The organism is Deltaproteobacteria bacterium, assembly GCA_035063765.1.
Taxonomy (GTDB): Bacteria; Myxococcota_A; UBA9160; order UBA9160; family PR03; genus CAADGG01.
The window spans coordinates 113,366-171,036 of the sequence record JAPSFT010000007.1; the positions used below are offsets into that span (position 1 = coordinate 113,366).

The following is a 57,671-nucleotide window of genomic DNA, read 5'->3' on the forward strand; positions in this document are numbered from 1 at the left end:
CCTCGCGCCGTCGGCCAGCGGCACGTCCACCAGGCCGGGCTCGGGGGCCGGACGCACGTTGCCGGGCCACCACCCGGCTCGCGCGAGCCGGCGCGCGAACCGGGTGTCGGGCGCGCGCTCGTAGAGCGGTACCGGGCGCACCTTGTCGCCGGCAATGCGGGTGTCTCCCCCCGGTGTCGCAAGGGCGACCGAGTTCCATCGCTCTCGGGAGCCGTCGCTGGTCGCACGGCGCAGTCCGGCGACGATCGGTGTCGCCAGGTGGTTCGCGATCGTCCCGAGGAAGAGATCGCCGCGCCGATCGCCGGTGCGCTCGAAGGCGCCCTCCGGCCAGACCAGGAGATCGGCGCCGGCCTCACCGGCGGCGCGGCTCAGCGCGAGCAAGCGCCCCAGGTTGGTGTCGAAGCGCGCCGGGGCGTGGCGCTCACGGCTCGGGACGTCGGGCTGGACCGCCGCGACGCGCACCGCTGCGGGCCCCGCCCCCAGCGAGGCGTCGGCGGCCGCGAGACGCTCTGCGCCGGCGAGCGCCGGCCCGCCGATCAGCGCGAGCGCGGCCACCTGCCGCTGCAGGGCGTGGGGCGCGAGCACCGCGAAGGCGAGTGCGGCGTTCGCTGCCGCGGCCCAGCCCGAGAGCAGGGCGACGCCGCCGAGGGCCGCCGGCTGGGCGAGCGCGGGCCAGGTCGCCAGGGCGTCGCCGAGTCGCAGCCAGGGTGTGCCGAGCGGGCCGCTCGCGCGCAGCGTCTCGAGTGCCACCCACGCGGCCGGGAAGGCGGCGAGCGCGCAGGCCGCGCCCGCGCGCCGAGCGCCGACGGCGAGTGCCGCGCCGAGCGCCGCGAGGGGGAGCGCGAGCAGCGGCACGCCGAGCGCGAAGGCGGCCCACAGGACGGGCCCTCCGACGCCGAGCGGAACCCACAGGAAGCCGAGCCCGAAGAAGGCGGTGCCGCAGACCGCCCCGTGCGCAGCCCCGCGCCGCGCGGAGCCCGCGCCGAGCGCCCCGAGCAGGAACGGGACGAGCGCCACGAAGACCACCGGGCCGAGCCCGAGCGGCGCGGTCGCGCCGGCCATGAGCGCACCGGCGAGAGCACTGGCCTGCAGTGAGCCCGCGAGCTGCCTGCAGATGGTTCGCACCCTGCCCCCATCGGCGAAGCACCAGAGCAAACCGCATACCCACTCGGAGGGACTTGGTTTCGTCTTCGAAATCGAATACTTGGCTGATCTACTGCCGATCTTCGGGAGCCTGATGTTGTTGTTTCGACAACGTGGAGATCGAAGTGATACGATGCACGCTGGTGGACCGACTCGCGATCCTCGACCGCCTCCACGCTGTCCCGCTCCTTCGCCGACTCGCTCCGAGCCGGATCGACCGCCTCGTCAGCGAGAGCGCCGTGCGGGTGTTCGGTCCGGGAGAGCAGGTCGTCGCGGAGGGCGAGGCGGGCGACGACGTGTACCTGGTCCTCGACGGCGAGGCGCTCGTCCGCAAGCGGCTCACCGCGCACGAGGTGGTGCCGCTCGCCCAGCGCGGACCGGGCGACTGGATCGGGGAGATGGCGCTGCTCGACGAGGGGCCGCGCTCGGCAAGCGTGGTCGCGCGCGCCCGACTGACCGTCCTCGAGGTGCCGGCGCGCACCTTCCTCGACGCGGTGGGGTCGGTGCCCGAGGCGGCGCTGGACCTGCTTCGCGTGGTCAGCACGCGCCTGCGCGAGAGCGACCGCGCCACGATCGCCGCGCTCTCCGCGAAGGCCGAGGCGCTGGCCGACGAGAACCGCCGGCTCGCGCACGACGTCGAGCGCCTCGCCGAGGCGCTCGACGCGCGCACCGGATTCGAGGCGTTCGTCGGGGAGTCGGAGGCGGCACGCCGCGTGCGCGGGCTTGCTCGGCGTGCGGCGCGTTCGCCTCTTCCGGCGCTGCTGCTCGGCGAGACCGGCTGTGGGAAGGAGATCCTGGCCCGTGCCATCCATGCGGCGAGCGACCGTGCCCGCGCCGCCTTCGTCTCGATCAACTGCGCACTGGTCGGCGAGGCGCTGCTCGAGAGCGAGCTGTTCGGACACGCGCGGGGTGCCTTCACGGGTGCCGTCAACGCCAAGCCGGGGCTGGTCGAGGTTGCCGACGGCGGGACGCTCTTCCTCGACGAGATCGGCGACATGCCGCCCCCGCTCCAGGGCGCGCTGCTCCGCTTCCTCGAGCTCGGCGAATCGCGGCGGCTCGGCGAGACCAAGGTGCGGCACAGCGACGTGCGGATCGTCGCGGCCACCCACCGCGACCTCGACGCTGCCGTCGGGTCGGGGGCGTTCCGCCGCGACCTCCTGTACCGGATCGACGTGATCCGCATCGAGATCCCGCCGCTGCGCGAGCGCCGCGAGGACCTGCTGCTCCTGCTCGCGGAGCTCAACACACGGATTGCCAGCCAGCTCGGCCGCACGCCGCTCACCCTCGCCGACGACGCGCTCGAAGCGCTGGCGGTGCACGAGTTCCCGGGCAACGTACGCGAGCTCGAGAACGAGCTGCGCCGGCTCTACGCCCTCGTCGATCCTGACGAGCGGAGCGTCGGCCGCGAGCGACTCTCGCGCCGCGTGCTCGAAGCGGGCGACGCCGGCAGCGGACGCTACGCCGAATCGCTGCGCTCCTTCAAGGTCCGCACCATCGAGCGGGCACTGCTCGAGAGCGGAGGACGCCCCGCCGAGGCGGCACGGCGGCTCGGCCTCCATCGCTCGAACCTCGCGCGCATGATGCGAGAGCTCGGCCTGCGCCGTGGCGCCGGCTCCTCTTTGCCATGAGCGACCTCCGGCGCCCGCGCGTGCGCATCATCGACCGCGACGCCGGCCTGGTGGAGTCGCTGTCGGCAGTGCTGGGCGACGCCGGCTACGTCGTGTCTCGCTGCCAGCTCCCCGCGGCGGAACCGGAGGACGTGCTCGTGATCGGCGTCCCACCCCCGCCGGGGGTGCGCCCCCCCCTCGTCCGGGGTGTACCGATCGTCGTGCTGGCCCTGTCGCACCCCTCCTTCGGCGAACTGGAGGAGTGGATCCGCGGGCGGCCGCGATGGGCGCTCTGCTCGAAGCCGGTGCCCGAGGAAGTGCTGCTCGACTGCCTGCGCGAGCTTCTTGCCGAGCCTGCACCGCCGTTGGCGAGGGCTCGCGAGGCTCGCTGACCGTCCCCGCGCAGCGCGAACGGCGGGGTTCGCTACGCCCCGCGGTTCGCGCTGCGGTCCAGGACGCGGACGGCGTCGAGGAGCGTGCGTACGCGGGTCGCGAGCGCTCGGCCCGAGAACGGCTTCTGCAGGAAGGCCACCTCGTCGGCCAGCACCCCGTGGCGAAGGACCGAGTCGTCCGTATAGCCGGACAGGTAGAGCACCGGAAGGCCCGGCCGGCGCGCCTGCAGCGTCTCGGCGAGCTCGCGGCCGCTCATGCCGGGCATCACGACGTCGGTCGCCAGCAGATCGACGCGCTCCGGGCGCGTCTCGAGCAGCGCGAGCGCCTCCGCGCCGCTGGCGGCCACCAGCACGCGGTAGCCCGATTCCGTCAGAGCGCGCCACGCGAGCGAGCGCACACCCTCTTCGTCCTCGACCAGGAGCACGGTCTCGCTTCCCGCCGTCGGCGGCTCGGGAGCGGGCTCGCCGGCCGCTGCGGCCGGTTCCGCCACTCGTGGGAGGACGAGCTCGAAGAGGCTGCCTCGGCCAGGCTCACTCTGCACGAAGACGTGTCCACCGCTCTGCTGCGCGATGGCGTAGACCGTGGCAAGCCCGAGCCCGGTGCCACGCCCCGTCGGCCGGGTGGTGAAGAAGGGCTCGAAGATGCGGCCGAGCGTGTTCGGCTCGATGCCGTGCCCGGTGTCGCGCACCGCGAGCACGACCCAGGCACCGTCGCCGAGCTCGGGGTGTTCGCTCGCGAAGGCGCCCCCGGGCTCCTCGTTGCGGGTCTCGACCGTGAGGCATCCGCCGCGCGGCATCGCGTCGCGCGCGTTCACGGCCAGGTTCAGCAGCACCTGGTCGAGCTGCGCGGCACCCATCCGCACGCGACCCAGGCCCGGCGCGCAGCGCAGCACCAGGTCCACGTCCTCGCCGAGCAGGCGGCGCAGCATCTTGACGCTCTCGCTGACGCACTCGTTCAGGTCGAGCACCTCGACCCGCACCACGACCTGGCGGCCGAAGGTCAGGAGCCGCTGCGTCATCGCCGCCGCTCGCTGCGACGCCTTCTGGATCTCCTCCAAGAGCTCCCGGTCCGGATCGCTCGTGCCGAGCCGTTCGCCCAACAGCTCGGCGGCGCCGACGATCACCGTGAGCAGGTTGTTGAAGTCGTGTGCCACGCCGCCGGCCAGACGGCCGAGCGCCTCCATCTTCTGGGACTGGAGCAGCTGCGCCTCGAGCCGGCGTCGCTCGGTGACGTCGGTTCCCATCACCAGCACGCCGGTCTGGCGGCCGTGCTCGTCGCACAAGACGGTGCCCGAGACCTGGATCGAGAGCGTGCAGCCGTCGGCCCGCTCGAGGCGGATGTCGTCGACGCGCTCTCCGCGGCGCAGGAGATCGCCGAAGTCACGGAGCCGCTCTTCCCGCTCGGCCGCGGGCACGAAGTCGAGGAAGGAGCGGCCCAGGAGCGACTCGCGCGGCGCGCCGAGCATCTGGGCCAGCCGGCCGTTCACGAAGGTCGTGCGGCCTGCGAGGTCGCCGATCCAGACCCCTTCCTGGGTGGTCTCGACGATCGTGCGGTAGCGCTCCTCGCTGGTGCGCAGGCTCTCTTCCATGCGCACCTGCTCGGTGACGTCCTGTGCCATGGCGACGAGTCCGACCAGGTAGCCCGACTCGTCCAGGAGCGGGGTGTTGACCCAGTCGCACACGATGCGCCGCCCGTCGCGGGTGCGGTTCTCGATCCGGTACGCGACCACGGGCTCGGAGCCGCCGCGCAACCGCTGGAGGGCGTGGTCGATCGCGGGCCGCACGTCGTCGCCCAACAGCGTCTCGAAGGGGCCGGTGCCCAGCACCTCCTCGGCGCGCCAGCCGAAGATGCGCTCGGCGGCCGGGTTCCAGGATGCGATGCGGAGGTCCTCGTCGAGCGCCACGCAGGCGAGCGGCATCCGCGCGACGTGGAGCTCGTGGCGCGCGAGGATCCGCAGGCGCTCTCGCTCCGTGGCCTTACGCTCCTCCTCGCTGCGGCGCCGCTCGACGAAGAGCCCGAGCTGGCTCGCAATGCCGAACAGTGTCGCCAGCAACTCGGCGTCGCGCGGCCGGGCCTCCTGGCTCGCGAGCGCGAGGACCCCGACGATCCCCGATCCCGACGCTGCTGCGGGCACGGCGACCACGCAGCGCAGGCCCGCGCAGAGCGCGTCCTCGGAGCGTTCGCGCAGCGCCTCCGGCCCGGCTTCGAGGCCGTCGATCCAGATCGGCTGGAGCTCGGCCCACGCCCGGCCCGCCGCACCCCGGCCGCGCTCCAGCTCGTGCGTCCCGGCGCCCGCGGCGATGGCGCTCCCTCCCCCCTCCGGCCCGGGCCAGGCGGCCGCACAGCGCATCCGGCCTTCCTCGTGCAGCCAGATCGCACCCGCGTCCCAGCGGAGCGTCTCCCCGAGCGTGCGCAGCAGCTCCGACAGGGCCTGCGCCACGGACACCGCTCCGGAGAGGGTCTCGGTGGCGAACAACTGGGCACGGAGGCGGCGATCGGCGCGCTGGTGCGCCGACACGTCGACCATCGAGACGACCATCTCGCGCAGCCGGCCGGGCAGGCGCGCGAGTCCGACCAACACCGCCACGCGCGAGCCATCGCGCCGCTCGATCTCCGTCTGGAAGGGTGGACAGCGTCCGGTCCGGGCGGCCTGGGCCAGGGCTGCGAGGTGGCGCGCGCGGTGGCCGGCGGGCGAGAGCGCGCTCCATTGCATCCGACCGGCCGCAAGCTCCTCGCGCGTGTAGCCCGTGATCGCGAGGAAGGCGTCGTTGGGCTCCCGGATCCGGCCCTCGGCATCGTGGCCCGCGATTCCGGCCAGGCTCGAGTCGAGGACGAGGCGCAAGCGTTCGGCGACCTCGTCGAGGACCAGCGGCCGCTCCCCGAGTTCCCGCAGCATGGGCACGCTCACGCCGGCGGCGCCGACCACCGCGCCGGCCGCGTCGCGGACGGGCGCGATCCGCACGTGGAAGGAGCGGCCAGCCCACTCGCTCCGCGCCTCCGCGACCTCACCGCCGAGCGCCCGGTCGAAGGCGACGAGGAAGGGATGGCTGGCCGGCAGCCCGAACACCTCGGCCGGGTCGCGCCCCGTCAACTCGTCGGCCGAGACCCGGAGGCGGGCGATACCCGCGCCGGCGACGTGCGTGATGCGGCGCTCGCGATCGACCGCCCAGAGCGTCACGTCCACCGGCCCGAGCAGCGCTTCCGGGAGCGCGGGGCCCGGGGGCTCGTCTCGCGTTTGCGTCGCCAAGGGGCGGGATTCTCGCATGGTCGACCCGAGCCCTGCGGCCGACGCGATCACCGTGGCCGTGCTCGGTGCCCGCGTGCGGACGTTGCCGCGGCGGAAGATTAGCCCTGATCCGGCATCGCCGGTTGTGGTGAAACCCCGGAATCGAAGGGGCCCCCTCGGTGTGACCGTGGCCGGACGCCGCGGCCACGAGAAGACTCCCGGCGCGCTCGAGCTTTCCTCCCGCTCGCGATGCTCGCCACCGTGCCCTCGCCGCCCGCCCCGGGGGCCACGCGCTCCGTAGCAGCAGCGCACCCGCGCGCGCTCGGCCGGGGAATCACGCCGAGAGATAGGACTGGCGGAGCAGGCCGGTCCGCAGCTTGCCCGTCGGCTCGCGCGGGAGCTCGCGCAGGAAGTCGATCGAGCGCGGCAGCTTGAAGGTGGCGAGGTGCTGCCGGCAGTGCTCGATCAGCCGGCGCTCGAGCTCGGGGCTGGCGGCGATCGCGCCCACCGGCTCCACCACGGCCTTCACCTGCTCGCCGTACTCGTCGTCGGGCAGGCCGAAGACGGCGGCGTCGCGCACCGCCGGGTGCGCGAGCAGCACCTCCTCGATCTCGCGCGGGTAGACGTTGATCCCGCCGACGATGATCGTGAAGGCCTTGCGCCCGGTGAGGTAGAGGTAGCCCTCGTCGTCGAGGTAGCCGATGTCGCCGAACGACGCGCCGCCCGACGGGGTCCGCGCCTCGCTCGTCTTCGCGTCGTCGTTGTGGTAGCGGAAGTCGCTGCCGTTCGTGAACCACACCTCGCCGACCTCGCCCGGCGGCAGATCGTGGCCCGCCTCGTCGAGGATCCGGACGGGCCCGCGCAGCGAGCGACCCACCGAGCCCTTGTGCGCGAGCCATTCCTGCGGCCCGATCACGCAGGTGCCGGCGCCCTCGGTGCCGGCGTAGTACTCGTGGAGGATCGGCCCCCACCAGTCGAGCATCGCCTCCTTGACCGGGATCGGGCACGGGCCGGCGCCGTGGATGGCGAAGCCGTGCGACGACAGGTCGTAGCGCGTCCGCTCCTCCTCGGAGAGGCGCAGCATCCGGACGAACATCGTGGGGACCCACTGGCTGTGGGTCACCCGATGCCGCTCGATGCACTCGAGGGCGAGGAGCGGGTCGAAGCGCTCCAGGACCACCGTGGTCGCTCCGATCCGCCCCATCTGCAGCAGGAAGGACAGCGGCGCCGAGTGGTAGAGCGGCGCGGGCGAGAGGTACACGGACCCGGGGCCGATGCCGTACGCGAGGGCCAGCAAGCGGTCGCCGGGCGGCAGCTCCTCGATCGGCGCGGGAGGAGCCGGGCGCCACACGCCCTTCGGGCGGCCGGTCGTGCCCGAGGAGTAGAGCATGGCGACCCCCTCGCAGCGCTCGTAGCGCGGCGGCTCGTCGCCCTCGCGGCCCGGCCGGTCCTCGCCGTCGAGATCGAGGAGGGGAACGCCGCTCGGCGCCGCGGCGCTCGCGGCGGTGCGCGCCGTGTGCACGAAGACCCGCGCGCCGCAGTCCGCGACGATGTAGCGGACCTCCTCCGCGGTGAGGCGCGTGGACACCGGCGTGTAGCGGAAGCCGGCGTCCTGGCACGCCCACACGAGCTCCACGAAGGCACGGCCGTTCTCGACGCAGAACGCGATCGGGTCCCCGGGCCGCAGGCCGCGGTCGTGGAGCGCATTGGCGACCCGCACGATCCGCCGCCGCAGCTCGCCCCAGCGGACCCGCTCGCCGCTCGGGACGACGACGAGCGCGAGCTCCTGCGGCCGCTCGAGCGCGTGGTGCCCCGGGTGCGCCATCGCTCAGCCCGCCGTCGCCGAGCGGACGAGGTCCACCGCCCTCTCGAGGTGTTCGATCTGCTCAGCGGCCGTGTTGCCGTTCGGCCCGAGGCGCAGCGTGTCGACCCCGGCGCCCGCGTAGGCGCGGATGCGATCGCGCACCATCGACTCCGTCCCGATCAGGTAGGCCGACAGCACGAGCTCCTCGGGGACGGCCGCCACCGCCGCCGCCTTGTCGCCGGTCACCCAGAGCCGCTGCACCTCCCGCGCCGCGTCGGCGAAGCCCGCCCGCGCATAGGCGGCGTTGTAGAAGTTGGTGGTGGCCGAGCCCATGCCGCCGAGGGCGAACGCCATTCCCAGCTTGGCCCGCCCGATCAAGGACTCGACGTCGTCGGACACGGCCAGGTGCGCGTTCACCTGGATCTCGATGTCGCCGAGCGTGCGGCCCGCGCGGGCGGCGCCGCGCCGGATCGGGTCCAGCATCACCTCGGCGTGCTCGGGGATGAACGAGGTGCCGAGCCACCCGTCCGCGAGCTCGCCGGTCAGCTCGAGCGCCTTCGGGCCGAGCGTCGCCAGGTGGATCGGCAGGTCGGGGCGCGGTGGGATCGACGAGCGCAGCGCCTTGCCCTCGCCGCCCGGGCGCGGCAGCACGTAGTGCTTGCCCTCGTAGCGCAGGCGCTCGCCCCGCAAGCCCATCCGCACGATCTCGACGAACTCGCGCAGCCGGCCGACCGGATCGGCGAAGGCCGCGCCGTGCAGGCCCTCCACCACCTGCGGGCCGCTGACACCGAGGCCGAGCGAGAAGCGGTCGCCCGAGAGCTGCGCGAGCGAGAGCGCCGTGAGCGCCGTGGCGGCCGGCGTGCGGGCGCTCACCTGCATGATGCCCGAGCCGAGCCGGATCCGTTGCGTGACCGCCGCCAGGTACCCGAGCGACGCCACCGCCTCCATGCCCCACGCCTCGGCCGACCACGCGGTGTCGGCGCCGAGGCGTTCCGCCGCCTGCACGTAGGCGACCAGGTCGTTCCAGCGGGAGCCGTCGTAGTACGCGCTCCCCACGGACACCGAGACCTTCATCGTCTCCTCCCCGTGGCGCGAGCCCGCCGGGCTCGCGCCGGTCGTGATCCCGAGCCGGTCCCCGCGGCGAGGGCGCTCACGGCTCGTGCGCGAGCCAGCGCAGCGCGCGCTCGGCCGCGCGGACGCCGAGGGCGCGGAGCGGCTCGGGGCCGACCCACGGCGGCACGCCGAGGAACGGTAGCCCGTCGAGCTCGCGCCGCTGGCCGTCGACGACGGCCGCCAGCAGGCGCCCGAAGAGCTGGCTCATCACGACGCCCTCGCCGCAGTAGCCGAGCCCGAAGGCGAGGCGCCCGGCGTCGTCGAGCGAGCCGATGCGCGGCGTGAAGTCGCGCGTGAACGCCATCGTGCCGCCCCAGGCGTGGGTGAAGCGGATCCCCGCGAGCTGCGGGAAGGTCTCGAGGAGGCTGCGCCGGAGCCTCTCGACCACGGACGCGTCGATCCCGCTGCTCGGGCGGCTGCCGTAGGTGTAGGGTGCGCCTTCGCCGCCCGCGACGATCCGGCCGTCCGCGGTCGGGCGCAGGTACATGAACTGCACGCGCGCGTCCGAGAGCCCCTGGCGCCCGCTCCAGCCGATCGCCTCCCACTGCTGCGGCGAGAGCGGCTCGGTCGCGACGACGTAGTTGGCGAGCGGGACGAGCCGCCGGGCGAGGACGCCGATCTGCGGCGCGTAGCCGTTCAGCGCGATCACGGCGCGCGGCGCGGAGACGGTCCCGAGCTCGGCGCGGATGCGCAGCGGATCGCCGGGCTCGACGCGCAGCACGCGCGTGGCCTCGAAGACCTCGACCCCGAGCGACTCGACCACGCGCAGCATCCCGCGCGCCAGCTTCGCCGGGTTCAGGATCGCGGTGTCGGGCGCGAGCATGCCGGCCGGGAAGCGCTCGGTGTGGACGAGCGCCCGCAGCTCCGCCCCCTCGACCAGGCGCGCGCCGATCCCGAGGCCGCGCGCCGCCTCGACGGCCGCCGCCAGCGCCTCGACCTGGGCGTCGCCGGCCGCCATGCGCAGGCTGCCGTTGCGCTCGAGGTCGCAGTCCACGCCGTGCTCGGCGACGAAGCGCTCGATCGAGGCCATGCCGAGCGCGATCGCGTCGTACACCGGACGCGCCCGCTCGGGCCCGTGCGCGGCGACGTAGTCCGGGAAGCCCGTGTAGGTCCGGTCGGCGAAGCCCCCGTTGCGGCCGCTCGCGCCGTAGCCGCAGCGCGCGCCCTCGAGCACCACGATGCGCCGGGAGGGATTCCGGCGCGCGAGGTGGTAGGCGGTCGCGAGCCCCGTGAAGCCGCCCCCGAGGATCGCCACGTCGGCGCGCTGGTCGCCCGCGAGCGGCGGGCGCAGGGGGCCTTCGCGCAGGCCCGCCGCATCGAACCAGAAGCAGTCGACGAAGGACTCGTAGAGCTCGGGCGGGCGGTCCGGATCGGCGAGCCAGCGCGCGGGCAGGGTCGCGCCGGCCCAGCCGAGCCCGGCGCCGGCGGCGCCGGCGAGGAGCTCGCGCCGCGTGAGCCGGCTCATCGCGCGGACCCGCGCGGGCCGGACGACGGGGTCGGCATGACGCGCTTCACTCCATCCAATCGAGCTCCCGGATCGCGACGCTCCCCGGAATCACCGTACCGCAGTGCGGGTGCGGCCAACCGCAGCTCGTGACGTACCAGCGGCCGCTCCGGGGATCGCGGAGGTACTCGGGCGCATGCGCGGGGAGCGTCGCCGCGACCTCGTCGGGGCCCTCGCCCGTGTAGGTGCCGAAGTCGAAGGGGTTGGTACTGCGGAAGAGCAGCGTCTCGTGGTACCCGGCGGGCCCGTCGAAGCTCGTCGTGTAGGTGATCGAGAGCCAGTACGCGCCGCCGTGGCGGAATACGAAGGGCGACTCGGTGGCGGCCCAGGGCGGGTTCTTCGGCGCGGTGCCGCCCGTGCGGAGCGCGAAGCGCACGAAGCGCCAGTCCAGGAGGTTCTCGGAGACGCAGACGCTCACGGCGCCCGTCTGGCCGCGCTTGCCCGTCGCGTAGAGGAGCCAGGTGTCGTCGTCGAGGCGGAAGACCATGCCGTCACGCAGCACGGCCTGGATCGGCGCGCCGGCGAGCGTGCACGGGATCTCGCGCCAGTGATCGAGGCGCTCGTCGTCGCACACCGCCGCACGCAGCAGGTCGGGGCCGTAGAGCAGGATCCAGCGCTGGCCGTCGAAGGCGACGGCCGGGGCCCAGGCGCGGTGGCCGAAATCGCAGATGCGGTTGTGCTCTTCGAAGGCGCCGGTCACGAGCGAGGCGCCCGACCCGTGACAGAACCAGCGCTCCTGCTGCGGATCGACGTCGGGGGTCGGCTTCGTGATGCCGAACACGTGCCAGCGCCCGTCGGGCGCCTGTACGACGCAGTGGTCGTTCACGTAGCAGCCGCTCGCGCGCGGCGTGAAGAGCGGCCGCCATCCAGCGCCGCCGAGGACGGGCTTCACCGCGTGACTCCCTGGCGAGGCCGCTCACGCGGCGCGCGGCAGATCCTACACCGGCCGCCGCTCGCGTCGAAGGAGATCGGAACGAGCCGGGACGGAGACGGGGGACCAGAGGCGAGACGTCGAACGCGGACGCGCTCGATCGGCCGCACGCGGCCGCGGGTGAGCTGAGTCAGGAGCGCGCAGCGCGCGCGGCGCGTGTGGCGGCTCGCGACAGCAGCGGGTCGATCGCAGCAGCAGCGTCGCCCGCGTTGGGTACGTGACTTGCAACCCGGGGGCGGAACTTCCCTCCACGAGGAGAGGCCGACATGGCCTGGCGAGCGGCGACCGCGGGCATCCTCCTGGCGACCGGTCTCTCGTCTGCGAGCGCCCCTCCCTCCCTTGCGCAGACCGCGGCCCCGAGCACGACGCCGGGATGGATGGCGAACGTGCCGTCGGCGCGGCCCATGCCGCCGCTCGGCGACTTTCCCCGTTGGCCGTCGGGGCCCGGCTACTACTCCCTGATGGACGCCCTTCGCGGCACCCGGCGGGATGGGCCGCCCCGGTATCCCTATCGGGCCTATGGCCTCTCGCCCCCGCCCCTCTTCGACGTCGACTTCCGCTACCTCGACGACCCGAACAACACGCAGAAGGACGTCTTCGACCCGATCCACCGCATCCGGCTCGGCGAGGATTGGCTCCTCAACCTGGGAGCGCAGGTCCAGTGGCGGCATCAGAACGAGCAGAGCAGCCGCCTCAGCGGCAACAACAACACCTTCGACATGCTCCGCACGACGATCTACGCGGACCTGTGGTACCGCGACAAGGTCCGCGCGTTCGTCCAGCCCTACGACGCGCGCATCTTCGACGAGGACCTTCCGATCGGCCCGCTCGACGCGGATCATCACGACATCCAGAACCTGTTCGTCGACATGAACCTCGGAGAGGTCCGGGACAAGGCCGTGTACCTGCGCGTCGGGCGGCAGGAGATGCTCTACGGCTCGCAGCGGCTGATCTCGACCCTGGACTGGGCCAACGTCCGGCGCACCTTCGAGGGCGTGAAGGTCTTTCGCACGAGCGAGAAGCTCGATCTCGACCTCTTCTGGGTGCAACCCGTCAACGTCTTCGCACCGCATGCCAACTCCGTCTACGAGTCGCGCCCCAATCATGCGGACGGCGACCAGAATCTGGTCGGTCTGTGGACGACCTATCGGCCCCGGAAGAACCACTTCGTCGATGCGTACTACCTGATGCTCGACAACGACAACCGGAACACCGCGCTGGGCATCGAGCGCATGCCCTTCCAGGTCCACACGATCGGGGGGCGCTACTACGGAGACTACGGGCGATTCCTATGGGACGTGGAGGCCATGCTCCAGGTCGGCGAGAGCACTCGCAACGACCTCCTGGCCGGCTCGTCCTCGGTGGGTGTCGGCTATCACTTCCAGGGCGCCCCGCTCGATCCCACCCTCTGGGCCTACTACGATTTCGCGTCCGGCGATCAGGATCCCGGTTCCGGGCGCGCCACGACCTTCCACCCGCTCTTCCCCTTCGGCCACTACTACCAGGGCTGGTCGGATGTCGTCGGCCGCCAGAACGTGCACGACCTCGGCGCGTACCTGGGGGTATGGCCGACCAAGTGGATCATGGTCCGCCTGCAGTACCACCACCTGGAGCTGGTGAGCGAGAAGGACGCGCTCTACAACATCGTCGGCGTTCCCTACCGGCGGGACCCGTCGGGCGACGCCGGGCGCCACATCGGCGACGACCTCACGCTGATCGTCAACTTCCACATCGACGCCCACCTCGACATCCTGACCGGCTACGCGCATCTCTTTCCCGGCCGCTTCGTTCGCAGGACGGGGAGCGACGACCAGGTCGGGATGTTCTACCTGATCTGGAACTTCCACTTCTAGGATCCCTCGCCTGCTGGCCCGTCCACGCTGAGCAGGACGCAGTCCGCGCCCGCGGCGAGCGCGATCCCGCCGCCCGCGCGCAGCGCCGCGCCGCCGGCGCGCCAGCAGCCTCCGCCGAGCACGTCGCGCACCGTGAAGGAGCCGCTGGCCGCGGCGGGCAGGGGCAGGGCCGGGCGACGAGAGCTCGATTGGTTGCGGAAGAGCGCGACGAGGCCGTTGCCGTGCACGTCGCCCCGGTAGAAGCCGTCCCAGGCGAGCGTGCCGCTTCGCACCTCCGCGCGCCTCGCGGGCTACGCCCGGCGGGCGATGCTCGGCTCCTTGCGGGTCTCCTCGGGGATCTCCGCCGGCGGGAGGCGCAGCAGGCGGAGCGCCTCCTCCTCGGTCTGGGCGAAGTGCGCGGCGTCGGTGGTCACGCAGAACTCGACCAGGATGCCGTTCGGGTCCACGAGGTAGAGCGAGGTCGCCCAGCCGTGGTCGATCTCGTGCATGTTCTCGACGCCGCGCCGGCGCAGCCGCGCCTTCATGGCCTCGAGCTCCTCGAGCGAGTCGAGCGCGAAGGCGAGGTGGTTGACCCAGATCGGCAGGCCGTTGCCGGACGAGATGGCCGTCCGGTAGTCCGGCTCCTCGCCCACGTCGCTCACCACGAAGAAGGCGAGGCACTCCCCCTGCCCCATGTCGAAGAAGAAGTGCCGGAAGTAGCCGTCGCCCTGCCGGTGGTTCTCGGTGCGCACGAGCTTCATCCCGAGCTTGTTCGTGTAGAAGTCGTAGGTCGCCTCGGGATCCCGGGTCACGTAGGCGACGTGGTGCAGGTGTCGGGATCGGACCGCGGTATCGCTGCGCATGGATGGAGCCGCCTCCTGCCCGGCGGGTCCTCCGGATCGCGGGAGCGCTCCGCTCCCCGTTCCGGGTCCCGCGAGGTCGGAGCCGAGTGTATCCGCTCCCGGCCGCGGCCGTCAGGGTGTCGCGCGCGAGAGCGCGAGCAGGGAGTCGACCGGGAAGCGCGCCATCCGGATGTCGCTCCGCAGCAGCATCCCGAGGAGCCAGGGGTAGTCGCGGTCGATCCGGCTCGTGTAGTAGTCGACGTGGACGAAGCCGTTGCGCACGACCACGCCGGCGTAGGAGGTGTCGCCCGCGCTCGGCAGGTCGGAGAGGTGGACGAGCCGCCCGGGCTCGACCCGGTAGAGCGCCGTGCGCTTGCGCGACAGGACCCCTCCCAGGCGGGTCCACCAGCCGCGGGCCCCGGGCTGGTGGCGCGCCACCGCGAAGACCGTGTCGCCGACCCGGAACAGCGCCGGGCCGTCGAGACGCGTCACCTGGGAGCGGGCCGTCCGCCAGGTCGTGTAGGGCGGATCGGCGACCGCGATCGCGGTGCCCGCGTCGCAGTGACCTAGGACGGTGTCGGGCGTCACCTCGAGCCGCGCGGTGGCGAGCAGGCGGCCGCCGGGCAGGAACTCGAGGGCGGTCTCGTCGTTGCCGTCGCCGCGGTGGATCGCCGAGACCCGCTCCCAGCCCCGGCCGTCGCGCGAGCGCAGCAGGATCGACTCGCCGTGGTCCCTCCAGTAGGCCGGCACGTACCAGGTCGCACCGCCGTCCGGCGACTTCGGGCGCCAGAACAGCCAGCCCTCGGGACCGACCGGCTCGAAGGGGGTCCAGGTGACGGCGTCGTCGCTGGTGGCGGCGTCGCGCCACCAGATCATGTCGGTGTTGGAGTTGTGCATGCCGTCGGCGACGGCGTCCCAGTGCTCGAGCGCGAGCCGCGCGTCCACGACGGCCCGGTTGGGACGCAGCCACGCCTGGAGGAGCAGCGCGACGAGCCCGCAGCGGGAGGCGGCGAGGAGGATCGCGAGGGGGCGCAGCACGGCAGCGGCAACGGTAGCCACGAGCGGGGCGGCCGCCTGCGCGCGGGAGGCGGTCTCCGGGAACGGGGCCTGCGGCTTGGGGGGTGCTCGCCTGATCGCAAACCCCTACCCTGCGCGACCCCGTGTCGCACACGCATCCGCATCCGCATCCGCCTTCCCCCGAGCCCCGCAAGCCCAAGCAGGAGCAGGAGCCGGCGGCGCGCGAGATCCGCGAGGTGGCGCCGAACCTGCTCCGCATGCAGCTCCCGATCGCGATGCCGGGGCTCGGGCACGTGAACATGTACGCGCTCGTCGACGAGCGCGGCGCGGCCGTCGTCGATCCCGGCCTCCCGACACCGGGGAGCTGGAAGGCGGTCCGTGACCGCCTCGCCCAGGCCGGCCTGCGCCCGAAGCACGTCCACACCGTGATCGTCACGCACTCGCACCCCGACCACTTCGGGGGCGCCGCCCGCCTCGCCCGCGAGGCGGGCGCGCAGGTGGTGGCGCACCGCTCGTTCCGCTTCGGCGTGGTCGAGGCGACGCAGGATCCCGAGGTCTCGGTCGACGATCTCAGCGCCTCGGGTGCCAACGACGAGGCGCAGCGCCGGATCCTCGCCGGCTGGAACCATCGGACGCCGTGGGGCGGCCAGCATCCGCGCCCCCCCTTCAAGATGCGGCTGCGCTGGCGGGTCGCGCGCTGGCTCGGCGGCTCCTTCGTGCCGGCCGTGACCAGGCCGGTCGCCGCCGGCGAGGTGCTGCGCCTGGGCGGGCGCGAGTGGGTGGTGCGCCACACCCCCGGCCACACCGAGGACCACATCTGCCTGCACGATCCCGCCGACGGGCTCTTCCTCTCGGGCGACCACGTGCTGCCCACGATCACGCCGCACATCTCGGGCCTCGCCCTCTCGAAGGACCCGCTCGAGGGGTTCTTCGCCTCGCTCGACCAGGCCGCGGCGGTGCCGGGCGTGCGGCTGGTCCTGCCCGCGCACGGCCATCCCTTCACCGACCTCGCCGCCCGCTGCGCCGCGATCAAGCAGCACCACTACGACCGCCTCGACACGGTGAAGCGGATCGGGCGCGAGCTCGGCCCCGCCACCGTGCAGGCCTTCTCCCGCAAGCTCTTCCGGCCGCGGAGCTGGGGCGAGATGGCCGAGAGCGAGACCTACGCCCACCTCGAGCACCTGCGCCTGGCCGGCGCCGCGCAGGCGCGCCGCGGCGCGGACGGCTTCCTCGTCTACGAGACGGGCTGAGCCGGCGCCATCGGCGAAAGCGGGGGAACGAGCTATATCCGCCGGGCGGCCCCGCTCCCCGGGGCCGATCCACCAGGAGTCGCTCGTCCCATGGGCCAGGTCTTCCTCTCCCCCGGCTGGTTCGCCGAAGTCGACCGGATCATCACCGAGATCGACCCGCCGGTGCCCGCCGCCGTCCAGGATCTCGTCATCAACTTCCGCGTGAAGGGCGGCCCCGAAGGCGACGTCGAGGCGCGCATGGCGGGCGGGCGCCTGCTCGCGGGCTTCGGCGAGGGTGCGCCGACCACCGTCAACGTCCCGTTCGAGATCCTGCGCAAGATGCTGGTCGAGAACGACCAGAACGCCGCGATGCAGGCCTTCATGGCCGGACAGATCCAGGTCGAGGGCGACATGACGCGGCTCATGGCGATGCAGGCCGCCGGGCCGCCGAGTGCCGAGAGCCAGCAGGTCGCCGAGCGCATCCGCGCGATGACCGCGTAGCCGGCGGCGCGCCCCGCGCGGCGCTGCGCCGCTCACCGGGGCGGCGCGCGTGCGTTGATCGATCACGAGAGCCGTCTACCCTCGCGGGACGCCCCGTTCCGCGTGCGGAGGACGCCCTGAAGCCCCTCGGCCCCGTCGCGAGCGACGCCGATCCGGGCGGCGTACCGCCGTCCGACGTGATCGAGGTCGACGACCGCTTCTACATCCTCGCCACCTCGGATCGGCTCGACGAGCGAACGCGGGTGCTGAAGACCGGCGACACCTTCGCGGTGCTCGACCGGCGCGGCGACGCGCGCCAGCTCGGGCGCGGCGAGCAGGGGCTGTTCCACCGCGGCACCCGCTACCTGTCGCACCTCGAGCTCGGCCTCGGCGGCGAGCGGCCGCTGCTCCTGGGCTCCTCCGTGCGCAGCGACTCCAAGGTCGTCACCGTCGACCTCACCAACCCCGATCTGCGTCAGGGCGAGCACCTGGTCCTGCCGCGGGGCTGGCTGCACGTCTCGCGGACGCTGACGCTGCTCGCCGGCGGCCTCGACGAGGTCATCGAGGTCACGAACTTCGGGATGGCCCACGCCGAGACGACCCTCCGCCTGCGGGTCGACGCCGACTTCGCCGACATCTTCGAGGTGCGGGGCTTCCGGCGCGAGCGACGCGGAGAGCGGCTGCCGGCGCCCGCTGCGAGCGACGCGATCGAGCTCGGCTACCGGGGTCTGGACGGGGTCGAGCGCTGGACGCGCGTCACCTGCGAGCCCCCGGCGCGGATCGCCGGCCGCGAGCTCGTGATCGACGTCCGCCTCGGGCCCCGCGAGACCCGACACCATCGCGTGCAGGTCCGGACGCGCGAGACACCGGGGCACCCGGCGGGCGCCGCGCGCGCGCACCCCCTCCGCGCGGACCCCGCCGCCCGCCTCGAGACCTCGAGCCTGCGCTGGAACGACTGGCTCCACCGCTCGTCGGCCGACCTTGCGATCCTCGCCACCGAGACCGAGCTCGGGCCCTACCCGTACGCCGGCATTCCCTGGTTCAGCACGCCCTTCGGGCGCGACGGCCTCGTCACCGCGCTCGAGCGGCTGTGGCTCGACCCGTCGCTGGCGCGCGGTGTGCTCTCCTACCTGGCGGCGACGCAGGCGACCACGTCGGATCCCGAGCGCGACGCCGAGCCGGGCAAGATCCTCCACGAGGCGCGCCACGGCGAGCTGGCGGCCCTCGGCGAGGTGCCCTTCGGCTGCTACTACGGGAGCGTCGACGCCACGCCGCTCTTCGTCGCGCTGGCCGGCGCCTACTTCGAGCGCACCGCCGACCGCGAGCTCGTGGCCGGGCTCTGGCCGCAGGTCGAGGCGGCGCTCGCGCGCATCGACGCGGACTGCGACGAGCGTGGCTTCCTCGTCTACCAGCGGCGCTCGCGCCGGGGCCTGGTCCAGCAGGGCTGGAAGGACTCGAGCGACTCGATCAGCCACGCCGACGGCACGCTCGCGGAGGGGCCGATCGCGCTCTGCGAGGTGCAGGGCTACGTGCATCTCGCCCGGCGCGAGGCCGCGCGCATCGCCCGGGCGCTCGGCAACGAGGAGCGCGCGCTCGCGCTCGAGGCGCAGGCCGCGGCGCTCGCGCGGCGCTTCGAGCGCGCCTTCTGGTGCGACGAGATCGGCAGCTACGCGCTGGCGCTCGACGGCAAGGGGGAGCCGTGCCGGGTGCGCGCCTCGAACGCCGGCCACTGCCTCTACACCGGGATCGCTTCGCCGGCGCGCGCGCGCCGGGTCGCCGAGGGCCTGTTCCAGGGCGACCTCTTCTCGGGCTGGGGTGTGCGCACGCTCGCCGCGGGCGAGCGCCGCTACAACCCGATGTCGTATCACAACGGCTCGGTCTGGCCGCACGACAACGCGCTGATCGCGCAGGGGCTCGCGCGCTACGGCTTCGAGCGCGACGCGCTCGTCCTGCTCGAGGCCGCCTTCGACGCCAGCCGCTGCGTGGACCTGCACCGGATGCCGGAGCTCGTGTGCGGCTTCGCGCGGCGCCTCGACGACGGGCCGGTAGCCTACCCGCTTGCGTGTACGCCTCAGGCCTGGGCAGCCGGCGCCGTGTTCCTGATGCTCCAGGCCGTGCTCGGGCTCACGATCTCCGCGCCGCGGCGCGAGCTCCGCCTGGTCCGGCCGCTGCTGCCGCGCAGCCTCGCCGAGCTGCGCATCCGCGACCTGCGCGTCGGCGACGCGCAGGTCGACCTCGACCTCGCGCGGCGCGGCGAGCACGTGATGGTCAGTGCGGTGTCGCGCCGAGGTCGGGTCCGGGTGCTGGTCGAGAGCTAGGGACCCGGGCCGGCGCCAGCCGAGGCGAGGCCGCTTCGGCGACGGCGCGCTCGTAGAGCGCCAGGTAGTCGCGCGCCATGCGCTCGGCGGTGAAGCGCGCCTCGAAGGCCGCGCGGCACGCCGCGCGGTCCAGGCGCGCCACCCGCTCGAGGGCCGCCACGGCGCCGTCGACGTCGTCGACGACGAGACCGGTGACGCCCGGCTCGATCACCTCGCGCACCGAGCCGCCGGGAAGGGCGAGGACCGGCGTCCCACAGGCCATCGCCTCGATCATCACGAGCCCGAAGGGCTCGGGCCAGTCGATCGGGAACAGGAGCGCCAGTGCCTCGCCGAGGAAGGCGCTCTTGTCGGCCTCGCCGATCTCGCCCACGAACTCGACGAAGGGCCCGTCGAGGAGCGGCGCGATCACGGTCTCGAAGTAGGCACGGTCGACCTCGTCCACCTTGGCCGCGATGCGCAGCCCGATGCGCGCGCGCCGCGCGATCTCGATCGCGCGGTCCACGCGCTTCTCCGGCGAGATCCGCCCGAGGAAGGCGAGGGTGCGGCCGGGGCCGGGGTGGAAGCGGAGCCGATCGGCCGGGAGGCCATGGGGAACCGTCGCCACCCAGTTCGCGTGCGGCAGCGGCGCGCGCTGCGCGTCCGAGATCGAGACCACCGGCATCTCGTGGAACTCGCGATAGAGGGGCGCGAGCTCCGGCAGGTCGAGGCGCCCGTGCAGCGTCGTGAGCTGCGGCGTCGGCGTGCGGCGCGAGAGCGGAAAGTGGAAGTAGTCGGTGTGGTAGTGGATCAGGTCGAAGCACGCGGCACGCTTCGCCACCTCCTCGAGCATCAGCACCTGGTAGGCGAAGGGGTCGCGCACCTGCGGGTCGAGGCGCAGCGCGCGCTCGCTGCAGGGGACGAGCTGCGCGCTCGTGACGGAGTCGCCGCTCGCGAAGAGGGTCACGTCGTGGCCCAGCCGCACCAGCTCCTCGCTCAGGTACGAGACCACCCGCTCGGTCCCGCCGTAGAGCTGCGGCGGCACGCGTTCGAAGAGCGGAGCGACCTGGGCGATCCTCACCGGCTGTGTCCTCGGCCCGCGTGCATCCGCAGCAGGCTGGGGACTTCCCTCGCCACGGCGCCGCCCGCTCCTGCACGCGGCGGGCGCAGGCCCGCCCGCCGCCGGGAAGCCGTGACGCAAGAGCGATGCCAGCCCGGAGCCGCCGCGCGTGCGACCCGCGCGTCGCGCCGCCTTGCACCTTCTACAAAGCGTCCGCCGGCGACCCGTCTCGTCGCGTCGAACGGCTCGGGGAGCGCGCAGGAAGGGAGTCGGAGGCCGGCATCCTCCTTGCTTCCTTGGATCGATGCACGGCCGGAGCCCGCCGGTCAGGAGGATCCGCGATGCGGAAGAGCGTTTCGAGAGCCACCCAGGCCCCCCCCGCCAGGTCCTCGGATCGCTCGGTGCGGGAGGTTTCCCGCACGAACTCCTCCGACGCCCCGGTCGTGCGCCACCTCCAGCGGCAGGTCGCGAACGCGTTCCTGCTCCACGCCAACTACAAGCGCCACCACTGGCAGACCTACGGCCCGCTGTTCCGGGACCTCCACCGGCTCTTCGACGAGCTCGCTCGCGACGTCCTGGGGACACTCGACGAGCTCGCCGAGCGCCTGCGCATGATCGGGCAGGACCCGATCGCGATGCCCGCCGAGGTGATCGAGGCCGCGAGCGTGAAGCCCGCACGGCTCGGCCAGAGCATGCGCGACCGGGTCGAGAGCGCCGATACCGACGTGCTGACCGTGATCCACGAGATGCGCGAGGGGGTGAAGGCGGCCGACGAGGCCGGGGATCCCGGCACTGCCGACCTCTTCACCCGCTTCGTCCAGATCCACGAGAAGCACGAGTGGTGGCTGCGCGACGTGCTCGAGCGCGGCGACGGCCTCGTGAGCTGAGGGGCGCGCGGATGATCCGGGCAGGGGAGACCGCCAGGCTGACGCTGGGCGAGTGGATCGCGGCCGTCGTGGACGCGGCCAGCGACGAACGCCAGGGCATCGCGCGGGTGGCCTCGATGCTCCGCCGCGGGACGATCCGGCGCAGCCGTCCGCCCGGCGCACCGGCGCCGATCCCGCCGGCCGGCTAGGACGGGCCAGCGCCTTCCGCCGCGGCGCGTGCCTCCTCGAGCGAAGCCCGCGCCTCGCCCGCCTCGTCGAACGCGGGATCGAGCGAGAGCGCCGCCTCGAACGCGTTCACGGCCTCCGCGGGCCGCCCGAGCCCCTGCAGCGCGAGCCCCTTGCGGAACAGGTACTCGGCGCGCGGGCCTCCCTGCCGCCGGGCGAGCTCGATCGCCCGGTCGAACTGCTCGAGCGCGGCGGCGTGGAGCCCCTTCTGGAGGTAGACGGAGCCCAGGGTGTCGGAGTAGGTGGGCTGCTCCGCGCCGCTCGCGACCGCTTCCTGCGCGAGCGTGAGGGCGCGCTCGAGATCCCGCTGGTCGCGCGCGAGCAGGCGCGCCAGCTCGTTCTTCGCGGGCGCACCGCCGCCATCCTGGACCACCTCCTCGAGCGTCCGGATCGCATCTTCGTCGCGGCCCTCGGCGGCGTACAGGCGCGCCAGCACGCTGCGCGCCGCTGGCGGCAGCGAGCCGTCGGCCAGCACGCCCTCGAAGGCCGTGATGGCGTCGGCGCTCCGGCCCTGCTGGGCGTAGAGGCCGGCGACCAGCTCGGCAGCGCCCGGGATCCCCGGCGCCGCGCGAAACCCCTCGAGCGCGTCCTGCTCCGCGCCTGCCGGGTCGCCGGCCTGCGCGCGGAAGCGCGCTCGCAGCAGGCGCAGGCCCGGGGCGTCGCCCGGGGCGCGCCTCTCGAGGTAGTCGTCGAGCCGCGCGAGCCCCTCCTCGCGGCGCCCGGCTGCGACGTCGAACACCACGAGCTGCTGGAGCAGCGCCTGCGCGTCGGGATCGGCGGCGAGGCCCTCCTCGAGGAACCGGCGGGCGCGGGCCGGGTCGGCGGCACCTTCGCGCTGCGCGTACAGGAGCCGCGCCGCGGGCGACGCCGAGGAGGACGTCAGCAGGGCGTCGAGCCGCTTCCTCGCCTCGCTCGCCCGGTCGGTCTCGTAGAGCGCCTCGATCACGGCGAGCTGCTGCTCCGCGTCGAGCGCACGGCCGCTCTCCTCGAGGGCCTTCGCCGAACTCAGCAGCCCCGCCCAGTCCCGGCTGGCGCGCTGGATCGCGAGCCGGAGCGCCTGGCCCGCGGGCCATCCCCCGCGTGCGATCCGAGCGCCCCGATCCACGGCCTCCTTGGCGGCCGCGACGTTTCCGAGGCGCAGATGGGCTTCGGCGAGCATCTCCAGCGCGCGCAGGCTCTCGGCCCCGGCGGTGACCGCGTCGAGCTCCCGCACCGCGTCCTCGAGCCGGTCCTCGCGCATCGCCCGCAGAGCGCCGGCCAGCCGCACGTTGGGGTCCTCGGGCGACGCCGCCTGCATGCGCTCGACCAGGGCCCCCGCGTCCGCGGCGCGGCCCGCACGGTAGAGCAGCTCGGCGAGCGCAAGCTGGGCGGCGGTCGGGTCGTCCACCTGGCCCACCGCCGCCTCGAGCGCGGCCACGGCGCCGGCGAGGTCGCCGCGCTCGACCAGCGCCTCGGCGCGGATCATGTGCGCGGCGCTCACCCGCGGCTGCTTCGCGAGCATGCGTGCGTAGACCGCGTCGTCGGAGCGCCCGAGCCGGCGCTCGTGCGTCGCGAGCGCGCCCCACGCGACGAGGTTCGAGGGATCGCGCTCGACGATCCGCTCGAGCACCTCGTGGATCACGCCGTCGTCGTTGGTCGCGACGGCGAACGAGAAGGCCGTCTCGCTGGCCGCGCGCACGCGGGCGGCGTCGCCCCCGCGGCCGGCGAGGTCGATGAGCGACAGGTAGGCGGCCGTCGCGTCGGCGCGGTGGCCCGGCCACGCGGCCAGCACCCGCGCGCGCTCGAACACCGCCATGATGTGCCGCTCGAGGTCGCCCGCCTTCTCGGACGAGGCGGCGGCGCGCGCGAACGCGTCGGCGGCGCCCTGGAACACGGCGTCCTCCGGGAGGCGAGCGGCCTGCTGCGCCACCTGGATGCGGGCCTGGTAGGCGCGGCCCAGCCGGAGCTGGGTCTCCGCGTCGTCGGGGGCGAGCTCGACGGCGGTGCGTGCCGACGCCAGCCCCCCGGCGAGGTCACTGTCGAGCAGCGCCAGGCGCGACATGAGGCCGTGCGCGCGCGCGTTGGCGGGATCACGCGCCAGCACCTCCTCGACGAGGGCGCGCGCCTGGCCGCGCTCGCTCACGGCCAGGATCTCGGCGGCGCCGAGGCGGGCCTCGTCGAGCGAAGGATCGAGCTGGTAGGCCTCCTGATAGAGGAACAGCGCGTCGGCGGCCCACGCCGGGTTCGTCGTGAGCAGGCGCGCGATCCGCAGATCCAGATCGGCGCGCCGGGGAGCGACCCGCAGCGCGTCCTGCAGCTCGAGCCACGCAGCCCCCTGGTCGCCCGCCGCGAGCAGCGTCTTCGCCTTCCCGAGATGGGCTTCGACCTGCTCCTCGGGCGAGCGGCAGGCGCCGAGCGTGCAGGCCAGCGCGAGCACGGCGAACGCGCGGAGCACGCCGCCAAGGAGCCCGCTCCCCGCCTCCGGCCGGATCACGGCTGGCCCTGCTCGAGGCTCGCGAGCTCCGCGCGCGCCGCGTCCGCTTCGGGAAAGGCGCCGGCCTCGAGCGCCTGGCGCAAGGCATTCGCGGCGCCCTCGCGATCTCCGCCCGCTTTGCGTACGAGCCCCAGGCGGTACAGCAGCGTCGGCTGCCCGGCCTCCTTCTCGAGCGCGCCCTCCAGGGTCCCGCGCGCCGCGTCGCCCTCGCCCCGCTGCATCTGGACGAACGCGAGCGTGTCGAAGGTGCGGGCGGAGGGAGCCAGGCGGGCAGCGCGCTCGGCGAGCGCGAGGGCGCCGTCGAGGTCTTCCTTGCGTTCGGCCAGGATCCAAGCGAGGTCGTTGTTCGCGCCGGCGTGGTCCGGCTGGTCCACCAGCACCAGGCGATAGCGCCGCACCGCCTCGTCGTGACGGCCGAGCGCCCCGGCCGCCTGCGCGGCCTTGAAGTCCGCCTCGGGATCGGGCAGCGGCGCGCGTGCCGCCTCGTCGAAGTGGCGCAGCGCCGCCTCGAGGTCTCCTTCCCGGGCCGCGATCGCGCCGAGGCCCGAGCGGGCCGGGCCGTAGTCCGGATCGCTCGCCGCGGCCCGCTCGAAGGCCGCCTTCGCCTCGGCGGCCCTGCCCAGCCGGAGCAGCACCCGGCCGCGCGCGTCGCGGAGCGACGCGCGCTCGGGCGCCTGGCGCAGCGCCGCGTCGATCCGCTCGAGCGCCTGCTCGCCCTGGCCCGATGCCAGCTCGGCGTCCACGAGCGCGCGCAGGGCGGCCTCGTTCGCGGGCTCCTCGAGGTCGATGCCGCTCGCCGTGATCGATCGGGCTGCCGCCTCCGCCCCGCCCGCCTGTTCGGCAACCCATGCCTTCTCGACGGCGAATGCCGCCGCCAGATCCGGGCGCTGGCCCATCTTCTCGAGCAGCTCCGCGGTCACCGGACCCATCCCCGCCGCCTGCGCGGCGCGGATCGCAGCCGCGTAGGTGCGGGCGTCCGGCGGCGCCTTCGCCGCGGTCAGGTGGCGAACCAGGTACTCGGTGGCCTCGGCGTAGCGGCCGAGCGAGCGGGCGAGCAGCCCGGCCCACAGGCCCGCCGAGGTCGCGCCCGGGTCGGTGCGCACGGCCTCGCGGTAGTGCGCGAGCGCGCGCTCGTTCTGGCCGAGGCGCTCGGCCGCGCGGCCGGCGAGGGTGCGGGCGCCCGCGTGGCTCGGGTAGGTCTCGAGCGCCTTCTCGAGCCGCTCGAGGGCACTCGCGAGCTCGCCCTTCTCGAGCAGGATGTGGCCGCGCACGATGTTCGCGAGCGCCGGATCCCCGATCTCCTTCGCGAGCTGCTCCGCGCCGTCGAGATCGCCGCTGGCGATGCGCAGGTCGGCGCGGCTCAGCAGGATCGCCCCGGCCTGCTGCGGAGCCGCAGCGGCGGCGCTCCGGAACGCCGCGTCCGCCTCCTCGGGATGCCCCAGCATCGACTCGAGATCGGCGAGCGCGAGCCATGCCTGGACGGTGCGGAAGTCCTCGGCGGCCGCGCGGGTCACGACGCGCGCCTCGTCCATCCGGCCCGCCAGCCCGAGCTGCCTCGCGTAGCCGAGCCGCAGCTCGATCGACTCGGGCGCCGCTCCGGCGGCCTCGCGCCACCGTGCGAGCACGCGCTCCTCCGGCAGCACCCGGGCCGCCGTCTCGAGGACGACCGGCTGGGTGGGGTACTCGGCGAGACACGCTTCGATGGCGGGTACGCCGCGCGTGAGGTTGCCGTCGGATCTCTCGAAGCTCGCGGCGCGCACGCCGCACGCGCGCGCGGCCTCCGCCAGGTTGCCCTCCTCGCGATGCAGCGCCTCGAGCGCCGCCAGCACCTCGCGCTCCGCGTCGAAGCGGCCGAGCGCCTCGAGCGCCGCCACCCGCAGGCCGAGCCCGCGCGCGCCGGGCTCGAGCCGGGAGAGGTGCTCGGCGTCGGCGAGCATCGCCCCGTAGTCGCCGCGGCGGTGATGGGTCCGGACCCGGAGCGCGAGCGCTTCGACCTGGTCGGGGTCGTGCTCCAGCACCTTCGTTGCCGCGGCGTGTGCCTGGTCGGTGTTGTCGGTGGCGGCGAGGACCTGCGCCAGCATGAGCCCCGCCTCGACGGCGAAGGCCTCCGTGCCGGCAGCCTCGCGCAGCGGGAAGACCGCCCCGCTGAGCTGGCCGGTCTTCGCCAGCGCGAGGCCGAGCCGGAAGCTCGCCTCGGGCTGGCCCGGCTCGTCGGCCAGCACGCTCCGCAGCGGGGCGAGCGAGCCCTCGAACTGCTGGCGGTCCTGGAGCTCCCGGGCCGCGGCCAGCCGCTCCTCGATGCTCGGCCCGCAGCCCGCGGCGGCCAGCACGGCGCCGAGCAGGAGGGCGGCAGCGCGCAGCCGGAACGGGGCTCGGGCCATGGGGGTGCGGTCCTCCTCCGATTCGGGGAACCCGGGATCCTGGCACGCGCTGGGGCTTCCTCCAAGTCGAGGACGGTCCCGTCCCCGCGAGCGTTGCGCCAGGGCGGACCCGTCGTCCCTTCCAGCTCGGAAAATCCTGCCGCGACACGGGCTTCGCAGGGGCATCCGCTCCTCGGAACGGCTCGCCGCCCCTCGCCCGCCGGGTCCCCGGGGCCCCGCGCCGTTCACGGTCCTCCGATTTTGCGTGCCACGACCCGCGGGTTGTGCCAAGCTCCGGCCAGTCTCGATCCGCAGGCTGCCGGGCCGGTGCCGTCCCGGTCGCGTGAATCTGACGTTGGACCACGGGCCATCCATCAAGGGAGTCCTCCGAACATGCGAAAGTTGCTCGCTCTCCTCGCCGCCAACGCGCTCGTCCTCGGGACGGCGGGGGTGGCCTCCGCCTACAACGGCTCCGTCTCGGCAAGCCTCAACGTGGCGATCGGAACCCTGCCGCCGGCCGGGTTCACGGGTGGCGCGGCGTCGGCTTCGTCGGCGGGCCAGGGGGGCGCGGCCACGCTCCCGGCCGGCTCGCTGAGCGGCATCTTCTCGGCCCCCATCGACCCGCCGCTCCTCGGCCTCCTCGACGGCATCGGCGTCGGCGAGCCGGGCGGCTGGCCGGGCGATCCGGCCCAGAACAACAAGCTCACCTGGAGCGGGGCGGGCGGCACGATGGCGCTCAACGGCTCGGCGTACCTGCTGATGGCCGGTGCGTCGGTGGCCGAGATCCCGCTCGGCGTGATCGGCGTCGGCGGCACCCAGATGTTCCACGTCCTCACGCTGGTGGCGGGTACGATCAACGCCAACCCGTACCAGCTCGGCGCGGTGACCCTGATGGGCGCCCTCAACGGCGAGAACCACACGCTCATGGCGACGGGCGTCGACAACCGCACCGCCGGCGGCGTGGGCCAGCTGGTGCTGGTCAGCCCGACCAACGTGAGCCTCGGTGCGATCGGGACCCTGGCGTCGATCGCGACGCTCACCCTGAACGCGCCGGAGCCCGGTGCCATGCTGCTCGGCGGCGCGGCCGTCGCGAGCCTCGTGACGCTCGGGATCCGGCGCCGGAAGCGGGCGTAGCGAGCCGCCCGGACCCCTGGCTCCTTCGCTGCGGCGGCCCTTCCGAGAGGAGGGGCCGCCGCAGCTCTTTTGCCCCGCCGTGAGCGGTTCCGTACGATTCCGGGCCCTCTTCCGCGCATGGAGAGCGTTTCCGGATGCTGCAGCGGCTGCTTGCGAAGCGCGCGCGCTGGTGGGTCGTCGCGGGCGTGCTGCTCGCTGCCGGCCTCGCGAGCCAGGTGCGGATCACGCCGCCGCCCCGCTCCGCGGGCACGCTCGCGGACCTGCGAGCACTCCGCGAGCGCGACGACCTCCACGTCGTCCTGATCCTGGTCGACACGCTGCGGGCCGACCATCTCTCGGTCTCCGGCTACGCGCGGCCGACGACACCCTTCCTCGAAGAGATCTCGCGCTACGGCATCCGCTTCGCCCGCGCCCGTTCCCAGTCGAGCTGGACCAAGACCTCGATGGCCTCGCTGTGGACCGCGCGCTACCCCGCCCGCACGGCGGTCTTCGACTACTCGCACGTCGTCCCCGAAGGCCTCGTGATGGCGGCCGAGGCCTTCCAGGCCGGAGGCTTCCGGACCACCGGCATCTACCGCAACACCTGGCTCCTGCCGAATGCCGGCTTCGACCGGGGCTTCGACGTCTACCTGCAGCCCGTCCCGAGCACCGCGCGCGCGCGCTTCCAGAGGGCCTCGCGCCCGGGCCATCACGAGCTCCAGGGCACCGATCTCGACGTCGTGGACGCCGCGCTCGAGTTCTTCCGCTCCCATCCCGGGGAGCGCTCGTTCCTCTACCTCCACCTGATGGACGCCCACCAGTACCTCTACGAGAGCGCGTCGGGGCTGTTCGGGACGAAGCTGGTGGACAGCTACGACAACGCGATCCACTGGACCGACCGCCTGCTCTCGGCCTTCTTCAAGGGGCTTGCGGACCAGGACCTCCTGCGCCGCACCCTGATCGTGATCGCCTCGGACCACGGTGAGGAGTTCATGGAGCACGGCGCCGAGGGGCACGCGCGGAACCTGTACCGCGAGGTGACGGACGTACCGCTCGTGATCTCACCGCCCTTCAACCTCGAGCAGCCGATCGTGGTCGAGGAGACGGTGCGCAACATCGACATCGTGCCGACCCTGCTCGACCTGGCGGGCCTGCCTCCGATCCCGGGCGCCGACGGCATCTCGCTGCTGCCCCTGATCGAGGCCGTCGCCGCAGGCCGCGCTCCCGGCGCCGCCGCGCCCGGGCGCGACTTCGCGCTCCTCGACCGGGCCTGGGCCGACCTCGACACGCCGCACCAGCTCACGCAGTCGATCACCGCCGGCGGCCTGCGGCTCATCGTCGAGGACTGCGTCGAGGATGGCGTCACGCTCTTCGATCTCGGCGCCGACCCGGGCGAGACCCGCAACCTCGCGCCCGACCGTCCCGAGCAGGTCGCGGCGCTGCGCGCCGAGATCGACGCGCACTTCACGGCCGCCACGGGGGAGACGCGGGCGACCGAGATGGCGCTCGACCAGGCGCAGATCGAGCGCCTCCGGGAGCTCGGCTACGTCCTCGGCGCACCCCGACCCGGAGGCGAGCCGCCGCCGACCCGCTGTCCGCCGGCGCAGGACGCGCCGGGAGCCGGCGCCGCCGCCTCCTGACGGCCCTCCCGTGCCGGCCGGCGAGAACCGGCAGGCCGGCCGCCTTCAGTCGCCGGGGTCCGGCTCGAGCGCGCGCGCGGCGGCGCGCGCCTCGGCGGCCCCGGCAAGGTCGCCCTGGGCCTCCCGCAGGGCCTCCGCAGCTCGCAGCAGGGCCCCGCTGCGCGGGTGCTCGCGCAGGGCGGCCTCGACCCGCAGCAGGGCGAGCTCCGGGCGCCCCGCTCCGTTCTCGACCTGGGCCAGCCGCAGCGCGGCGAGCGGGTCGGCGAGCAGGCGGGGCGGCGCCTGCGCGAGCAGGGCGAAGGCCGCGCTGCGATCGCCGCGTGCGAGCAGCAGGGCCGCCAGCCGCCAGAGCGCACCCGGCGCCGGCGCGCGCGCGCCGAGGGCTTCGCGATACCGGCGCTCCGCCCCGGGAAGGTCGCCGCGCTGCTCGGCGATCACCCCGAGCGTCGCGAGCGGACCGCCGGTGCCAGGCGCGAGCTCGAGCGCGCGAGCGAGGGCGGCTTCGGCGCCATCGAGCTGCCCCTCCTGCAGGCAGACTGCGGCGTCGAGCTCGTGCGCATCCGAACGCTCGGGCGCGGCGGCCAGCGCCGCGTCCGCGGCGGCGCGCGCGGCCGGGAGGTCGCCGAGCGCGAGCTCCACGAGCGCGCGCATCTGGAGCACGGCGAAGCCGCGTGCCGGGATCGGGTCGAGCCGCGCCTTCGCCTCGCGGGGCCGGTCCGCGGCGAGCAGGCCGTTCGCGTCGTGCACCGCAGCCACCGCGCCGATCGCCTCCTTCGGGTCGATCCCGTCCACCCGCCCGAGCGGCGCCAGCGCGGCGGCGGCTGGGGCGATCGCGTAGCCGAGCCGTTCGAGCTGCGCGCGCACGAGCGCGTCGCCGGCCGCCGGCGCTGCGGGCCGCGGCGCGCCCGCGAGCAGCGCGTCGAGCTCGGCCGCGAGCGCCGCAAGCCGCGCCGGCTCCTGCTGCGATAGGTCGCGCGTCTCGTCCGGGTCGGTCCCGAGCGCGTAGAGCTCGGGGCGCGGCGCGCGCACGTACTTCCAGCCGCCGCTGCGCAGGCCGAAGAGCGGGCTCCATCCCTGCTCGAGGCGGGTGGCGAGCGTCTCGAGGTACGCCGTGCGCGGCGCGTCCTCGCGGCCGGCCCAGAGCGGCTCGAGGCTGCGGCCCTCGGCCGGCACGAGCGGCGGTGCCCCCGCCAGGGCCAGCAGCGTGGGCGCCACGTCCACGAGCCGCACCTGGGCGCCGACGACCCGGCCCACCGGCACGCCGGGCCCGGCGAGCAGCAGCGGGACGTGCTGGGTGGCGTCGTAGACGCCGTAGGAGTGGGTGGGCTCGCCGTGCTCGCCGAGGCTCTCGCCGTGGTCGCTCGTCACCGCGACCAGCGTGGCGCGGTCCGGGAAGCGCGCGTCGAGCGCGGCCAGCAGGCGCCCGAGCTGCGCGTCGGCGAAGGCGATCTCGCCGGCGTAGGGCCGGGCGCGGAAGCGCGCCTCGAAGGGTGGTGGCGGCGCGTACTCGGAGTGCGGGTCGTAGAGGTGCACGAACAGGAAGAAGCGCTCGGGCGCGTGCGCCAGCCACGCCTCCACGGCCGCGACGGTCGCGTCGCCGCGGCGCTCCGCCATCGCCACCAGGCCGCGCCCCGGACCGCGGGGGGAGAGCTGGTCGTCCCAGTGCCCGAAGCCGCGCGCGAGCCCGAAGCTGCGGTCGAGCACGTAGGCCGAGACGAAGCCGGCCGTGGCGAAGCCGGCCTCGCGCATGCGCTCGGCGAGCGTCGGGTGCGCGCCGGCGAGGCGGAACACGCCGTTGTGGTGGACCCCGTGGGCGTAGGGCTCGCGAGCGGTGAGCAGCGACGCGTGGGAGGGCAGCGTGATCGGGGCCGGGCTCACGGTGTCCGCGAAGCGGGTGCCGCGCGCGGCGAGCGCATCGAGGTTCGGCGTCCAGGCGCCGGCGGCGCCCCAGGCACCGACGTGGTCGGCACGCAGGGTGTCGATGCTGACCAGCACCACGCGCGCCGGCCGCGCCGGCGGTGCCGGAGCCGTGGCGGGGGCAGCCGGCTGCACGCGTTCCTCGCCGCAGCCCGGCGCCGCGGCGAGCAGCAGGCCGCAGGCGAGCCCGCGGAGCACCCACGAGGCCCTGCGCTCACTCGACACGGAAGAGCCGGCCGCCGGCGCTCGCACCCGCCCAGAGGTGGCCGGCGAAGGCTGCGAGGCTCGCGCAGGCATCGACGCTGACGCGGCCGTCGGCGAGCGGGACCGGCGCGAACACCCCGGGCCCGGGCGCGGGCGCCACCAGCGTGAAGGTCGCGTGATCGCGCGCGCCGAACAGGCCGCGCGGCGTCAGCGCGTAGAGGTTGCCGTCGAGCTCCGCGAGGCCCGACACCAGCTCGCCCGCCAGGGTGGCGACCGGCTGCCAGCGGTCGCCGCCGTCGCTCCACAGCAACTGGAAGCGCCCCTCGGCATGCAGCGACCAGAACAGGCGCCCGCGCCCGCTCACGTACCACCGGATCGTGTCGGCTTCACCCGGGATCGCGTCGACCCCGTGCGGACGACCGGGGACCGCGGCGAAGCGCAGGTAGTCGGCCGGCGACCCGGTGCGGGCCTTCGCGACCAGCAGCTCGCCCTGGTGCTCGACCATGAACTTCAGCCGCGCCGCGCCGGCGACCGCCACCACCTGCCACGGGGCGGCCGGGCTCGCGGGCTCGCGCAGCAGCGCTCCGCGGCCGTCCTCGAGCGCGTTGGAGGTGAGCAGCACGCCGCGATGCTCGATCACGTCGTAGGTGTGGACGGCGCCGGCCAGCTCGCTCGCGACGAAGCTCTCGCCGTCGCGGCTCGTGTAGAGCCGGCCCGGTGCGATGCCCTGGGGATCCGCGTCCGGCACCCAGAGCGCGTCGCGCAGCACGCGCAGCCGCAGGAAGCCCTGGCTGAAGGGGCGATCGAGGTCGACCCGGTAGCTCGTGCCGTCGCGGGTGGAGAGCACCCGGGACCCGAAGGCGTCGAGCGGGTTCACGCCCGTCGCGAGGTAGAGCCGGCCCTGGAACACGGCGAGGTCGGCGATCACCGGGTGCGCCTGCGCCGGGTGCGCCGCCTCGACGAAGCGCGCGCCCGCGAGCAGGGGCACGCCGGGCGCGGCGTCGCGCGCCTCCGGTGCCCCGCACGCCAGCGCGAAGGGGATCGCGGCGGCGGCCGCCCGGCGCCGCCAGCACCGTCGCGGGCCCGCCCGTCGGGAGACGCGTGTCATCGGCGCGGGAGGCTAGAGCCCATCGCAGGGACCCGCTGCCGGCGCGGTCACGCGCGCCTCGCGCGCTGGCCCGGAGGGGCATTTCTCGTATGCTCCCGCGCGTCCGGCCGCGTTGGCCCCGTGGAGCGCCCCTTGCGGGACCGCAGCTTCTGGCCCGTCGCCCTCTGCTTCCTGCTGTCGGGCTTCGCGGCCCTGATCTACCAGACGGCCTGGACCCGCGCGTTCGCCTTCGTCTTCGGCACCTCGGAGCTCGCGGTCGCCACCGTGCTGGCGGCCTACATGGGCGGGCTCGCGGCCGGCTCCTGGGTGGCCGGCCGCCACGCGCACCGGGTGCGGCGGCCGGTGCTCGTCTACGGCGCGCTCGAGGGCGGCATCGCGGCGGCGGCGCTGGCGGTCCCGCTCGCCGTGCGCGCCGCGACCGCACTCCATGGCGTGCTCTTCGGAGGGCAGCCCGAGGTGCCATCCTCGGGCGGCACGGGGTCGGCGCTCTACTTCCTCGGGTCGTCGTTCCTGATCCTGCTCGTCCCGACGGCGCTGATGGGCGCGACCCTGCCCCTGCTCGCGCGCTCCGGGGTGCACACGCAGAGCCAGATCGGCTCGCGGATCGGCGCCCTCTACGCCCTGAACACGGCCGGTGCCGTCGCCGGCACCGGGATGGCGGCCTTCTGGCTGCTGCCGGCCCTGGGCCTCTCGAGGACGGTGCTGGTGGCGGTGGCCGCCAACGTGGTGGTCTTCGCCATCGCCGCCGCGCTCGCTCGGACGGCGCCACCGCTCGCCCCCGCGACGGCGAGCACCGCCACGCCCCGGCGCGGCTTCCACTGGATCCTGCCGGCCGTGCTCGTCTCGGGTGCGGTCTCGTTCGGCTACGAGGTGTTCTGGTTCCGGCTGCTCTCGCATCTCCTCGGCGGCAGCGTGCACGCCTTCTCGACGATGCTGGCGAGCTTCCTGATCGGCATCGCGGCCGGCTCCGCGATCGCGGCCCGCCTCGCGTCGAGCCCGGAGCGCGGCGGGCGCGGCTTCGCGATCGCCCAGCTCGGGATCGCGGCGCTCTCGGTCGTGGCATACACACTTCTCGATCGCACGCCGGCGCTCGCCGGCCTGCTGGCCGGGGTTCCGCGCGAGGGGGCCGACGCGCTGATCGCGATCGCCGTCCTGCTGCCGGGCACGCTCTGCATCGGTGCCACCTTCCCGTTCGCGGTGCGGGTGCTGGCGCGCACCCCCGAGGAGGCCAGCGCCGCCACCGCGCGCGTCTACGCCTGGAACACGGTCGGTGCGATCGCGGGCTCGATCGGCGCGGGCTTCTGGCTGATCCCGGCGCTGGGCTTCCCGGGCGCGCTCGCGGCGTTCGTCGCGGCGAGCGCGCTGCTCGCGCTCCTCGCCGCCACGGCGAGCGTCCCGCGCGCGCCGGGGCTCGCGCTCGGTGCAGCGGCGCTCGCGCTCGCGGCCGTCCTGGTGCCGCTCGAGCCGCCCTGGACGCTCCTGCGCACCGGCCCGCTCGTGCGCGAGCCGCAGCCCGGCAAGGTCGCCTTCGACGCCGTCGGCCGCACCGCCACCGTGCTCCTGCTCGACGAGGGCAGCCAGTGGAGCCTGCGCACGAACGGGCTGCCCGAGTCGACGGTCATGGGCCGTCACGGCCGGCCCATGAAGTTCGGGAGCGGCCGCTGGCTCGGGATCCTGCCGACGCTCGCGCGGCCGGAGAGCCGCGAGCTGCTGGTGGTCGGCCTCGGCGGCGGCGTCGCCATCGAGCTGGTGCCGCCCTCGATCGAGCGCATCGACGTGATCGAGCTCGAGCCCGAGGTCGTCGAGGCGAACCGCCGGCTCTCGCCGCTGCGGCGCTTCGACCCGCTCGCCGATCCGCGCGTGCGCGTCCACGTGAACGACGCCCGCGGCGCGCTCCAGCTCACGAGCCGGCGCTTCGACGCGATCGTCTCCCAGCCCTCGCACCCCTGGACCGCCGGGGCGTCGCACCTCTACACGCGGGAGTTCTTCCAGCTCGCGCGCCGCCATCTGCGCCCGGGCGGGGTCCTGGTGCAGTGGATGGGCATGCACTTCGTCGACACGGAGCTCCTGCGGGTGCTGCTCGCGACGCTGCTCGACAGCTTCCCCCACGTGCGCGTGTACGGCCCCTACCTGGCTGGCGAGTTTGCGTTCGTGGCCTCGGAGCAGCCGCTGCCGATCGAGGAGACCTCGGCCCGGGCGCTCGCCGCCGCGCCGGGCTTCTTTGCCCGCCTGGGCCTGTTGGCGCCCGAGGCGATCGCCGCCGACCTGCTGCTCGACGAGCAGGGGGTGCGCGCGTTCGCCGCCGGTGCGCCCGTCGGCACCGACGACCGGAACCTGCTCCAGACGCGCTCGCCGGGCGTGATCGCGAGGAATGCCGGACTCACGCCGGCGGCCGCGCTCGCCGCTCTGGCCGGGCAGGACCCCCTGCCCGGGCTCGTCCGGCGCATGGATCCGCTGCTGCTCGCCGACGCGCTGCAGGCGCACGCCGCCACCGCGCGGGCGCTGCAGGTCGCCGACGGGGTGGAGGAGGACCCGGGGCTGCGGCACACGGTGCTCGGCTGGATCGCCGCGTCCTCCGGCCAGGCGCAGCGTGCCGGACAGGAGCTCGACGCGGCGCTCGCGAAGGACCCGCACCAGCCCTTCGCGCGGGCGGCGCTGCTGCGCGTGCGGCGCGGCGCCTACCTGCGCTCACCCGAGACGCTCGCGCAGCTCGCGCCGCTCGCGCCCGAGGAGCAGGCGGTGCTCGACGCCTGGCGCGCGCTCGAGGCCGGCGACGAGGCCGCTTCCGCGGCCCTCGAGCCGCGCCTCGCCGCGATCGACCCCCGCCATCCGCTGGCCCGGGAAGCGCTGCGCGCGCGCGCCGATGCGCGCGTCGCCCGCGGCGACCCGGCCAGCGCGGTCGAGGCGCTGGCGCTGCTCGACGACGCCATGCAGTACGGCGCGCGCCCGGAGGACTTCGTAGCGCGCGCGCGTGCGGCGCTGCTGGCGGGGGATCCCGACGAGTCGATCGACACGCTCGCGCAGCTCCTGCCGTGGGTCGAGTCGAACCCGAACCCGGGCGCGATCGCGCAGCAGGCGCTCGCGTTCCTCGACGGGATCCCCGCGGACGCCGACGCCATGGGCCGGCGAGCCGGGATCCGCGTGCGCTTCGAGCGGGCCGCGCACGGCGGACGCCAGGCCCCGCGAGGCGCCGCACGCGCCCGGGGCGGGCGAACCCCTTCGGGATGAGGGCCGGCCGCGCGGTGGCCCCGCTCCTGTGCGCGATCTTCTTCCTCTCGGGTGCCGCCGGGCTGCTCTTCGAGAGCCTGTGGTTCCGGCAGGCCGGGCTTGCCTTCGGCAACGGGGTCTGGGCGACGAGCCTGGTGCTCTCGAGCTTCATGGCCGGCCTCGCGCTCGGCAACCTGCTGGCCGCGCGCTGGCGCCGGCTCGGCGCGCGTCCGATCGCCGCCTACGCCGCCCTCGAGGCGACGATCGCGGCGTCGGGCGTGGGCCTCGTGCTCCTCCTGCCGCGGCTCGGGCCGCTGCTGGCTCCCGGGCTCGGGGGGCTCTCCGAAGCGCCCGTGCTGCTCAACGCGCTGCGCCTCGCGATCGCCTTCGCCCTGCTCGTGATGCCCGCGACCGCGATGGGCGCGACGCTGCCGCTCCTCGTGCAGGCGCTCGAGGTGCGCACGGGTAGCTTCGGCTCGGCACTCGGGCGGCTCTACGGCTGGAACACGCTCGGCGCGGTGCTCGGCGCGGTCGCGGGCGAGGCCTTCCTGGTGGCGCCGCTCGGGGTGCGCGGCACCGCGCTGGTCGCGGCCGGCTGCAACCTCGCAGCCGGCGCCGGCGCGCTCGCGGGCGGCTGGGGCCTCGCGGGTGCGCGCGAGGCGGGCGAGGAGCCGCGGCGCGGCGACCCGCACGCCCCGCGCGTGCGCCTCGCGCTCGCGGCGGCCTTCCTGGCCGGCCTCACGCTGCTCGCCCTCGAGGTGGTCTGGTTCCGGTTCCTGCACCTCTTCGTGCGCTCGAGCGGCCTCGCCTTCGCGCTGCTCCTGGCGACCGTGCTGGGCGGGATCGGCGCGGGCGGCCTGCTCGGCGGCGCCTGGCTGCGCCGCGATCCGCGCGCCTGGCGCCACGCGGGCTGGCTCGCGTGCGCGGCCGGCGCCCTGGTGGCCGCCCTCTACCTCGGCTTCGCGTGGGTCCCGGCGCTCTTCGCCGGGCGCTACCTCGCGAAGCCGGCCGAGATCCTCGCGCTGGCGGCCCTGCTCGTGCTGCCGGTGAGCCTCGTCTCGGGCGCGCTCTTCCCGCTGCTCGGGGCGGCGCTCGGCGAGGAGCTGCGCCCGGCGCGCCGCGCCACGGGCCTGCTCACCTTCGCCAACACGGTCGGGGCCGGGCTCGGCTCGCTGCTCGGCGGCTTCGTGCTGCTGCCCGGGCTCGGGATGGAGCGCTCGTTCTTCCTGCTCGCCGCCCTCTACCTGGCGGTCGCCGCGCTGGCCGAGCGCCTCGCGCGCCATGCGGCGGCGCCGCTTCCGCGCGCGCGCTGGGCGGCGCCAGCGGCGCTCGGGCTCGCGCTCCTCGTCTTCCCGTTCGGGCTCATGGAGTCGCACTACCTGCGCATCCCGGCCCGGCGCGCGACCACGGACCAGACGCTGGTCGCGGTGCGCGAGGGGCGCACCGAGACCAGCCAGCTCCTGCGCCGCGACTTCCTCGGCGAGCCCGTGAGCCATCAGCTCCTGACCGACGGCTACCGCATGGCCGGCACCGCCGTCGGCGGTCGCCGCTACATGAAGCTCTACGTGTGGATGCCGGTGGCGTTGCGCCCCGAGCCGAAGCAGGCGCTCCTGGTCAGCTTCGGCGTGGGTTCGACCGCGCGCGCGCTCGCCGACACCCGGAGCCTCGAGCACATCGACGTGGTCGACATCTCGCGCGAGATCCTCGCGCTCTCGGATCTCGTCTACCCGCCGGAGCGCCATCCGCTGCGCGACCCGCGCGTGCAGGTCCACGTCGAGGACGGTCGCTGGTTCCTCGAGACGACCGGCCGGCGCTACGACCTGATCACCGGCGAGCCGCCGCCGCCGAAGAACGCCGGGGTCGTGAACCTCTACACCCGCGAGTACTTCGCGCTGGTGCGCAGCCGGCTCGCACCGGGCGGCATCCACAGCTACTGGCTGCCGGTCCACCAGCTCAGCGAGCTCGACGCCCGTTCGATCGTGCGTGCCTACTGCGACGTCTTCCCCGACTGCTCGCTGTGGACCGGCACCAGCCTCGACTGGATGCTGGTCGGGAGCAACGGCGCGCGCTTCGCGCGCGACGAGGCCGCCTTCACCGCACAGTGGCGGGACCCCGTGGTGGGTCCGGAGCTCGCGGCCGTCGGCTTCGAGCGGCCCGAGCAGCTCGGCACGACCTTCCTGGCCGACGCCGACCAGCTCCGGAGCTGGACCGGGGACGCCCCGCCCGTCCGCGACGACTTCCCGAAGCGGATCTCGGGCCCCTACCCGGGCCCGGCGGCGCGCGCGGTCTTCACCCGCTTCATGGACACCGGCGCGACGGCCGCGCGCTTCGCCGCGAGCCGCTTCGTGCGCGAGGCCTGGCCCGCCGCCCTGCGCGAGCGCACGCTCGGCTGGTTCCGCAGCCAGGCGCTCGTGAACCGGCTGATGGCCGACCGGGCCCCCACGGTCCCGGCAAGCGAGCGGATCGCCACGCTCGACGCGCTGCTCAGCGACACCGATCTGCGAACGCTTCCCCTGTGGGCGCTCGGGGTGACCGGGGAGCAGATCGAGATCCTCGAGCGCCGGCTCGCGGCCGGCCTCGAGCGCGAGGCCGATCACCAGGCGGGCCTGGCCCCCCGCGACCTCGCCGCCCGCCGCTACGACGTCGCCGCGCGCCGCTACGGCCAGCTCCTGCGCCGCCACCCGCGCGACCGCGAGGCCCTCACCTGGCGGGTCTACGCGCTGGCCCGCAGCGGCGATCTCGAGGAGGCGCGCGCCGAGCTGCGCCGCGCCCGCCCGTGGCTCGCGCAGGCCGGCGGCGACCAGAGCGACCTCGCGTGGATCGCCGAGCGCTACGGGCTCGGCCGTCCGGAGGGCGGGCCGGGCGGGAGCGCCCCCCCCGGAGGCGGCGGCGCCCCGCGCTAGAGTGGGCCCGCACGCCAGGAGGGTCCCGTGGAACGCACGACCTTCGCCGCCCCTCTCGCGCTCCTGCTCGCGCTCGCCGGCTGCGGCGAGCACCAGGGCCCCGGCACGATCGAAGGCGCCGCGCTCCCGCCGGAGCTCGTCCGCTCCCGCGCCGGGGCGCAGGCGGAGGCGGCCCACGCGCTCGCCGAGCGCTCGTTCTCGGCCGATCCCGATCGCCAGATCCTGTTCGGGGACCTGCACGTCCACACCACCTTCTCGGCCGACGCCTTCATGATGGGCCTGCCGATCCAGCAGGGCGAGGGCGTCCACCCCGTCGCCGACGCCTGCGACTTCGCCCGCATCTGCTCGGCCCTCGACTTCTGGAGCATCACCGACCACGCCGAGGCGCTGACCCCGCGGCGCTGGGAGGAGACGATCGACACGATCCGGCAGTGCAACGCGGTTGCCGGCGATCCCGCCGACCCCGACGTCGTGGCGCTGCTCGGCTGGGAGTGGACCCAGATCGGGCGCACGCCCGAGACCCACTACGGGCACAAGAACGTGATCCTGCGCGAGTGGGAGGAGGGGCGCGTCCCGGCGCGCCCGATCCACTCGGCCAGCTTCGCGACCCAGGCGATGCGCCAGAAGCCGGACTGGCGCCAGCGCTGGCTGCTGCCGCTCGGCGACTGGGAGAACCGCCAGCTCTACTTCGACATGATGACCTACCTCGGGGAGCTTCGCGACACGCCGATGTGTCCAGACGGCGTGGACGTCCACGAGCTCCCGACGGACTGCTCCGAGGGCGCCGCCACGCCCGCGCTGCTCTTCGACAAGCTCGACCAGTGGGGCTTCGACTCGCTGGTGATCCCGCACGGAACGACCTGGGGCATCTACACGCCGCCCGGCTCGTCGTGGGACAAGCAGCTCGATCCGGAGCAGCACGACCCCGCGCGCCAGAAGCTCGTCGAGGTCTTCTCGGGGCACGGGAGCTCCGAGCAGTACCGGAGCTTCCGCGAGGTGGAGTTCGGCGCGAACGGCGAGGCGATCTGCCCGGCGACCCAGCCCGACTACGAGCCCTGCTGCCAGCGTGCCGGCACGATCATCCGCAGCCGCTGCGAGGACCCGGACTCGCCGGAGTGCGCGGAGCGGGTGGCGGCGGCGCAGGCGAACTTCCTGGCCGCCGGGGTGCAGGGCCGGCTCACCGTGCCGGGCGCGCAGGTGGAGGACTGGGGCAACTGCGGCAACTGCACCGACTGCTACCTGCCGGCCTTCGGCTACCGGCCGCGCAGCGCGGTCCAGTACATCCTCGCGCTCTCCGACTTCCGGGACACGGCCGATCCGCTGCGCTTCCGCTTCGGCTTCCTCGCGTCGAGCGACAACCACTCCGCCCGCCCCGGCACCGGCTACAAGGAGTACGGGCGCCTCTACAACACCGAGGCACGCGGCCCGCGCGACGCCGGGTGGTACGAGCGCGTCAACCGGGGCGTGCGTCGCGACCCCGCACCCGAGTCGGTGTCGATCGAGGAGGCGGCGCGCGGCCTCCAGCAGTACCAGCTCCTCGACTTCGAGCGCCAGGCGTCGTTCTTCCTGACCGGCGGGCTGGTCGGGCTCCACGCCCGGGGCCGCGGCCGCGAGGCGATCTGGGACGCGCTCCAGGAGCGCGCGGTCTACGGGACCAGCGGCGAGCGCATCCTGCTCTGGTTCGACCTGCTGAACGCGCCGGGCGGCGTGCTGCCGATGGGAAGCGACGCGAGGCTCGCCGAGACCCCGATCTTCCGCGTGCGTGCGGCCGGCGCCCTCGAACAGCTCCCGGGCTGCCCCGACGCCGCGACGGCAGGCCTGTCGCCCGAGCGCCTCGAGCGGCTGTGCCGCGGCGAGTGCTACCACCCGGGCAACGTGCGGCGGCGCATCACGCGCATCGAGGTCGTGCGGATCCGGCCGCAGGCGGTCCCGGGCGAGCTGGTCGACGCCCTGATCCAGGACCCGTGGCGCACGCTTCCCTGCCCGCCCGACGAGAGCGGCTGCACCGTCGAGTTCGACGATCCCGAGTTCCTCGCCGAGAACCGCGAGATCCTCTACTACGTGCGCGCGATCCAGGAGCCGACGCCCGCGGTGAACGCGGGCCTGCTGCGCTGCACCCGCGACGAGAGCGGCGCCTGCGTCGGCGTCGACCCCTGCTACGGCGACTACCGCACCCCGCGCGGCGAGGACTGCCTCGCGCCCAACGAGGAGCGCGCCTGGTCCTCGCCGATCTGGGTCGCGCCCGGCCACGGCTTCACCGCACCGGCGTCCGCGGCGCCCTGAGGGATGCTGCGCAAGCTCCTCCTGCTCTGCCTCGACGAGGAAGCGGGCGGGGACGGCCCGGCCGACGCCGCGGGCGCGCTGCGCCGCCTCGCGCACCACTGGGAGTGGATCGACGGCGTCCTCGCAGCGCCGGAGGGTCTCGCCCTCGCGGCGGCGCGCACGGCCCCGGTCCCGGTCGGGCTCGACGCGAGGCTCGGGCGCGAGGGCGCCGGGGAGGCCGGGGCCCGCGAGCTGCTCGCCGCGCTCGCGGCTGCTCGATGGCGCGGCGCGCTGCTGCTGCTCGGCGCCCCGGCCTTCGGGAGCCTCTGGTCCGCGACGGCCGGCGGCGTGCCCCCGAGCGGGCCGCGCTTCGGGTCGGTGGGCCTGCTCACGCGCGCCGCGGGAGGACCCTGGCTGCGCGGGCGCCGCTCGAGCGATCCCCTGCCGCTCCGTTCGCAGCTCGAGCGCGAGGGCTTCTGCGAGCTCGCCGTGCTCGAGGCCGAGCGCCCGCGCGAGGTCGCCGCGCTCCAGCTCGCGGGCGGGGGCGGCTGGCGCGAGCGCTGAGGTCCGCGCTGCGGAAGGGATCGCACGACGCGACGGCAGCCGTCGGGCCGAGCACCCCTACGTCCCGATCCGGAGGAGGCGGACGAGCGGCCCCGCAGGCGAGCGCTCGGCGCGCAGGTCGACCTCGCCCGCCAGGTGCCAGAGGTCCTCGCCGCCCGGGTCGCAGAGCACCTGCTGCAGGCTCCAGCGCCGCGGCTCCTCCTGGCGCAGGACGGTCTTGTCGGCGCTGCGGGCGCGCGGCTCGAAGACGATGCGCCCGTGCTCGGCGAAGAAGGGCGCGAGCGCGCGCTCGAAGCGCGCCTCGTCCCAGGGATCCCCGGGGTCGGCACGCACGCACGCCGCGGCCGCCTCCCAGTCGCGCGCCGCGAGCGCGCGCACGAGCTGGTGGAGCTCGCCGCGCACGCGCGCGGCGAGCGCGCGCGGGTGGCGCGCGAGGTCGTAGGGCTGGGGCGCCGGAGCCGGCCGATCGCGGCGCCGTCCCGAAGGGTCCAGAGCACTCGCACCGCCCGGCCGCAGGCGCTCCTCCCACTCCTCGACGAGGCTCGAGTCCACCCGCGCCAGCAGCGCGCGGAAGAAGCCGATCGCGTCCCACAGCTCGTCGTCGCGCGCGGCCTCCGGCACCGACTGGACGAGCACGTTGTGGAACTGCGAGAGGTAGCGGAGCAGGAGGCCCTCGCTGCGCTGGATGCCGTAGCGGCGCACGTAGTGGTCGAAGTCCTCGTAGCCCTCCCACATCTCGCGGGCCACGGACTTCGGGCGCAGCGGCTCCTCGGCGAGCCATGGGTGCTTCTCGCAGAAGAAGGCGAAGCTCGCGCGCAGGAACTCCTCGGCGGGCTTCGGGTGGGTCACCTCGGCGAGCTTCGCCATGCGCTCCTCGTACTCGACCCCCTCCGCCTTGAGCCGCGCCACGAGCTCCGCCCGGGCCTGCTGCACCTGCTGCTGGAGGACCGGCCGGGGGTCCTCGAGGATCGCCTCCACGAGCGACAGGACGTCGCGGGCGTAGTCGGGCGACGTGCGGTCGAGGAGCCCGACCGCGTCGACCAGGTAGAGCGCCAGCGACTGGTGCAGCGAGAAGTCGCGCTGGAGATCGGCGGCCAGGCGCACGGTGGCGCAGCCAGCCTCGACGTCGAAGACGCGCTGGACGAGGCCCGCCGCACGCAGCGAGCGGAACAGACGGGCCGCCTCGCGGCGCAGCACACGCTTGCGGGCCGGCGGCTCGTGCGAGCGCTCGATCAGCTCGACGAGCAGGCGGTGGCCGGTCCCCCGCACCCCTTCGTCGAGCCCGCGCTGGAGCGACGCCACGAGCATTCCGTGCCCGATCCGGAAGCGCGACTCGAGCCTCTCCGGGGGGCTCGCCGCGAGCTTCTCGAAGGCCTCCTTCGACCAGCCGACGAAGCCGGGCGGCGGCTTCTTCTTCTGCGCCTTCTTCCCGCCGCCCGCCGCCCGGGCCTCGATGCGCTTGTTCTCGACCACGTGCTCGGGCGCCTGGCACACCACCCAGCCGTGGTCGTCGAAGCCCTTGCGTCCGGCGCGCCCGGCGATCTGCTGGAAGTCGCGGACCGAGAGCAGGCCCGTCTTCTCGCCGTCGAACTTCACGAGCCCCGAGAAGAGCACGGTGCGGATCGGCACGTTCACGCCGACGCCGAGCGTGTCGGTGCCGCACACGACCCGCAGCAGGCCGCGCTGGGCGAGCTGCTCGACCAGCAGCCGGTAGCGCGGCAGGAGCCCCGCGTGGTGGAGGCCGACCCCGTGCTTCAGGATGCGCTGCACGTCCTTGCCGTAGGGCGAGTCGAAGCGCACGCCGGCCAGCGCCTCGGCGATCGCCTGGCGCTGCTCGCGCGTCGCCAGCTGCGCGCTGGTCAGCGCCTGGGCCTGCTCGGCCGCCTCGCGCTGGGTGAAGAAGACGACGTAGACGGGCGCACGCCCGCTCGCGAGCAGCTCCTCGACCGTCTCGTGGAGCGGCGTCTCGCGCCACTCGAAGCCGAGCGGCACGGGCCGCTCGTCGCTGTGCACGTGGGCGGCCGGACGCCCGCTCTGGCGCACCAGCTTCTCCTCGATCGGCGCGGTGTTGCCGAGCGTCGCCGACATCAGCAGGAACTGGGTGCGCTCGAGGAGCAGGAGCGGCACCTGCCACGCCACGCCCCGCGCCGGGTCGGCGTAGAAGTGGAACTCGTCCATCACGACGCAGGGCGCGTCGGCGGCCTCGCCCTGGCGCAGCGCCATGTTCGCGAGCACCTCGGCGGTGCAGCAGACGACGGGCGCCGCCCAGTTGATGCTGGCGTCGCCGGTGAGCATCCCCACCTGCTCGGGGCCGAGCTCCGCGCACAGCGCGAAGAACTTCTCGTTGACGAGCGCCTTCACCGGTGCGGTGTAGAACGAGCGGCGGCCCTCGCAGAGCGCCTTCCAGTGCAGGCCGAGCGCCACCAGCGACTTGCCCGAGCCGGTCGGTGTCGAGAGCACCACGTGCTTGCCGGCCCAGAGCTCGAGGAGCGCCTCCTCCTGCGCGGGATAGAGCGTGAGGCCCGTGTCGGCGACCCACCCGAGGAAGCGATCGAGCGACGCCTCGGGCGCGAGCGGGCCGTCGGGCAGGCGCGGGCCGAGGCGCGAGGCCGCGGGCGCTTCGGTGTCGGGGGCGCTCATCGCGGCGCGAGGGTAGTGGATGCCCGGGCGGGACGGGTTTCCTACGCTGCGCGCCCGCATGGCTTCCTCGTCGCTCTTCGAGGCGGTGCGCAAGGCGGCCTCGCGCCACGCCTGGTCGCGGGGCGTCGAGCTCGTGCGCGCGCAGGCCGTCACGCTCGAGGCGGAGGGCGCGGACGAGCTGCGCCTGCGGGTCGCCGAGCCGGGCGCGGTGGTCGCGCGTGCGGTGACGCTGCTCCCGGCCGACGGCGCCTGGGACTGCGACTGCGCCGGCGAGGAGGACCCCTGCGAGCACGTCGCCGCCGCGGCGATCGCGTGGCGACAGGCGGGCGGCGCCCTGCCCCGCCCGGCGCCCGGCGAAGGTGGCGGGCGGCTGCGCTACGCGCTCTCGCGCGGTGCGGGCGGGCTCGCGCTCGCGCGGCTCGCCGTCGCAGCCGACGGCGGCGAGCAGGTGCTCGCGGTGCGCCTGCGCGCGCTCGCGGCCGGGCGCGTCGCGGGCCCCCGCGTGGCCGCCGAGGAGATCGATCTCGCGGTCGACGATGCGCTCGACGACCCGCGCGGGGGCCCTCTCGGCCGCGCCGGCCTCACGCGCCTCCTGCCGCTCCTCGCGCGCTGCACCGACGTGCGTCTCGACGGGGTCCCGGTGCGCTGCGAGCCCGAGCCGCTCGCACCCCAGGGCTTCGTCGAGGACCACGCGGGCGGCTTCCTGCTGCGCGTCGAGCTGCTGCCGCCCGGCGCCCAGCCGGTCGGCGAGGGCTTCGCGCTCGTCGCGGGCGCGCTCCGGCCACTCCGCGAGACGCGCCTCGGCGCCCGCGAGCTCGCAGAGCTCCCGCGCGGGGAACTCTTCGCGCCCGAGCGTGCGGCCGAGCTCGCGGCCGAGGTGCTCCCGGACCTCGCGCGGCGCATCCCGGTGGAGGTGCGGACGCGGCGGCTTCCGCGCGCCGGCGCGCGCCGCGAGCCGCCGCGGATCGTGATCGCGACGCACCGCCAGGGCGAGGCGCTCGCCGTGCGTGCCGACCTCGTCTACGGCGACCCGCCGCGCGCGCGCGTCGAGGCAGGCCGGCTGATCCCGCTCGGAGGCGCCGTGCCGCTCCGCGACGAGCCTGCCGAGCGGGCGCTCGCGCGGCGCGTGCAGGGCGAGCTGGCGCTCCCGGTCGGCGCCGAGCTCGTGCTGCGCGACGAGGCCGCGCTCGAGACCGCCGCGCGCCTGCGGAGCTGGCCGGGCGCGATCGAGGGCGATGCGCACGCCACCTTCGTCCGCGCGCCCGCGCTCGCGCCGAGGCTCGGCGGCGAAGGGGAGCGCGTCGAGCTCTGGTTCGAGGGCGCCACGCCGGGCGCGCCCCTCCGGGTGGACGCTGCGCGCGTGCTGCGCGCCTGGGAGGAGGGACGCACGTTCGTGTCGATCGGCGAGGGAGGCCTTGCGCCCCTCCCCGCCGACTGGCTCGCGCGCTTCGGCCGCGAGGCGGCGGCCCTGCTCGAGCAGCGCCGCGCCGACGGCAGCCTGCCGCGCGCCGCGCTTCCGGATCTCGCCCGCCTCGCCGCCGCGCTCGACACCCCGCCGCCCCCCGCCCTCGACGGGCTGCGCGCCCTCGTCGACGGCTTCACGGCGACGCCGCCCGCCGCGCTGCCGCCGGACCTGCGCGCGGAGCTGCGCGGCTACCAGCGCGCGGGCGCCGACTGGCTCTGCTTCCTGCGCGACGCCGGCCTCGGCGCGCTGCTCGCCGACGACATGGGCCTCGGCAAGACGCTCCAGGTGCTCTGCGCCCTGCCTGCCTCCAGGCGGACCCTCGTCGTGTGCCCGACGAGCGTGCTCCAGAACTGGGCCGACGAGCTGCGCCGCTTCCGGCCGGGCCTCGCCGTCGCCATCTACCACGGCCCCGCGCGGAGCCTCGATCCCGGCGCCGACGTGACCCTCACGACCTACGCGATCCTGCGTCTCGAGGCGGAGGCGCTCGCCGCCGCCGCCTGGGACACGGTCGTCCTCGACGAGGCCCAGGCGATCAAGAGCCCGGACAGCCAGGTCGCCCGGGCCGCCCGCGCGCTGCGCGCCGGCTGGCGCGTGGCCGTGACCGGCACGCCGGTCGAGAACCGCCTCGAGGAGCTGTGGAGCCAGCTCCACTTCGCGAGCCCGGGGCTGCTCGGCTCGCGCGCCTCGTTCCAGACGCGCTGGGCGCGGCCGATCGCGGCCGGCGAGCCGGGCGTCGCCGAGGCGCTGCGCCGGCGCCTGCGCCCCTTCGTGCTGCGCCGCCGCAAGAGCGAGGTCGCCCCCGAGCTGCCGCCGCGCATCGAGCGCGTGCTGCGCTGCGAGCTCGACCCCGAGGAGCGCGCGGTCTACGAGGCGATCCGTGCCGCCACGCGCCGCGAGGTCGCCGAGCGCCTCACGGCGGGTGCGAGCCCGCTCGCCGCGCTCGAGGCGCTCCTGCGCCTGCGCCAGGCCGCCTGCCACCGCGGGCTCGTGCCGGGGCAGCAGGCGGGTGCGGGTCCGGCGGGCTCGTCGAAGCTCGAGCTGCTCGTCGAGGAGCTCGGCACGGCGGTCGCCGAGGGCCACAAGGCGCTGGTCTTCTCGCAGTGGACGAGCCTGCTCGACCGGGTCGAGCCGGCCCTCGCGGCGGCGGGGATCGCCTGGACCCGGCTCGACGGCAGCACCCGCGACCGCGCCGGGGTGGTGGCCCGCTTCCAGGACGCGGCGGGGCCGCCGGTCCTGCTCGTCTCGCTCAAGGCCGGGGGCAGCGGCCTGAACCTGACCGCGGCCGACCACGTCTTCCTGCTCGACCCGTGGTGGAACCCGGCGGTCGAGGACCAGGCCGCGGACCGCGCGCACCGGATCGGCCAGACCCGGCCGGTCGAGATCCACCGGCTCGTCGCGGCCGACAGCGTCGAGGAGCGCGTGCTGGCGCTCCAGGCGCGCAAGCGTGCCGCCGCCGACGCGGCGCTCGGCGACGCGGGTGCCGCCGCGGCGCTCACCCGCGAGGACCTGCTGGCCCTGCTCGACTAGCTCGTTAGAGTCTCGCCCTCGGAGGGACCCGGCATGGAGGCGGCCGATCGCTGGCGGCGCTGCAGCTCGTGCAAGGCGCCGCTCGCCTTTGCCGCGCCGTACTGGGCCTGCAACGTCTCCACCTGCAACCGCGGGCGCACGGCGCTCACCTTCTGCTCGGTGTCGTGCTGGGACGCGCACCTGGCCGTGGTGCCGCACCGCGAGTCGTGGGCGCTCGAGCGCCGCGCGCCGACGCGCGCGGAGTGGGCCGCGAAGCTCGCGGAGGACGGGGGGGAGGAGCGGCCGGCCGAACGGGCCCCCGCGACCGCAGCCCCGGCGCGCGCTCCGTCCGCGCCCCCTGCCGCCGCCGCCGCGCCGCGCCGCATCCTCCCGCCGCCGGCGCCGGCCCGGCCGGACCCCCTCGCGCGCGAGGTCCTCATCGTCGCCTCGAAGCTCAAGGCCTACGTGCGCGCGCGCGCCGGGATGAACACCTCGGACCGCTGCGTCGAGCCGCTCTCGGACGCGGTGCGCGAGCTGGCCGAGCGCGCCATCGAGAAGGCGCGCGCCGAGGGGCGCAGGACCGTCCTCGAGCGCGACTTCGAGTGAGGCGGGAGGCCGCCGGCTAGGCGGCCTCGCTCAGCTCGGGCGCGCGGCTCGCGCCGGTCTCCTTCATCCAGGCAGGCGGCTCGCGCAGGTTGCTCACGAGGCCGATCGCCGCGAGCCCGCGCAGCACGTAGTAGGTCGCGTCCACCTCCCAGGGGCGGAAGCCCTGGCGGCAGCTCGCCTGGTAGAAGTGATGGTTGTTGTGCCAGCCCTCGCCGCAGGTGAGCAGAGCCAGCGCCAGGCTGTTGCGGCTCGTGTCGCCGGTCTCGAAGCGCCGCCCGCCGACCAGGTGCATCAGCGAGTTGATCGTGTAGGTCGCGTGCCAGAGCAGGGTCGTCGACAGGAAGTAGCCCCAGAAGAGGCCCGGCCAGCCGCCGATCGCGAAGCAGGCGACGGCGAGCGCCACCGGCGGCACGAAGTGCCAGCGGTTGAGCCAGCGGATCTCGGGGTAGCGCGCGAAGTCCGGGATCAGGTCGAGGCGCGTCGCCTGCCAGCGCTTGTCGAAGATCCAGCCCTGGTGCGAGTACCAGAAGCCGCGCTTGGGCGAGTGGACGTCGTGCGGGCCGTCCGACTCGCGGTGGTGGATGCGGTGCAGGCTCGCCCACCAGAGCGGGCCCTTCTGCGTCGCCAGGGTCCCGAGCAGCGCCAGCACGAACTGGAAGGCGCGGCTCGTCCGGAAGCTCTTGTGCGCGAAGTAGCGGTGGTAGCCCGCGGTGATGCCGAACAGACGGCCCCAGAAGGTGAGGGCGAAGAGCAGGAGGGCGGTCTTGGTGAAGCCGGTCACGAAGACACCGAGCGCCGCGACGTGCACGCCCCAGTAGAGCGCGTAGGTGATGCGGTCGAGCGTGGCGTTCGCCCAGAGCCCGTCGGCATGGGTCGGCGGCCGCACGGGCTCGGCGTTCGTCGTCTCCCCTTCGCGCATGGTCACCCCGGTGCTCCTTCTCGCTGGGCAGGGCCGTTCGAGCGCGAGCAGGATACGGCCTGCCCAGGCCGGCGAAGGCGGGCGCCTGTGAAACTTCGGTAAAAGGGGTCGTCCCGCCGCGAGCGGGGAGCGGGGGTCAGGGCGGTGGCGAGGCGGGCCCGGTCACGCGCCCCCGGCCGGCGCGCGCAGCACCGAGGCCGGCGCCAGGCGCAGCAGGGCTTCCGACACCGAATCCTGTCGAATCCGCTCGAGCCCGCTTCGCTGCCGGCCGCCGACCACGACCACGTCGGCGCGCTCCTGCTCGGCCACCAGCGCGATCTGGTCCGCGAGCCAGCGGACCGCCGGCTCGATGCGGATCTCGGTCGTCCCCGGCCCCGCCGGCGCGCCGAAACGCGCCTCGAGCTCGGCGCGGGCGGTGGCCGCACCTGCCGGCTCGCAGAGGTGGAGGAGCAGCGCGTCGCAGGCACCGAGCCGGCGCAGGCTCGCGAGCGCGGCGGCCGCGGCGTCGCCGCTCGCCGAGGCGTCCACCGCCACCAGCGCCCGCAGCGCGCGCCGGCCGCCCGCGCAGGCCTCGAAGGGCGCGGCGTCGGCGGCCAGCAGGACGGGCGCCGGCACCGCGCGCGCCAGCCGGGTGGCGAGGCTCCCGACCCTCCAACGCGGGCCCGGACGATGGCCGACGATGCCCATCACCAGGAGCCGCGCCGAGACCTCGCGCGCGAGCTCGCCGATGCGCTCGTCGGGCCGGCCGACGAGCGCGCGCGTCTCGACCTCGAGCCCGCCGCTCGCGAGCCCGGCGGCGACCTCGGCGAGACGCGCCGTGGCGGCCTGCGAGAGCTCGTCCTGGAGCTTGCGCCCCGTCCAGGCCAGGGCGCCGAGGTCGGTCACGTGTACGAGCAGCAGGCGCTCGCCGCAGGCGCGCGCGAAGGCGGCCGCCGTGCGCAGGCCGTGCTCCGCCCCGGGCGAGAAGTCCGTCGCACAGACGATCGCCACCCCGTCTCCTCCCTGCTCCGCTGCGGGCGCGCAGGGTATCGCATCCGGCCGCCGGAACGGTCGCGCCGGCGCGGCGCGCGCCCGCTGGCGAGCGCTCGCCGCGTCACCGTAGACTCGCTCCCGCCGCGAGGCAGGGGGGGCTCCTTGGCGCGCATCGGCATCATCGGCGGCTCGGGGCTCGACGACCCGCAGCTCCTCGCGGGCGCGCGCGACGAGGCGGTCACCACGCCCTGGGGCGCCCCCTCGTCGCCGCTCCGGCACGGGCGCATCGAGGGGGTCGAGTGCCTGCTCCTCGCGCGCCACGGCCGCGCGCACACGATCCCGCCCTCGCAGGTGAACAACCGCGCCAACCTGCATGCCCTGAAGACGGCCGGCTGCACCCACGTGCTGGCCACGACCGCGGTCGGGAGCCTGCGCCAGGAGGTGGGCCGAGGCGACCTCGTCGTGCTCGATCAGTTCATCGACTGGACGCGGGGGCGGGCGCAGAGCTTCCACGAGCGCTTCGAGCCCGGCCAGCCCGTCCACACGCCGATGGCCGACCCCTTCGACGCCCGCCTGCGCGAGCGGCTGATCGCCGCCGCGCGCGCGCTCGGCCTGCGCCACCACCCGCGCGGCACGGTCGTGACCATCGAGGGCCCGCGCTTCTCGACGCGGGCCGAGTCGCGGATGCTCCGCAGCTTCGGCGCGGACGTCGTCAACATGTCGACCGCGCCCGAGTGCGCGCTCGCGAACGAGGCCGGCCTGCCCTACGCGGCGGTCGCCATGGCCACCGACTACGACTCGTGGAAGGAGGACGAGCCGCCGGTCACCTGGGAGGAGATCACGCGCACCTTCGCGGCCAACGTGGAGGCGGTCGTGTCGCTCCTGGTGCGGGCGATCGCCGCCCTCGGCGCGAGCCCCCTGGATCGGACGTGAGCGGGCTGCGCGACCTGCGCGTCGGCCGCACGCTCGTGCTGCCGCGCCGCCTGCTCGCGCAGCGCTTCGCCCGCTCCGGCGGGGCGGGCGGGCAGAACGTGAACAAGGTCGAGACCAAGGTCGAGCTGCGCCTCGACCTCGACGCCGCCGAGGCCTGGCTCGGCGCGCAACGCACCGCCCGGGTACGCGAGCGCCTCGCCGGCCGCCTCGACGCGGACGGCCGCCTGCGGATCGCCTGCGACCGCCATCGCGAGCGAGGCCGCAATCTCGAGGCCGCGCTCGCGCGCATGGAGGAGCTGCTCGCCGCCGCCCTCCGTCCGGCCCGCCCGCGCCGCCCGACGCGGCCCACCCGCGCCTCCCGGGAGCGGCGCCTCGAGGGCAAGCGGCGGCAGGCCCGGCGGAAGCGGGAGCGGGCGGGGCCCGGCGACCAGGCCCGGTGACCCGGGTATGATCGGCCGATGGCCGCCCTCGCGCGCAGGAGCTGGCGATCGGTCCTGCCGTGGGTCGTCTCGGCGGCGCTGCTCGTCTACGTGTTCGGCTGGGCCACCGACTGGCACAAGCTGCGCGAGGCGCTGCGCGCCGCCGACGTGCCGGCGTTCCTGCTCTTCGCGAGCCTCGACCGGCTCGCGTTCTTCGCGGTCTGGACCTCGCTCCAGGCGCTCGCGCTGCGCCGCTTCGTGTCGGAGGTGCCGACCCGCTCCGTCTTCGCCGTGCGGGGCGGCTCGGAGCTGATCCGCACGGTCAGCAACCCGGCCTCCGACGCCGCCTTCTTCCTCGGCCTCGCCCAGCTCGCGGGTGGGCGCATCGACGCCGTCATCAGCGCCGCGCTGGTGCCCGCCTTCGTGCACTTCCAGGTGATGCTCGCGCTGATGACCGTGGCGCTGCCCTTCGTCACGGGCGGGCCGGCCGGCAATCGCGGCACCTGGACCACGGCCGCGATCCTGTGGGGCGTGGTCTTCGCGGTCGCGATCGCCGTGCGCCTGTCGGGCTCGCGCAAGCTCCGGATCCCGGGCATCGCGGGCCTGCGCGGCTGGCTCGAGCGCTTCGCGTTCCGGGACCTGCGCCCGTTCTACCTGGGCTTCCTCGGCCTCACGCTCTTCGACGTCCTGATCCAGGGGCTGGCGTCGCGCGCCTTCGGGATCCCGATCGACTGGATCGCGCTCGCGGCACGCCTGCCGCTGCTCTACCTGGCGCTCGCGATCCCGACCCTCGGCAACTTCGGCACGCGCGAGGTGGCGTGGGCGGCGCTCTTCGCCGAGTTCGGCAGCCACGACCAGTTGATCGCCTACGCGCTCGGCGTGAACGCCGTCTTCCTCGTCATGAACCTGCTGCTCGGGCTGCTCTTCCTGCCCCGCGCGCTGCAGCTCCTCGCCGCCGTGCGCCGGGCCCGACACGAGGGCGCGGCCGTCCCCGAGCCCCTCCTCCACGACCCCACCGACCTCTGACGCTGGCGCCTCCCGGGGCGGAGGGGCAGGCTCCGGGCCATGCCGGTGCCGTCGGCCCTGAGCGACCAGGACCTCCATCTCTTCAACGAGGGCAGCCACCTGCGGCTGCACGAGAAGCTCGGCGCCCATCCCTGTGTCGCCGGCGGCGTACGCGGGACGCGCTTCGCGGTGTGGGCGCCGAACGCGGAGGCGGTCAGCGTGTCCGGCGACTGGAACGGCTGGGACCGCGGGCGTGACCGCCTCCGCCCGCGCGGCAGCTCCGGCATCTGGGAGGGCTTCGTCGCCGGCGTCGGCCCGGGCGCCGTCTACAAGTACCACCTGCGCTCGCGCGAGCGCGGCTACCGCGTCGACAAGGCGGATCCCTTCGCCTTCCACCACGAGGTGCCGCCGCGCACCGCCTCGGTGGTCTGGGAGCTCGACTACGCGTGGGGCGACAAGGATTGGATGGAGGCGCGTGCCGCACGCCAGGCGCTCACCGCGCCGATGTCGATCTACGAGCTGCACGTCGGCTCCTGGCGGCGGGTGGCGGCGGAGGGCTGGCGCAGCCTCGGCTATCGCGAGCTCGCGGGGCCGCTCGCCGAGTACGCGAGCGCGCTCGGCTTCACGCACGTGGAGCTCCTGCCGGTGATGGAGCACCCCTTCTTCGGCTCCTGGGGCTACCAGACCACCGGCTACTTCGCGCCGTCGAGCCGCTACGGGACGCCGCAGGACCTGATGTACCTGGTCGACGTGCTCCACCAGAACGGCCTCGGCGTGATCCTCGACTGGGTCCCGTCGCACTTCCCGACCGACGAGCACGGCCTCGGCTTCTTCGACGGCACGCACCTCTACGAGCACGGCGACCCGCGCCAGGGCCTCCACCCCGACTGGAACAGCTTCCTCTTCAACTACGACCGCCACGAGGTGCGGAGCTTCCTGCTCTCGAACGCGACCTACTGGCTCGAGACCTATCACGCCGACGGGCTGCGCGTGGACGCGGTGGCCTCGATGCTCTACCTCGACTACTCGCGCAAGCCCGGCGAGTGGATCCCGAATCCACACGGCGGCCGCGAGAACCTGGGCGCGATCCGCTTCCTGCGCCGCTTCAACGAGGAGGTCTACGGCCGCCATCCCGGCGTCCAGACCTTCGCCGAGGAGTCGACCGCCTGGCCGATGGTCTCGCGCCCCGTCTGGCTCGGCGGGCTCGGCTTCGGGCTCAAGTGGGACATGGGCTGGATGCACGACACGCTCGCCTACTTCCGCCGCGAGCCGATCCACCGCAGCCACCACCACAACGAGCTGACCTTCCGGATGCTCTACGCCTTCAGCGAGAACTTCGTGCTGCCGCTCTCCCACGACGAGGTGGTGCACGGCAAGGGCTCCCTGCTCGCCAAGATGCCGGGCGACGCCTGGCAGCGCTTCGCGAACCTGCGGGCGCTCTTCGCCATGATGTGGGCGCAGCCCGGCAAGAAGCTCCTCTTCATGGGCGGCGAGATCGGCCAGGGGTCCGAGTGGAACCACGACGGCGAGCTCGACTGGGGCCTCCTCGCCCACGCCCCGCACCAGGGCCTCCAGCGCTTCGTCCGCGACCTCAACACCACCTATCGCGCGGAGCCGGCGCTGCACGAGCTCGACTGCGACGCCGCGGGCTTCGCCTGGATCGACTGCAACGACAACGAGCAGAGCACGCTCTCGTGGCTGCGCCGCGCCCGCTCCGGAGCCGGCACGATCGCGGTCGCCTGCAACCTCACGCCGGTGCCGCGGGAGGGCTTCCGGCTCGGCGTCCCCGCACCCGGGCGCTGGCACGAGATCCTGAACAGCGACGCGCCGCTCTACGGCGGGAGCGGCCTCGGCAACCTGGGCGGCGCCGACGCGGTGCCCCGGCCCTGGCACGGCCTGCCCTGCTCGATCTCGATCACGCTGCCCCCGCTCGCCGTGCTCTGGTTCCGGCACGAGGGGACGGCCGCGCGTTGAACGCCGCCAGCGAGCATCCCGCGCTGCACGAGGCCCTGGCGCGCGCGCCCGACCCCGAACGGGCGCGGAAGCTCGCCGAGCGCGTGCTCGAGGCGGCGGCGGCACGGCCTCCGCTCGACCCGGCCGGCCTCGCGCGCGTGCTCCACGCCTGCTGCGGCGTGGCGCCCTTCCTGGCCCCGTGGCTCGCGCGCCATCCGGACTGGCTCGCCGCCCTGGCCCGCGACGACCTGCGGGCGCCGCTCGCGCGCGACACGCTCGACGCCGGGATCGCCGGGGCGCTCGCCGGCGCTCCGGACGCCGAGGCGGCGCGGATCCTGCGCGAGTGCAAGTACCGCGCCCTTGCGCGCATCGTGACCCGCGACGCCGACGCCGGCCTCGTCCCGCTCGCACGCAGCGGCGAGACCCTCGCGGAGCTCAGCGCCCTCGCCGAGGCGCTGCTCGAGGCCGCGCTGCGCCTCGCCCGGGCGCGCGTCGCGGCGCGCTTCGGGCCCGCTCCCGGCGGCTTCTGCGTCCTCGGCCTCGGCAAGCTCGGCGGCGAGGAGCTGAACTTCTCATCCGACGTCGATCTCGTGTACGTCTTCGACGGCGCCGCCGGCACGGGCGGCCACGAGCTCGCCCCCGCCGACTACTGGACGCGCGTCACCCGCGAGCTCGGCACGCTCGTCGCCACCGAGACCCCGGAGCGCTTCCTCTACCGCATCGACCTCGACCTGCGGCCGGAGGGCGAGCTCGGCCCGCCGGTGGTCTCGGAGGAGGCGCTGCTCGCCTACTACGAAACCGCCGCCGCCCACTGGGAGAAGGTGGCGTTCATGAAGGCACGCCCGGTGGCGGGCGACCTCGCGCTCGGCTGGCGCGCGGTGCGGGCGGTCGCGCCGATGATCTACCACGCGACGATGGACTACGCGGGCGTCGGGCGCATCCGCTCGCTGAAGGACGAGATCGGCCGCCGGCGCGGCACCCGCGGCCAGGGCTTCGACGTGAAGCTCGACCCGGGCGGGATCCGCGACGTCGAATTCGTGGCGCAGGCGCTCCAGCTCCTCCACGGCGGCCGCATCCCGCAGCTCCGGGACCGCTCCACCCAGCGCACCCTGCGCCGCCTCGCCGAGGTCCGCGTCCTGCCGGCGGAGGAGGCGGAGGCCCTGCTCGACGCCTACCGCTTCCTGCGCCGGCTCGAGAACCGCCTCCAGATGGAGGACGAGCAGCAGGTGCACCGCGTGCCGCAGCAGCCCGAGGCGCTGCGCCGGCTGGCTCGCGCCATGGGCCATCTCGAAGCGGACGGCGTCGCGCGCCTCGCCGCCGAGCTCGAGGCGCGCCGCGAGCAGGTGCTCGGATTCGCGGCTCGCTTCCGGGCCGAGAGCGAGGCCGACGAGGTGGTACAGCTCTTCCTGCGCCACCAGCCGGCGCTCGCCAGCGCGCCCGCGACGCGCCCGATGATGGAGTCGCTCGCGCGCGCCTTTGCGCGCGAGATCGCCGCCTCGCCGGACCCCGCGCTCGCGATGACCAACCTCGACCGCTTCGTCGAGGGCGTGGGCGCGCGCCGCTTCTACTACGAGTTGCTGCTCGACCGGCCCGAGCTGGTGGGGCGCCTCGCGGCGCTCTTCGCGGGCTCGCGCTGGCTCTCGAACACCCTCGCGAGCCATCCCCGGCTGATCGAGCCGCTCTTCGCGGACCCCGACGTGCTGCTGCTCGACCGCGCGCACCTGCGCGGGGACCTGGCCGCCCTGCGCCGCGAGCGCGCCGCGGCGGCCGGGCGGCCGGCCGACTACGAGTCGGAGCTCGAGGCGCTGCGCCTCTTCGTCCACCGCCAGGTGATGAACGTGGGGCTCCTCGACCTCGACGGGCGCGTGGCACGCGCCGCGTGCGAGCGCGCGCTCACGGAGGTGGCCGAGGTCACGCTCGAGGCCGCGCTCGAGGTCGCCGCGCGCGAGGTCGCGCGCGTGCGGCCGCCGGGGCCCGGCGCTGCCGCGGCGCGCTTCCTCGTGGTCGGGATGGGGAAGCTCGCGAGCCGCGAGCTCTCCTATGGCAGCGACCTCGACCTGATCTTCCTCTACGACCTGCCGCCCGGGCACGAGGGCGAGCCGCTCGCCGCCCAGGAGCACTGCGTGCGCGTCGCGCAGCGGCTCATCTCGGCACTCGAGACGCCGACCGCCGAGGGCGCCTGCTACGAGATCGACTCGCGCCTGCGGCCCTCCGGCCACCAGGGCGCGCTCGTGACCTCGCTCGCGGGCATGGCGGCCTACCACGCGGGCGAGGCGCAGCTCTGGGAGCGGCAGGCGCTGCTGCGCGCACGGCCCGTCGCCGGCGATCCGGGCGCCGCCGGGCGCTTCGAGGCGCTGCGCCGCGAGGTGCTGGCCCGGCCCCTCGGGCCCGGCGCCGCCGCCGAGGTCCACCGCATCCGCGTGCGCATGGAGGCGGAGCTCGCCGCCGAGTCACGCGGGCACCGCGACCTGAAGCGCGGGCGCGGCGGCCTGCTCGACGTCGAGACGGTGGTGCAGCTCCTCCAGCTCCAGCACGGCGCCGGGGCGCCTGCGCTGCACGACGTCGAGCGCACCGAGGTGCTGCTCGAGCGGCTCGCGGCGCGCGGCCTGCTGCCCCCCGCGCAGGCCGAGGCGCTCGCGCAGGGCTGGGACTTCCTGCAGCGCCTGGCGGCGCGGCTGCGGATCGTCGAGAACCGTTCGATCTCGGAGCTCGACGCCGGCAGCTCCCAGCTCGACACGGTCGCGCGCCGGCTCGGCTACGCCGAGGGTGCGCGCGAGGCCAGCGCCCGCAGCGCGCTCCTGCGCGACTACGCCCGCCACACCGAGGCGATCCGCGCGGTGTACCAGGCGATCCTCGGCGGCTAGACCGCCGCCAGGCGCACCTTGTAGTTGCCGCGGCTCGGGTCGTAGTCGAGGTGGATCAGGCCCTTGCTCTCGGCGGCCTGGAGCAGCTCCCCGAAGGAGCGGTAGCCGGACTGGGCCTCGTTGAAGCCGGGATCCACGCGGCGCATGGTCTGCTTCACGATCGAGCCCCAGATCGGGTCGTAGTCCTGCTCGAGCGAGCGCACGATCTCGACCAGGCGGTCGAGGGCGGGATCGGCCGCCTGGCCCTCGCGCTCGCGGGTGCGCTTGCGCGCCGGACGCTCGGTCTGCGCCTTCAGGAGGTCGTCGTAGAAGAGGAACTCGTCGCAGCTCGCCACCAGCAGCTCGGAGGTGGAGTTGCGGACGCCGCAGCCGATCACGCGCTTCTCGTTCTCCTTGAGCTTGTAGACGAGCGGCGAGAAGTCGCTGTCGCCCGAGAGCAGCGCGAAGACGTCGATGTGGCCCTTCGCGTAGCAGAGGTCGATCGCGTCCACGACCATCCGGATGTCGGCGCTGTTCTTGCCGCTCTGGCGGGTCTGGGGGATGTCCACCAGCTCGACGCCCTGGCCGTGGAACTCGCGCACGTGCTCGCGGTAGCGGCTCCAGTCGCAGTAGGCGCGCTTGTAGACGATCCGGCCCTTCTCGAGCAGCCGCTTGAGCACGAGGTCGATCTGGAAGCGCCCGCCCTTCATGCCGCGCGCACCGAGCGCCAGGTTCTCGAAATCGACGAAGACGGCGATCAGCGGCTCGTCGGACAACGATCGCTCCCCGGTTCGCGGTGTGGAGTCGGGGCGCACTCTACCCCTTGGCCGGGTGGGCGGCTAGGATGCGGCGCCGCCCCGACGGGCGGTCGGGTGGGTGAGGCGCGGCATGAGCGTAGGGGCCGACATCGAGGCCGAGTGCGGCCGCTGCGGCAAGACCTGGCACGTCGTGATCGCGATGGTCGACGGCCGCATCGCGCAGGTGGAGTGCGGCGAGTGCCACAAGCGCCACCGGTTGCGCTCGGGCGAGGGCGCCCGGCCGCGCCCGCACCGCCGGACCGGCCTCGTGGACG

40 protein-coding genes (2 of these 40 running past the window's edge) are annotated in these 57,671 nt (G+C 74.9%); 22 read left to right on the plus strand and 18 right to left on the minus strand.

Annotation, left to right across the window (positions count from 1 at the left end):
- On the minus strand, positions 1-1,125 hold the 5' portion of the coding sequence (gene lnt, locus OZ948_06995; protein MEB2344466.1) for an apolipoprotein N-acyltransferase. It extends 471 nt beyond the left edge of the window; 1,125 of the gene's 1,596 nt are visible here — the first part of the coding sequence; the start codon lies at positions 1,123-1,125; its stop codon lies beyond the left edge, outside the window.
- A gap of 161 nt (positions 1,126-1,286) precedes the next feature.
- Between lnt and OZ948_07000 the strand changes: the two genes are divergently transcribed.
- Together OZ948_07000 and OZ948_07005 are read left to right on the plus strand one after the other, a co-directional pair.
- Positions 1,287-2,771: a sigma 54-interacting transcriptional regulator gene (locus OZ948_07000; GenBank protein ID MEB2344467.1), complete on the plus strand. Its 1,485-nt coding sequence runs from the start codon at positions 1,287-1,289 to the stop codon at positions 2,769-2,771.
- A gap of 20 nt (positions 2,772-2,791) precedes the next feature.
- Complete coding sequence (locus OZ948_07005) at positions 2,792-3,142, plus strand: hypothetical protein (protein ID MEB2344468.1); 351 nt, start codon at positions 2,792-2,794, stop codon at positions 3,140-3,142.
- Between the two features lie 32 nt (positions 3,143-3,174).
- On the opposite strand, the gene OZ948_07010 is transcribed toward OZ948_07005, so the two are convergent.
- From OZ948_07010 to OZ948_07030, 5 genes are all read right to left on the minus strand, one after another.
- Positions 3,175-6,390 (minus strand): PAS domain S-box protein, encoded by a 3,216-nt coding sequence (locus tag OZ948_07010; protein MEB2344469.1) that lies wholly within the window; start codon positions 6,388-6,390, stop codon positions 3,175-3,177.
- 313 nt (positions 6,391-6,703) lie between these two features.
- Positions 6,704-8,194: an AMP-binding protein gene (locus OZ948_07015; protein ID MEB2344470.1), complete on the minus strand. Its 1,491-nt coding sequence runs from the start codon at positions 8,192-8,194 to the stop codon at positions 6,704-6,706.
- A gap of 3 nt (positions 8,195-8,197) precedes the next feature.
- Positions 8,198-9,247, minus strand: a complete 1,050-nt coding sequence (locus OZ948_07020; protein ID MEB2344471.1) for an LLM class flavin-dependent oxidoreductase — start codon at positions 9,245-9,247, stop codon at positions 8,198-8,200.
- 76 nt (positions 9,248-9,323) lie between these two features.
- Positions 9,324-10,751: an FAD-dependent oxidoreductase gene (locus OZ948_07025; protein ID MEB2344472.1), complete on the minus strand. Its 1,428-nt coding sequence runs from the start codon at positions 10,749-10,751 to the stop codon at positions 9,324-9,326.
- A gap of 46 nt (positions 10,752-10,797) precedes the next feature.
- Positions 10,798-11,682: a hypothetical protein gene (locus OZ948_07030; GenBank protein ID MEB2344473.1), complete on the minus strand. Its 885-nt coding sequence runs from the start codon at positions 11,680-11,682 to the stop codon at positions 10,798-10,800.
- A 305-nt stretch (positions 11,683-11,987) separates the two neighbouring features.
- Between OZ948_07030 and OZ948_07035 the strand changes: the two genes are divergently transcribed.
- On the plus strand, positions 11,988-13,574 hold the full coding sequence (locus OZ948_07035; protein ID MEB2344474.1) for an alginate export family protein: 1,587 nt from the start codon (positions 11,988-11,990) through the stop codon (positions 13,572-13,574).
- Here OZ948_07035 and OZ948_07040 read toward each other — a convergent pair.
- From OZ948_07040 to OZ948_07050, 3 genes are all read right to left on the minus strand, one after another.
- Positions 13,571-13,846 carry a hypothetical protein gene (locus OZ948_07040; GenBank protein MEB2344475.1) on the minus strand — a complete coding sequence of 92 codons (276 nt, stop codon included), beginning with the start codon at positions 13,844-13,846 and terminating at the stop codon, positions 13,571-13,573. The genes OZ948_07035 and OZ948_07040 overlap by 4 nt on opposite strands.
- A gap of 18 nt (positions 13,847-13,864) precedes the next feature.
- On the minus strand, positions 13,865-14,416 hold the full coding sequence (locus tag OZ948_07045) for a VOC family protein (protein MEB2344476.1): 552 nt from the start codon (positions 14,414-14,416) through the stop codon (positions 13,865-13,867).
- A 111-nt stretch (positions 14,417-14,527) separates the two neighbouring features.
- The gene (locus OZ948_07050; protein ID MEB2344477.1) at positions 14,528-15,433 is read right to left on the minus strand and encodes a sialidase family protein; all 906 of its coding nucleotides are present in this window, start codon (positions 15,431-15,433) and stop codon (positions 14,528-14,530) included.
- Between the two features lie 122 nt (positions 15,434-15,555).
- Between OZ948_07050 and OZ948_07055 the strand changes: the two genes are divergently transcribed.
- The 3 genes from OZ948_07055 to OZ948_07065 all read left to right on the plus strand — a co-directional run bounded on the left by OZ948_07055 (position 15,556) and on the right by OZ948_07065 (position 19,439).
- Positions 15,556-16,662 carry an MBL fold metallo-hydrolase gene (locus tag OZ948_07055; GenBank protein MEB2344478.1) on the plus strand — a complete coding sequence of 369 codons (1,107 nt, stop codon included), beginning with the start codon at positions 15,556-15,558 and terminating at the stop codon, positions 16,660-16,662.
- A 90-nt stretch (positions 16,663-16,752) separates the two neighbouring features.
- Positions 16,753-17,142 (plus strand): SCP-2 sterol transfer family protein, encoded by a 390-nt coding sequence (locus OZ948_07060; GenBank protein MEB2344479.1) that lies wholly within the window; start codon positions 16,753-16,755, stop codon positions 17,140-17,142.
- 176 nt (positions 17,143-17,318) lie between these two features.
- On the plus strand, positions 17,319-19,439 hold the full coding sequence (locus tag OZ948_07065) for an amylo-alpha-1,6-glucosidase (protein MEB2344480.1): 2,121 nt from the start codon (positions 17,319-17,321) through the stop codon (positions 19,437-19,439).
- On the opposite strand, the gene OZ948_07070 is transcribed toward OZ948_07065, so the two are convergent.
- Entirely contained in the window at positions 19,390-20,496 is a 1,107-nt protein-coding gene (locus tag OZ948_07070; GenBank protein ID MEB2344481.1) for a glycosyltransferase family 4 protein, read from the minus strand. The genes OZ948_07065 and OZ948_07070 overlap by 50 nt on opposite strands.
- A 380-nt stretch (positions 20,497-20,876) precedes the next feature.
- On the opposite strand from OZ948_07070, the gene OZ948_07075 reads away from it, so the two are divergent.
- Both OZ948_07075 and OZ948_07080 read left to right on the plus strand, forming a co-directional pair.
- Positions 20,877-21,362, plus strand: coding sequence for a DNA starvation/stationary phase protection protein (locus OZ948_07075; GenBank protein ID MEB2344482.1), 486 nt, complete (start codon positions 20,877-20,879; stop codon positions 21,360-21,362).
- A gap of 11 nt (positions 21,363-21,373) precedes the next feature.
- Positions 21,374-21,550, plus strand: a complete 177-nt coding sequence (locus OZ948_07080) for a hypothetical protein (GenBank protein ID MEB2344483.1) — start codon at positions 21,374-21,376, stop codon at positions 21,548-21,550.
- Here the strand turns inward: OZ948_07080 and OZ948_07085 are convergent.
- Together OZ948_07085 and OZ948_07090 are read right to left on the minus strand one after the other, a co-directional pair.
- Entirely contained in the window at positions 21,547-24,060 is a 2,514-nt protein-coding gene (locus OZ948_07085; GenBank protein MEB2344484.1) for a tetratricopeptide repeat protein, read from the minus strand. The two genes, OZ948_07080 and OZ948_07085, sit on opposite strands and share 4 nt — an antisense overlap.
- On the minus strand, positions 24,057-26,441 hold the full coding sequence (locus OZ948_07090) for a tetratricopeptide repeat protein (GenBank protein ID MEB2344485.1): 2,385 nt from the start codon (positions 26,439-26,441) through the stop codon (positions 24,057-24,059). The genes OZ948_07085 and OZ948_07090 overlap by 4 nt, the downstream gene beginning before the upstream one ends.
- A 372-nt stretch (positions 26,442-26,813) precedes the next feature.
- Between OZ948_07090 and OZ948_07095 the strand changes: the two genes are divergently transcribed.
- Positions 26,814-27,554: a hypothetical protein gene (locus OZ948_07095; GenBank protein ID MEB2344486.1), complete on the plus strand. Its 741-nt coding sequence runs from the start codon at positions 26,814-26,816 to the stop codon at positions 27,552-27,554.
- Positions 27,555-27,688: 134 nt separating this feature from the next.
- Entirely contained in the window at positions 27,689-29,173 is a 1,485-nt protein-coding gene (locus OZ948_07100; protein MEB2344487.1) for a sulfatase, read from the plus strand.
- 45 nt (positions 29,174-29,218) lie between these two features.
- On the opposite strand, the gene OZ948_07105 is transcribed toward OZ948_07100, so the two are convergent.
- Together OZ948_07105 and OZ948_07110 are read right to left on the minus strand one after the other, a co-directional pair.
- The gene (locus OZ948_07105) at positions 29,219-31,288 is read right to left on the minus strand and encodes a sulfatase (protein MEB2344488.1); all 2,070 of its coding nucleotides are present in this window, start codon (positions 31,286-31,288) and stop codon (positions 29,219-29,221) included.
- 16 nt (positions 31,289-31,304) lie between these two features.
- Positions 31,305-32,402, minus strand: coding sequence for a hypothetical protein (locus OZ948_07110; GenBank protein ID MEB2344489.1), 1,098 nt, complete (start codon positions 32,400-32,402; stop codon positions 31,305-31,307).
- A gap of 132 nt (positions 32,403-32,534) precedes the next feature.
- Here OZ948_07110 and OZ948_07115 point away from each other — a divergent pair, with 132 nt between their 5' ends.
- Genes OZ948_07115 through OZ948_07130 form a run of 4 tightly spaced genes read left to right on the plus strand, consistent with a single transcriptional unit; the run spans position 32,535 to position 41,338 of the window.
- Positions 32,535-35,630: a fused MFS/spermidine synthase gene (locus tag OZ948_07115; GenBank protein MEB2344490.1), complete on the plus strand. Its 3,096-nt coding sequence runs from the start codon at positions 32,535-32,537 to the stop codon at positions 35,628-35,630.
- On the plus strand, positions 35,627-38,512 hold the full coding sequence (locus OZ948_07120) for a fused MFS/spermidine synthase (protein MEB2344491.1): 2,886 nt from the start codon (positions 35,627-35,629) through the stop codon (positions 38,510-38,512). The genes OZ948_07115 and OZ948_07120 overlap by 4 nt, the downstream gene beginning before the upstream one ends.
- Positions 38,513-38,539: 27 nt before the next feature.
- On the plus strand, positions 38,540-40,795 hold the full coding sequence (locus OZ948_07125; protein ID MEB2344492.1) for a DUF3604 domain-containing protein: 2,256 nt from the start codon (positions 38,540-38,542) through the stop codon (positions 40,793-40,795).
- Between the two features lie 3 nt (positions 40,796-40,798).
- Complete coding sequence (locus OZ948_07130; protein MEB2344493.1) at positions 40,799-41,338, plus strand: hypothetical protein; 540 nt, start codon at positions 40,799-40,801, stop codon at positions 41,336-41,338.
- Positions 41,339-41,395: 57 nt separating this feature from the next.
- Here OZ948_07130 and OZ948_07135 read toward each other — a convergent pair whose 3' ends face one another.
- Positions 41,396-43,978 carry a DUF3516 domain-containing protein gene (locus OZ948_07135; GenBank protein MEB2344494.1) on the minus strand — a complete coding sequence of 861 codons (2,583 nt, stop codon included), beginning with the start codon at positions 43,976-43,978 and terminating at the stop codon, positions 41,396-41,398.
- A 58-nt stretch (positions 43,979-44,036) separates the two neighbouring features.
- Here OZ948_07135 and OZ948_07140 point away from each other — a divergent pair, with 58 nt between their 5' ends.
- Positions 44,037-46,970: a DEAD/DEAH box helicase gene (locus tag OZ948_07140; GenBank protein ID MEB2344495.1), complete on the plus strand. Its 2,934-nt coding sequence runs from the start codon at positions 44,037-44,039 to the stop codon at positions 46,968-46,970.
- Positions 46,971-47,003: 33 nt separating this feature from the next.
- Positions 47,004-47,555 carry a hypothetical protein gene (locus tag OZ948_07145; protein ID MEB2344496.1) on the plus strand — a complete coding sequence of 184 codons (552 nt, stop codon included), beginning with the start codon at positions 47,004-47,006 and terminating at the stop codon, positions 47,553-47,555.
- Positions 47,556-47,571: 16 nt separating this feature from the next.
- Here the strand turns inward: OZ948_07145 and OZ948_07150 are convergent, their stop codons facing one another.
- Together OZ948_07150 and OZ948_07155 are read right to left on the minus strand one after the other, a co-directional pair.
- On the minus strand, positions 47,572-48,474 hold the full coding sequence (locus OZ948_07150; protein ID MEB2344497.1) for an acyl-CoA desaturase: 903 nt from the start codon (positions 48,472-48,474) through the stop codon (positions 47,572-47,574).
- Between the two features lie 162 nt (positions 48,475-48,636).
- On the minus strand, positions 48,637-49,464 hold the full coding sequence (locus tag OZ948_07155; protein ID MEB2344498.1) for a universal stress protein: 828 nt from the start codon (positions 49,462-49,464) through the stop codon (positions 48,637-48,639).
- A 144-nt stretch (positions 49,465-49,608) separates the two neighbouring features.
- On the opposite strand from OZ948_07155, the gene mtnP reads away from it, so the two are divergent.
- The 5 genes from mtnP to OZ948_07180 are packed head-to-tail and all read left to right on the plus strand — an operon-like array spanning position 49,609 to position 56,620.
- Entirely contained in the window at positions 49,609-50,379 is a 771-nt protein-coding gene (gene mtnP, locus OZ948_07160; GenBank protein MEB2344499.1) for an S-methyl-5'-thioadenosine phosphorylase, read from the plus strand.
- On the plus strand, positions 50,376-50,819 hold the full coding sequence (arfB, locus tag OZ948_07165) for an alternative ribosome rescue aminoacyl-tRNA hydrolase ArfB (protein ID MEB2344500.1): 444 nt from the start codon (positions 50,376-50,378) through the stop codon (positions 50,817-50,819). The genes mtnP and arfB overlap by 4 nt, the downstream gene beginning before the upstream one ends.
- 18 nt (positions 50,820-50,837) lie before the next feature.
- Positions 50,838-51,824 (plus strand): lysylphosphatidylglycerol synthase domain-containing protein, encoded by a 987-nt coding sequence (locus OZ948_07170; protein MEB2344501.1) that lies wholly within the window; start codon positions 50,838-50,840, stop codon positions 51,822-51,824.
- A 39-nt stretch (positions 51,825-51,863) separates the two neighbouring features.
- Positions 51,864-53,777, plus strand: coding sequence for a 1,4-alpha-glucan branching protein GlgB (glgB, locus tag OZ948_07175; protein ID MEB2344502.1), 1,914 nt, complete (start codon positions 51,864-51,866; stop codon positions 53,775-53,777).
- A complete protein-coding gene (locus OZ948_07180) occupies positions 53,774-56,620 on the plus strand; it encodes a hypothetical protein (protein ID MEB2344503.1) in 2,847 nt (948 codons plus the stop codon). The genes glgB and OZ948_07180 overlap by 4 nt, the downstream gene beginning before the upstream one ends.
- Here the strand turns inward: OZ948_07180 and OZ948_07185 are convergent.
- The gene (locus OZ948_07185) at positions 56,617-57,375 is read right to left on the minus strand and encodes an NYN domain-containing protein (GenBank protein MEB2344504.1); all 759 of its coding nucleotides are present in this window, start codon (positions 57,373-57,375) and stop codon (positions 56,617-56,619) included. The two genes, OZ948_07180 and OZ948_07185, sit on opposite strands and share 4 nt — an antisense overlap.
- Positions 57,376-57,487: 112 nt before the next feature.
- Between OZ948_07185 and OZ948_07190 the strand changes: the two genes are divergently transcribed.
- A protein-coding gene (locus OZ948_07190; protein ID MEB2344505.1) for a hypothetical protein crosses the window boundary here: on the plus strand, positions 57,488-57,671 show its 5' end (the start). Its footprint extends 218 nt past the window's final position; only the first 184 of its 402 coding nucleotides appear in the window; it begins with the start codon at positions 57,488-57,490; its stop codon lies off the right edge, out of view.

Excerpts from the sequence above, each read along its gene's own strand:
- OZ948_07015 (MEB2344470.1), bottom strand. The coding sequence starts at position 8,194 with ATGGCGCACCCGGGGCACCACGCGCTCGAGCGGCCGCAGGAGCTCGCG.
- OZ948_07020 (MEB2344471.1), bottom strand. The coding sequence starts at position 9,247 with ATGAAGGTCTCGGTGTCCGTGGGGAGCGCGTACTACGACGGCTCCCGC.
- OZ948_07025 (MEB2344472.1), bottom strand. The coding sequence starts at position 10,751 with ATGAGCCGGCTCACGCGGCGCGAGCTCCTCGCCGGCGCCGCCGGCGCC.
- OZ948_07035 (MEB2344474.1), top strand. The coding sequence starts at position 11,988 with ATGGCCTGGCGAGCGGCGACCGCGGGCATCCTCCTGGCGACCGGTCTC.
- OZ948_07045 (MEB2344476.1), bottom strand. The coding sequence starts at position 14,416 with ATGCGCAGCGATACCGCGGTCCGATCCCGACACCTGCACCACGTCGCC.
- OZ948_07060 (MEB2344479.1), top strand. The coding sequence starts at position 16,753 with ATGGGCCAGGTCTTCCTCTCCCCCGGCTGGTTCGCCGAAGTCGACCGG.
- OZ948_07080 (MEB2344483.1), top strand. The coding sequence starts at position 21,374 with ATGATCCGGGCAGGGGAGACCGCCAGGCTGACGCTGGGCGAGTGGATC.
- OZ948_07090 (MEB2344485.1), bottom strand. The coding sequence starts at position 26,441 with ATGGCCCGAGCCCCGTTCCGGCTGCGCGCTGCCGCCCTCCTGCTCGGC.
- OZ948_07095 (MEB2344486.1), top strand. The coding sequence starts at position 26,814 with ATGCGAAAGTTGCTCGCTCTCCTCGCCGCCAACGCGCTCGTCCTCGGG.
- OZ948_07100 (MEB2344487.1), top strand. The coding sequence starts at position 27,689 with ATGCTGCAGCGGCTGCTTGCGAAGCGCGCGCGCTGGTGGGTCGTCGCG.
- OZ948_07110 (MEB2344489.1), bottom strand. The coding sequence starts at position 32,402 with ATGACACGCGTCTCCCGACGGGCGGGCCCGCGACGGTGCTGGCGGCGC.
- OZ948_07120 (MEB2344491.1), top strand. The coding sequence starts at position 35,627 with ATGAGGGCCGGCCGCGCGGTGGCCCCGCTCCTGTGCGCGATCTTCTTC.
- OZ948_07130 (MEB2344493.1), top strand. The coding sequence starts at position 40,799 with ATGCTGCGCAAGCTCCTCCTGCTCTGCCTCGACGAGGAAGCGGGCGGG.
- OZ948_07135 (MEB2344494.1), bottom strand. The coding sequence starts at position 43,978 with ATGAGCGCCCCCGACACCGAAGCGCCCGCGGCCTCGCGCCTCGGCCCG.
- OZ948_07140 (MEB2344495.1), top strand. The coding sequence starts at position 44,037 with ATGGCTTCCTCGTCGCTCTTCGAGGCGGTGCGCAAGGCGGCCTCGCGC.
- OZ948_07145 (MEB2344496.1), top strand. The coding sequence starts at position 47,004 with ATGGAGGCGGCCGATCGCTGGCGGCGCTGCAGCTCGTGCAAGGCGCCG.
- OZ948_07150 (MEB2344497.1), bottom strand. The coding sequence starts at position 48,474 with ATGCGCGAAGGGGAGACGACGAACGCCGAGCCCGTGCGGCCGCCGACC.
- OZ948_07170 (MEB2344501.1), top strand. The coding sequence starts at position 50,838 with ATGGCCGCCCTCGCGCGCAGGAGCTGGCGATCGGTCCTGCCGTGGGTC.
- glgB (MEB2344502.1), top strand. The coding sequence starts at position 51,864 with ATGCCGGTGCCGTCGGCCCTGAGCGACCAGGACCTCCATCTCTTCAAC.